This window comes from Mesorhizobium sp. WSM4846 (assembly GCF_055811415.1).
Window position 1 is genome coordinate 16709 of sequence record NZ_JBVVPZ010000024.1, and the last position, 54183, is coordinate 70891.

Annotated in this window: 58 protein-coding genes, 1 other RNA gene and 4 pseudogenes (1 of these 63 running past the window's edge); 24 read left to right on the forward strand and 39 right to left on the reverse strand. The window is 63.0% G+C overall.

All coding sequences use genetic code 11. The annotated features are described in order from the left end of the window. Positions 1-304: 304 nt before the first annotated feature. The 9 genes from ftsH to ybgC all read right to left on the reverse strand — a co-directional run bounded on the left by ftsH (position 305) and on the right by ybgC (position 10375). Positions 305-2233, reverse strand: a complete 1929-nt coding sequence (gene ftsH, locus AC0L15_RS19865) for an ATP-dependent zinc metalloprotease FtsH (protein WP_077375335.1) — start codon at positions 2231-2233, stop codon at positions 305-307. A 123-nt stretch (positions 2234-2356) separates the two neighbouring features. Further along, a complete protein-coding gene (tilS, locus tag AC0L15_RS19870; RefSeq protein ID WP_287247076.1) occupies positions 2357-3736 on the reverse strand; it encodes a tRNA lysidine(34) synthetase TilS in 1380 nt (459 codons plus the stop codon). 70 nt (positions 3737-3806) lie between these two features. Continuing rightward, on the reverse strand, positions 3807-4883 hold the full coding sequence (ybgF, locus tag AC0L15_RS19875; protein WP_287247075.1) for a tol-pal system protein YbgF: 1077 nt from the start codon (positions 4881-4883) through the stop codon (positions 3807-3809). Between the two features lie 202 nt (positions 4884-5085). Next, complete coding sequence (pal, locus tag AC0L15_RS19880) at positions 5086-5592, reverse strand: peptidoglycan-associated lipoprotein Pal (RefSeq protein WP_027152911.1); 507 nt, start codon at positions 5590-5592, stop codon at positions 5086-5088. 313 nt (positions 5593-5905) lie between these two features. Next, positions 5906-7189 carry a Tol-Pal system beta propeller repeat protein TolB gene (gene tolB, locus AC0L15_RS19885; RefSeq protein ID WP_413468453.1) on the reverse strand — a complete coding sequence of 428 codons (1284 nt, stop codon included), beginning with the start codon at positions 7187-7189 and terminating at the stop codon, positions 5906-5908. Positions 7190-7276: 87 nt separating this feature from the next. Continuing rightward, the gene (locus AC0L15_RS19890) at positions 7277-8422 is read right to left on the reverse strand and encodes an energy transducer TonB family protein (RefSeq protein WP_473496830.1); all 1146 of its coding nucleotides are present in this window, start codon (positions 8420-8422) and stop codon (positions 7277-7279) included. 7 nt (positions 8423-8429) lie between these two features. Beyond that, positions 8430-8888: a protein TolR gene (tolR, locus tag AC0L15_RS19895; RefSeq protein ID WP_065011259.1), complete on the reverse strand. Its 459-nt coding sequence runs from the start codon at positions 8886-8888 to the stop codon at positions 8430-8432. A gap of 9 nt (positions 8889-8897) precedes the next feature. Further along, a complete protein-coding gene (gene tolQ / locus AC0L15_RS19900) occupies positions 8898-9608 on the reverse strand; it encodes a protein TolQ (protein WP_023799988.1) in 711 nt (236 codons plus the stop codon). 293 nt (positions 9609-9901) lie between these two features. Then, positions 9902-10375 (reverse strand): tol-pal system-associated acyl-CoA thioesterase, encoded by a 474-nt coding sequence (gene ybgC / locus AC0L15_RS19905; RefSeq protein ID WP_287247073.1) that lies wholly within the window; start codon positions 10373-10375, stop codon positions 9902-9904. A gap of 132 nt (positions 10376-10507) precedes the next feature. On the opposite strand from ybgC, the gene AC0L15_RS19910 reads away from it, so the two are divergent. Then, positions 10508-11758: a glycoside hydrolase family 5 protein gene (locus AC0L15_RS19910; RefSeq protein WP_473496833.1), complete on the forward strand. Its 1251-nt coding sequence runs from the start codon at positions 10508-10510 to the stop codon at positions 11756-11758. Here the strand turns inward: AC0L15_RS19910 and AC0L15_RS19915 are convergent. From AC0L15_RS19915 to AC0L15_RS19965, 11 genes are all read right to left on the reverse strand, one after another. Next, positions 11752-12666 (reverse strand): metallophosphoesterase, encoded by a 915-nt coding sequence (locus AC0L15_RS19915; RefSeq protein WP_287247071.1) that lies wholly within the window; start codon positions 12664-12666, stop codon positions 11752-11754. The genes AC0L15_RS19910 and AC0L15_RS19915 overlap by 7 nt on opposite strands. Positions 12667-12793: 127 nt before the next feature. Continuing rightward, entirely contained in the window at positions 12794-13831 is a 1038-nt protein-coding gene (gene ruvB, locus AC0L15_RS19920) for a Holliday junction branch migration DNA helicase RuvB (protein ID WP_287247070.1), read from the reverse strand. Then, on the reverse strand, positions 13831-14103 hold the full coding sequence (locus AC0L15_RS19925; protein ID WP_287067976.1) for an AbrB/MazE/SpoVT family DNA-binding domain-containing protein: 273 nt from the start codon (positions 14101-14103) through the stop codon (positions 13831-13833). The genes ruvB and AC0L15_RS19925 overlap by 1 nt, the downstream gene beginning before the upstream one ends. Before the next feature lie 40 nt (positions 14104-14143). After that, on the reverse strand, positions 14144-14764 hold the full coding sequence (gene ruvA / locus AC0L15_RS19930; RefSeq protein WP_287067974.1) for a Holliday junction branch migration protein RuvA: 621 nt from the start codon (positions 14762-14764) through the stop codon (positions 14144-14146). 66 nt (positions 14765-14830) lie between these two features. Beyond that, complete coding sequence (locus tag AC0L15_RS19935; protein ID WP_287247069.1) at positions 14831-15244, reverse strand: type II toxin-antitoxin system VapC family toxin; 414 nt, start codon at positions 15242-15244, stop codon at positions 14831-14833. Continuing rightward, positions 15222-15491, reverse strand: a complete 270-nt coding sequence (locus tag AC0L15_RS19940) for an AbrB/MazE/SpoVT family DNA-binding domain-containing protein (protein ID WP_287247068.1) — start codon at positions 15489-15491, stop codon at positions 15222-15224. The genes AC0L15_RS19935 and AC0L15_RS19940 overlap by 23 nt, the downstream gene beginning before the upstream one ends. Before the next feature lie 159 nt (positions 15492-15650). Continuing rightward, positions 15651-16160, reverse strand: a complete 510-nt coding sequence (gene ruvC, locus AC0L15_RS19945) for a crossover junction endodeoxyribonuclease RuvC (RefSeq protein ID WP_287247067.1) — start codon at positions 16158-16160, stop codon at positions 15651-15653. A 65-nt stretch (positions 16161-16225) separates the two neighbouring features. Next, positions 16226-16756: a protease adaptor protein RcdA gene (gene rcdA, locus AC0L15_RS19950; RefSeq protein WP_287067967.1), complete on the reverse strand. Its 531-nt coding sequence runs from the start codon at positions 16754-16756 to the stop codon at positions 16226-16228. 400 nt (positions 16757-17156) lie between these two features. Beyond that, complete coding sequence (locus AC0L15_RS19955; RefSeq protein WP_023799995.1) at positions 17157-17561, reverse strand: hypothetical protein; 405 nt, start codon at positions 17559-17561, stop codon at positions 17157-17159. 189 nt (positions 17562-17750) lie between these two features. Then, positions 17751-18521: a sulfite exporter TauE/SafE family protein gene (locus AC0L15_RS19960; RefSeq protein WP_287247066.1), complete on the reverse strand. Its 771-nt coding sequence runs from the start codon at positions 18519-18521 to the stop codon at positions 17751-17753. Positions 18522-18638: 117 nt separating this feature from the next. Further along, positions 18639-19097 (reverse strand): Lrp/AsnC family transcriptional regulator, encoded by a 459-nt coding sequence (locus AC0L15_RS19965; RefSeq protein ID WP_287067963.1) that lies wholly within the window; start codon positions 19095-19097, stop codon positions 18639-18641. Between the two features lie 133 nt (positions 19098-19230). Here AC0L15_RS19965 and AC0L15_RS19970 point away from each other — a divergent pair, with 133 nt between their 5' ends. The 9 genes from AC0L15_RS19970 (at position 19231) to AC0L15_RS20010 (ending at position 27193) form a co-directional block, all read left to right on the forward strand. After that, positions 19231-20151 carry a DMT family transporter gene (locus tag AC0L15_RS19970; protein WP_287247065.1) on the forward strand — a complete coding sequence of 307 codons (921 nt, stop codon included), beginning with the start codon at positions 19231-19233 and terminating at the stop codon, positions 20149-20151. Positions 20152-20284: 133 nt separating this feature from the next. Beyond that, positions 20285-20932 (forward strand): thiamine phosphate synthase, encoded by a 648-nt coding sequence (locus tag AC0L15_RS19975; protein WP_473496837.1) that lies wholly within the window; start codon positions 20285-20287, stop codon positions 20930-20932. 1 nt (position 20933) lies between these two features. Beyond that, a complete protein-coding gene (locus AC0L15_RS19980; protein WP_287247063.1) occupies positions 20934-21965 on the forward strand; it encodes a tetratricopeptide repeat protein in 1032 nt (343 codons plus the stop codon). Between the two features lie 174 nt (positions 21966-22139). Further along, on the forward strand, positions 22140-22706 hold the full coding sequence (gene efp, locus AC0L15_RS19985) for an elongation factor P (RefSeq protein ID WP_023800001.1): 567 nt from the start codon (positions 22140-22142) through the stop codon (positions 22704-22706). 81 nt (positions 22707-22787) lie between these two features. Further along, positions 22788-23588, forward strand: a complete 801-nt coding sequence (locus AC0L15_RS19990; RefSeq protein ID WP_287247061.1) for an inositol monophosphatase family protein — start codon at positions 22788-22790, stop codon at positions 23586-23588. A 103-nt stretch (positions 23589-23691) separates the two neighbouring features. Further along, entirely contained in the window at positions 23692-24384 is a 693-nt protein-coding gene (gene trhA / locus AC0L15_RS19995; RefSeq protein ID WP_287247060.1) for a PAQR family membrane homeostasis protein TrhA, read from the forward strand. A 115-nt stretch (positions 24385-24499) separates the two neighbouring features. Continuing rightward, on the forward strand, positions 24500-25525 hold the full coding sequence (locus AC0L15_RS20000) for a MotA/TolQ/ExbB proton channel family protein (protein WP_023800004.1): 1026 nt from the start codon (positions 24500-24502) through the stop codon (positions 25523-25525). A gap of 1 nt (position 25526) precedes the next feature. Further along, positions 25527-26558, forward strand: coding sequence for a peptidoglycan -binding protein (locus tag AC0L15_RS20005; RefSeq protein WP_023800005.1), 1032 nt, complete (start codon positions 25527-25529; stop codon positions 26556-26558). 236 nt (positions 26559-26794) lie between these two features. Beyond that, positions 26795-27193, forward strand: a complete 399-nt coding sequence (locus tag AC0L15_RS20010) for a hypothetical protein (protein WP_287247059.1) — start codon at positions 26795-26797, stop codon at positions 27191-27193. A 122-nt stretch (positions 27194-27315) separates the two neighbouring features. Here AC0L15_RS20010 and AC0L15_RS20015 read toward each other — a convergent pair. After that, positions 27316-27668 (reverse strand): annotated as a pseudogene (locus AC0L15_RS20015) (DUF1304 domain-containing protein). Between the two features lie 182 nt (positions 27669-27850). Between AC0L15_RS20015 and AC0L15_RS20020 the strand changes: the two are divergent. Beyond that, positions 27851-29350 (forward strand): carboxypeptidase M32, encoded by a 1500-nt coding sequence (locus AC0L15_RS20020; RefSeq protein WP_287247057.1) that lies wholly within the window; start codon positions 27851-27853, stop codon positions 29348-29350. 93 nt (positions 29351-29443) lie between these two features. On the opposite strand, the gene AC0L15_RS20025 is transcribed toward AC0L15_RS20020, so the two are convergent. Beyond that, positions 29444-31246, reverse strand: a complete 1803-nt coding sequence (locus AC0L15_RS20025) for an ABC transporter transmembrane domain-containing protein (protein ID WP_287247056.1) — start codon at positions 31244-31246, stop codon at positions 29444-29446. A gap of 206 nt (positions 31247-31452) precedes the next feature. Here AC0L15_RS20025 and rpmE point away from each other — a divergent pair, with 206 nt between their 5' ends. Next, positions 31453-31674 (forward strand): 50S ribosomal protein L31, encoded by a 222-nt coding sequence (rpmE, locus tag AC0L15_RS20030; RefSeq protein ID WP_006327661.1) that lies wholly within the window; start codon positions 31453-31455, stop codon positions 31672-31674. Positions 31675-31741: 67 nt separating this feature from the next. On the opposite strand, the gene AC0L15_RS20035 is transcribed toward rpmE, so the two are convergent. Next, positions 31742-32383 (reverse strand): TetR/AcrR family transcriptional regulator, encoded by a 642-nt coding sequence (locus AC0L15_RS20035; RefSeq protein WP_287247055.1) that lies wholly within the window; start codon positions 32381-32383, stop codon positions 31742-31744. A 112-nt stretch (positions 32384-32495) separates the two neighbouring features. Between AC0L15_RS20035 and AC0L15_RS20040 the strand changes: the two genes are divergently transcribed. Both AC0L15_RS20040 and AC0L15_RS20045 read left to right on the forward strand, forming a co-directional pair. Further along, the gene (locus AC0L15_RS20040; RefSeq protein ID WP_287247054.1) at positions 32496-33329 is read left to right on the forward strand and encodes a Rossmann-fold NAD(P)-binding domain-containing protein; all 834 of its coding nucleotides are present in this window, start codon (positions 32496-32498) and stop codon (positions 33327-33329) included. A gap of 1 nt (position 33330) precedes the next feature. Next, the gene (locus AC0L15_RS20045) at positions 33331-33810 is read left to right on the forward strand and encodes an anthrone oxygenase family protein (protein ID WP_287247053.1); all 480 of its coding nucleotides are present in this window, start codon (positions 33331-33333) and stop codon (positions 33808-33810) included. Between the two features lie 29 nt (positions 33811-33839). On the opposite strand, the gene AC0L15_RS20050 is transcribed toward AC0L15_RS20045, so the two are convergent. The 3 genes from AC0L15_RS20050 to AC0L15_RS20060 all read right to left on the reverse strand — a co-directional run bounded on the left by AC0L15_RS20050 (position 33840) and on the right by AC0L15_RS20060 (position 35548). Next, positions 33840-34166 carry an Rdx family protein gene (locus AC0L15_RS20050; protein ID WP_023800013.1) on the reverse strand — a complete coding sequence of 109 codons (327 nt, stop codon included), beginning with the start codon at positions 34164-34166 and terminating at the stop codon, positions 33840-33842. 84 nt (positions 34167-34250) lie between these two features. Next, positions 34251-35000, reverse strand: a complete 750-nt coding sequence (locus AC0L15_RS20055) for a YebC/PmpR family DNA-binding transcriptional regulator (protein WP_023800014.1) — start codon at positions 34998-35000, stop codon at positions 34251-34253. A 224-nt stretch (positions 35001-35224) separates the two neighbouring features. Further along, on the reverse strand, positions 35225-35548 hold the full coding sequence (locus AC0L15_RS20060) for an ArsR/SmtB family transcription factor (protein ID WP_287247052.1): 324 nt from the start codon (positions 35546-35548) through the stop codon (positions 35225-35227). Between the two features lie 51 nt (positions 35549-35599). Between AC0L15_RS20060 and AC0L15_RS20065 the strand changes: the two genes are divergently transcribed. The 3 genes from AC0L15_RS20065 to AC0L15_RS20075 are packed head-to-tail and all read left to right on the forward strand — an operon-like array spanning position 35600 to position 36953. Next, positions 35600-36082, forward strand: coding sequence for an SRPBCC domain-containing protein (locus tag AC0L15_RS20065; RefSeq protein ID WP_287247051.1), 483 nt, complete (start codon positions 35600-35602; stop codon positions 36080-36082). Between the two features lie 16 nt (positions 36083-36098). Then, positions 36099-36461, forward strand: a complete 363-nt coding sequence (locus tag AC0L15_RS20070) for a hypothetical protein (protein WP_287247050.1) — start codon at positions 36099-36101, stop codon at positions 36459-36461. A gap of 27 nt (positions 36462-36488) precedes the next feature. Further along, a complete protein-coding gene (locus AC0L15_RS20075) occupies positions 36489-36953 on the forward strand; it encodes an SRPBCC family protein (RefSeq protein WP_287247049.1) in 465 nt (154 codons plus the stop codon). Positions 36954-37257: 304 nt separating this feature from the next. Here AC0L15_RS20075 and AC0L15_RS20080 read toward each other — a convergent pair whose 3' ends face one another. From AC0L15_RS20080 to ssrS, 4 genes are all read right to left on the reverse strand, one after another. Further along, positions 37258-38025, reverse strand: a complete 768-nt coding sequence (locus AC0L15_RS20080) for a TerC family protein (RefSeq protein WP_287247048.1) — start codon at positions 38023-38025, stop codon at positions 37258-37260. 72 nt (positions 38026-38097) lie between these two features. Further along, positions 38098-38922 carry a TIGR00282 family metallophosphoesterase gene (locus AC0L15_RS20085; protein ID WP_023800020.1) on the reverse strand — a complete coding sequence of 275 codons (825 nt, stop codon included), beginning with the start codon at positions 38920-38922 and terminating at the stop codon, positions 38098-38100. An 81-nt stretch (positions 38923-39003) separates the two neighbouring features. Then, positions 39004-39591 carry a 5-formyltetrahydrofolate cyclo-ligase gene (locus tag AC0L15_RS20090; protein WP_287247047.1) on the reverse strand — a complete coding sequence of 196 codons (588 nt, stop codon included), beginning with the start codon at positions 39589-39591 and terminating at the stop codon, positions 39004-39006. Positions 39592-39685: 94 nt separating this feature from the next. Further along, positions 39686-39841, reverse strand: a non-coding RNA gene (gene ssrS / locus AC0L15_RS20095) — 6S RNA. A 181-nt stretch (positions 39842-40022) separates the two neighbouring features. Here ssrS and AC0L15_RS20100 point away from each other — a divergent pair. From AC0L15_RS20100 to msrB, 6 genes and pseudogenes are all read left to right on the forward strand, one after another. After that, positions 40023-40862 carry an AAA family ATPase gene (locus AC0L15_RS20100; RefSeq protein WP_287247046.1) on the forward strand — a complete coding sequence of 280 codons (840 nt, stop codon included), beginning with the start codon at positions 40023-40025 and terminating at the stop codon, positions 40860-40862. Between the two features lie 176 nt (positions 40863-41038). Then, positions 41039-41485, forward strand: coding sequence for a GNAT family N-acetyltransferase (locus tag AC0L15_RS20105; RefSeq protein WP_287247045.1), 447 nt, complete (start codon positions 41039-41041; stop codon positions 41483-41485). A gap of 132 nt (positions 41486-41617) precedes the next feature. Next, positions 41618-41740 (forward strand): annotated as a pseudogene (locus AC0L15_RS20110) (type II toxin-antitoxin system HicB family antitoxin); the annotation flags it as partial. 10 nt (positions 41741-41750) lie between these two features. Continuing rightward, a pseudogene (locus tag AC0L15_RS20115) lies at positions 41751-42939 on the forward strand (vWA domain-containing protein). Continuing rightward, positions 42940-43761 carry an MBL fold metallo-hydrolase gene (locus AC0L15_RS20120; RefSeq protein ID WP_287247044.1) on the forward strand — a complete coding sequence of 274 codons (822 nt, stop codon included), beginning with the start codon at positions 42940-42942 and terminating at the stop codon, positions 43759-43761. 108 nt (positions 43762-43869) lie between these two features. Further along, positions 43870-44274: a peptide-methionine (R)-S-oxide reductase MsrB gene (gene msrB / locus AC0L15_RS20125; protein WP_287063285.1), complete on the forward strand. Its 405-nt coding sequence runs from the start codon at positions 43870-43872 to the stop codon at positions 44272-44274. A gap of 60 nt (positions 44275-44334) precedes the next feature. On the opposite strand, the gene AC0L15_RS20130 is transcribed toward msrB, so the two are convergent. After that, positions 44335-44679 carry a hypothetical protein gene (locus AC0L15_RS20130; RefSeq protein ID WP_287247043.1) on the reverse strand — a complete coding sequence of 115 codons (345 nt, stop codon included), beginning with the start codon at positions 44677-44679 and terminating at the stop codon, positions 44335-44337. Between the two features lie 217 nt (positions 44680-44896). Here AC0L15_RS20130 and AC0L15_RS20135 point away from each other — a divergent pair, with 217 nt between their 5' ends. After that, positions 44897-45406, forward strand: coding sequence for an arsenate reductase ArsC (locus AC0L15_RS20135; RefSeq protein WP_287247042.1), 510 nt, complete (start codon positions 44897-44899; stop codon positions 45404-45406). Positions 45407-45428: 22 nt separating this feature from the next. Here the strand turns inward: AC0L15_RS20135 and AC0L15_RS20140 are convergent, their stop codons facing one another. The 8 genes and pseudogenes from AC0L15_RS20140 to livM form a co-directional block, all read right to left on the reverse strand. After that, on the reverse strand, positions 45429-45884 hold the full coding sequence (locus tag AC0L15_RS20140; protein ID WP_473496843.1) for a hypothetical protein: 456 nt from the start codon (positions 45882-45884) through the stop codon (positions 45429-45431). A gap of 48 nt (positions 45885-45932) precedes the next feature. Then, positions 45933-46193, reverse strand: a complete 261-nt coding sequence (locus tag AC0L15_RS20145) for a DUF2312 domain-containing protein (RefSeq protein WP_023800031.1) — start codon at positions 46191-46193, stop codon at positions 45933-45935. A gap of 160 nt (positions 46194-46353) precedes the next feature. Further along, positions 46354-49812 (reverse strand): pyruvate carboxylase, encoded by a 3459-nt coding sequence (pyc, locus tag AC0L15_RS20150; protein ID WP_473496845.1) that lies wholly within the window; start codon positions 49810-49812, stop codon positions 46354-46356. A gap of 239 nt (positions 49813-50051) precedes the next feature. Next, on the reverse strand, positions 50052-51170 hold the full coding sequence (locus AC0L15_RS20155; protein WP_473496847.1) for a branched-chain amino acid ABC transporter substrate-binding protein: 1119 nt from the start codon (positions 51168-51170) through the stop codon (positions 50052-50054). A 139-nt stretch (positions 51171-51309) separates the two neighbouring features. Continuing rightward, positions 51310-51657 (reverse strand): DUF6867 family protein, encoded by a 348-nt coding sequence (locus AC0L15_RS20160; protein WP_128181498.1) that lies wholly within the window; start codon positions 51655-51657, stop codon positions 51310-51312. 17 nt (positions 51658-51674) lie between these two features. Beyond that, positions 51675-52406, reverse strand: coding sequence for an ABC transporter ATP-binding protein (locus AC0L15_RS20165; RefSeq protein ID WP_287247038.1), 732 nt, complete (start codon positions 52404-52406; stop codon positions 51675-51677). After that, on the reverse strand, positions 52403-53557 hold the full coding sequence (locus tag AC0L15_RS20170) for an ABC transporter ATP-binding protein (protein WP_287247037.1): 1155 nt from the start codon (positions 53555-53557) through the stop codon (positions 52403-52405). Before AC0L15_RS20170 ends, AC0L15_RS20165 begins: the two co-directional genes overlap by 4 nt. Next, positions 53557-54183 (reverse strand): annotated as a pseudogene (gene livM, locus AC0L15_RS20175) (high-affinity branched-chain amino acid ABC transporter permease LivM); its annotated part runs 867 nt beyond the window's last position; the annotation flags it as partial. The gene AC0L15_RS20170 and the pseudogene livM, both read right to left, overlap by 1 nt.

Below are 54183 nucleotides of genomic sequence, written 5' to 3' on the forward strand. Positions count from 1 at the left end.
TTTTCTTGTGGGGGTGGGGGGGGGGTTTTTTTTTTATATTCCCTGGGGGGTACGTGCGCTATACCCCCCCCCTCCGTCTCGGCTTCGCCGAGCCACCTCTCCCCCGCTTCGCGGTGGGCGAGGAACCCACGTCTTGAGAGGTCGGCAGGACAGCGCGCCCATCGTACATTAGCCGAATCCGTCATAAGAGCGGATGCGATGGGGGTGACGGGCTTCGCGCCGCGATCGGCTGTCGGCACCTCCTGAACAAAAACGCCGCGGTCCAAGCCGCGGCGTTTTTGAAATCAATCTCCTGAGCAGGACCCTAGCTTGACGGCTGAGGCTCCATGCCGCCTTCGGGCTCCGGGCCCTTCTTGCGGCGGCTGCCGGATTTCGGCACGGCCGAGCCCCGGCTCGGCGGCGTGTCGTCGCCGAGATCGCGTGCCGGCTTGTGGCCGGCGATCAGCTGCTTGATCTCCTCGCCGGACAGGGTCTCATATTCCAAAAGCCCCTGCGCCAGCGCAATCCATTCCTTCTTCTTCTTGGTCAGGATGGATTTGGCCGTCGAATAGGCCTCGTCGATCAGCCGGCGCACTTCGGCGTCGATGATCTGCGCCGTCTCTTCCGAGACGTTCTGCGTGCGCGCCACCGAATGGCCGAGGAACACTTCCTCCTGGTTGTCGCCATAGGCGACGTGGCCAAGCTTGTCGGAAAAACCCCAGCGCGTGACCATGGCGCGCGCCAGCTTGGTTGCCTGTTCGATGTCCGAGGAGGCGCCCGAGGTGATGTTCTCCTTGCCGAACTTGAACTCCTCGGCGACGCGGCCACCCATCATGATGGCAAGGCGCGAGATCATGTATTTGTAGCTCATCGAATAGCGGTCGCCTTCCGGCAACTGCATGACCATGCCAAGCGCCCGGCCGCGCGGGATGATGGTCGCCTTGTGCAGCGGATCGGCCGACGGCACGTTCAGCGCCAGGATGGCGTGGCCGGCCTCGTGATAGGCGGTGAGTTCCTTCTCGGCCTGGGTCATCGCCGACGAGCGGCGCTCGGCGCCCATCATGATCTTGTCCTTGGCGTCCTCGAACTCGGCCATGGTGACAAGGCGCTTGTTGCGCCGCGCCGCCATCAGGGCGGATTCGTTGACGAGGTTCATCAGGTCGGCTCCGGAAAAGCCCGGCGTGCCGCGCGCGATCACCTTGAGGTCGACATTGGGGGCCAGCGGCACGTTGCGCACATGCACCTTCAGGATCTTCTCGCGGCCGACGATGTCGGGGTTCGGCACCACCACCTGGCGGTCGAAACGGCCGGGCCTGAGCAGCGCCGGATCGAGCACGTCCGGCCGGTTGGTGGCAGCGATCAGGATGATGCTTTCGTTGGATTCGAAGCCGTCCATTTCGACCAGCAACTGGTTCAGCGTCTGCTCGCGCTCGTCGTTGCCGCCGCCGAGGCCGGCGCCGCGATGGCGGCCGACCGCGTCGATTTCGTCGATGAAGATGATGCAGGGCGCATTCTTCTTGGCCTGGTCGAACATGTCGCGGACGCGGCTAGCGCCAACTCCGACGAACATCTCGACAAAGTCCGAGCCGGAAATGGTGAAGAACGGCACGTTGGCCTCACCGGCGACCGAACGGGCAAGCAGCGTCTTGCCGGTCCCGGGAGGGCCGACGAGCAGCACGCCGCGCGGAATCTTGCCGCCAAGCCGCTGGAACTTCTGCGGATCACGCAGGAATTCGACAATCTCTTCCAAATCCTGCTTGGCTTCGTCGACGCCGGCGACATCCTGGAAGGTGACGCGGCCGTGCGCTTCAGTCAAAAGCTTGGCCTTGGACTTGCCGAAGCCCATGGCGCGGCCGGAGCCGGACTGCATCTGGCGCATGAAGAATATCCAGACGCCAAGGATGAGGATCATCGGCAGCCAGGAGATGAGATAGCTGAACAGCGAATTGGAACCGTCGGATTCGGGGCGCGCGTTGATGGTGACGTTCTTGTCCTGGAGTCTCGAAACCAGCGACGGATCACCCGGCGAATAGGTCTGGAAGCCGGTAGAGGTGTCGGTATAGGTGCCCGAGATGCGGGCGCCCGCGATGGTCACCGTCTTGACCCGGCCGGCCGCGACGTCCTGCAGGAACTGCGAATAGGGGACGTCACTCGCTGCTCCGCGCGTCTGCGGCGTCTGGAACAGATTGAAGAGAGCGATGAGCAGGACCGCTATGATCGCCCAGAGCGCGAGATTGCGATAATTCGGATTCATCAATTGTCCCGTTGGTGTCCGCCAGCGGACACGCGTCGTGAGAGGAAACTTGGGTCTAACATAGGGATGGCGCCCTTCATTGCCAAGCAGAACAGCATGTCGCGGTTAAGCTTTCGCCCATGATCAACCGGCAGTGTGGCCGCCGAAAGGCGGGGCAGGAAGTCGCGGCGCGCCGATCAGCGCAGCGACAGTTCCGGCCGGCGCCAGGTCGAAGGACGGCAGGAAGCGGGCAAAGGGCGCGACGACCGGGCATACCGCCATTCCCGGCGACATCGGGCTATCGCTTGGATGTTCGCTTGCGCGCCACAGCACCGGCTCGGCCGCCAGAGCCGCGCGGACAAGGCTCGGCGGCGTGCCGTTTTCGGCAATTGCCTGTCTTGCGGCACGCGCCGCGCCGAGCGGCGCGATCAAAAATTCACCCGGCTCGTCGCCCAATGTGATCCTCCGTCGGCCGTCCCAGAGGGCATTGTCCAAAGCAGGAGCAGCGGGCGGCAGGTTGCGGGTTTCGCGACGCAGGAAGATGCCGGCACGCCGTGCTTCGACCACCGTCCGCGACAATGTGGCGCAAAACGAGGTAGCGAAAAATGAGGTTGTGCCAGGTGGTCCGGGCCTCAGCCGGTTGAGCAGCGCCTCGCTGCGAGCCTGGTCGGGCAGAAAGGCAACGCCGCCGACAGTCGCCAGCAGGACGCGCAGCGTGTAGACGGCCGCCGCCTCGTCGCCGGCCGTCGCAAAGCCCGGATCGAGACGGACAAGGCCGGCGGCGGGCCTGCTGGCAAAGCCACGGATCAGCGCGGCGGCGCGATGACCAAGCTGCTCGCGCTCCACCGCAGCCCGCGCGGCCAGCGCCAACGCGTCTTCCCGCGCACCATTGCGGTCGGCAAGCGCTGCGCGGATACGTGGCCTCTCGAAAGCCTCGTCTTCATTGGTCGGGTCTTCGGACCAGCCGACATTCGCGCGCCGCAGGACTTCGCGCAGCGCAGCACGCCGTGTGCCGAGAAGCGGCCGTGCGATCCAGATCCGCCAGTCATAGAGCGTGGCCGGTGCCATGCCGGCTAGACCTCGCCCTGGCTCTCGCTCCCCCTCCTGGCGAGCTTGCCGCATCAGCACCGTCTCGGCCTGGTCGTCGGCCGTGTGGCCGGTCAGGATAAGGCCGATACCTTCCGCCTGCGCCGCCTCGGCCAGCAGCCCGTAGCGTGCCTCTCGCGCGGCAGCCGGCAGGCCGGTCGAAGGCTTGCGTCCGGACCAGACCAGGATGCGGTGAGCAATGCCGCGCCCGGCGCAAAGCCTGGCCACGGCCTGCGCTTCCGCTGCCGAGCCCGGCCGCAGAGCGTGATCGATCGTCACAGCCAGCAATTTCGTTGCCGGCGCGGTACGGTCGAGGTGATCTTTGAGGAGAAGGAGGAGGGCGGTCGAGTCGCTGCCGCCGGACACGGCCGCAACAGCGCCGCTGGTAAAGTCGAACTGCGAAAAAACCGAACGGTCAGGCTCGGTTTCGGGCGTCAATGCATGTCGCCCAAAAGTGGCCCCGGATCTGGGGCAACAAGTCCTGGGACGATAACATGCAGGAGAAAAACTAACACGCTGCGAGCGCCCTTTCCTGCTTGACGCGTTCCTTGAGCGCGCCGGAAACGTTCGGATAGCGCTTGCCGATCTCGCCGAAAGTGGCGCAGGCCACGTCGCGCTGGTTCAATCCGACCAGCGACACACCGAGCTTCAGCAGCATGTCGGGAGCCTTCTTGGCCTTCGGATAGTCCTTGCTGGCGGCGAGGAAAGTCTCGGCCGCATCGCGGTACTTCTGCTGGCCGAGCAGCGACTCACCCAGCCAGTAATGCGCGTCCGCCGTCTTGGCGTCCTTGGGGAAGCGGGCGATGTGGTCGCGAAAACCCTGTTCGGCAGTGCCGTAGTCGCCCGACAGGATGAACTGATAGGAATTGCGGTAAAGCTCCTCCGGGTCGTCGGTGGCGGGCAGCGCCGCGACCACCGTATCGTCGGACTTGCCGGCCTGCGTGCCAGCGGCCCGGTCGCTGGTAACTTGGTCGCTGGGGGCGGTGTTTTGCGCCGGTGCATGTGCCTGCGTGTTGCCCTCGATCACATTGCCGTTCTTGTCGACGGTGATGGTGCCGAACGTCTTCGGCGGCGTGCCCGGGATCACCGCGCCGGGTTCGCCTGTCGGTGATTCGACGATGACCTCGCCGCTCTGGCCGCCGGCGGGCGGTGTGCCCGCATCGGCCGGCGCATGCGTCGCCGGAGCCTCGGCGACGCTGCTGTCGGTGTTGGTGGTGGCGTCCGACTTCTTCTGCTCGCGTGGCTGCTGCGCGCCTTGTGAGCCGCCTTCCAGCTGCTGGAAGCGGAACTCGTTGTCTTCCTGCTGCTTGCGGATCTGCTCCTGCATCTGCAGCACCTGGAAGTTGAGCTCCTCGATCTTGCCGTTCATTTGCCGGAGTTGTTCCTCCAGCGCGGTAGTGCCGGTGCCATCCTGCGCAAATTGTACCTGATCCGGTTTCTTTTTTTCACCGAAAATGCCGAGCGTCGGCAGGCGGAAGGAAAAACCGCTTTTTTCTGTGCCTTGCTCATTGCCTACTGCCGGGGCAGCGACGCTTGATACGAGCAGCAACGCAAGCGTGCCGCTCAAGACCGATCTGAAATGCATGTGCCTCTCGCCGTGGATTGTTTGCCTGTTGCATGCCTTCCGATCGGAGTGGACCGTCAGGCGCCTCGGTTATTACCAAGGACGCAGGACTTCGGCCAAATTTTGTTTCAAGTCCCACATCCGGGCACCGGACATGAAAAAGGCGGCCGCAGCCGCCTTTCACACGTAGGTGTTGCATTTCTGCCGATCGGAAAATTGCCGATCAGGAACCGGCGCCGCTGATCGTGGTGACGGCGCGGCGGTTCTGCGACCAGCAGGAGATGTCGTCGCAAACCGCGACCGGACGCTCCTTGCCGTAGGAAATGGTCTTCAGGCGCTGGGCGGAAACACCCCTGGCGACGAGGAAGTCGCGGGTGGCGGCGGCGCGGCGGGCGCCGAGCGCCAGATTGTATTCGCGCGTGCCGCGCTCGTCGGCATGGCCTTCGATGACGATGGCATACTGCCGATACTGGTTCAGCCATTGCGCCTGCCGCGAAAGCGTCGTCTGCGCGTCGGCGCGGATCGAGGACGAATCCGTATCGAAAAAGATGCGGTCGCCGATGTTGACGGTAAAATCCTGGGCCGATCCGGGCGTTGCCGCCCCGGCGCCGCTGAGACCGAGATCGGCGGCGCTGTTCAGGTTCTTCTTCGAGGCGCAGCCGGCGATGGCGAGCAACGCCACCAGCGCGATCATCGCCGGGTTTCTGGTAAGTGCTGCGATACGGCCCATGCCGCCTCTCCTTCGCAATTCGAGTGATTTCGTTGATCGTCCAGTAACCACGTTTGGGTTAACCGGCGTTCAAGAAACACGGTTAAAATTTGGTTTCGGCTGCCGTCCGCAGCCGTTTTGCCCAAGGGGAATCCGAGGAGGCAACAATGCGCGCGGACCGTAGGCAGAAATGCGGCTGAAACGCGACCGAGTCGTGGAAAAAGGGAATCGAAGAATTGAAGAATCGAAGAACTGACGAAGGGTCACGTTAGCTTCTCTCGCAGTTCATTTCGTCAATTCTTCATTTCTCCAATTCTCATTTCTCCAATCCCTCTCACTCGAGCAGCGGCGACCAGGCCGGGTCCGAGGCGAAATTCGACGTCGGGATCGACTGTTCGTTGCGGCCGGTGAGATCGACCGAAACGAGTTTCGGGCCGCCGGCCGAATCGCGGAAGAACATCAGCACCCGGCCGTTGGGCGCCCAGGTCGGCCCCTCCTGCTGGAAGCCGGTTGAAAGGATGCGCTCGCCCGAACCGTCGACGCGCATGACGCCGATCTGGAACTCGCCGGCAGTCTGCTTGGTGAAGGCGATGAGATCGCCGCGCGGCGACCACACCGGCGTCGAATAGACGCCGTCGCCGAAGGAGATGCGGGTCTGGCCCGAACCGTCGGCGCCCATCACATAGATCTGCGCGCGGCCGCCGCGGTCGGAGGTGAACACCACCTTGCTGCCATCCGGCGAATAGGACGGCGAGGTGTCGATGGCCGTCGAGTTGGTGAGCCTGGTCGTCGAGCGGCTCCGCAAATCCATGGCGAAGATATTGGAATTGCCGTCTTCGCGCAGCAGGCTCATGATCACCTTCTGGCCGTCGGGCGAGAAGCGCGGCGCAAAGGTCATGCCGGGAAAGTCTCCGACCAGTTCGCGCTGCCCGGTCTCGATCTGCAGCAGATAGACCTTCGGCTGGCCGCTTTCATAGGACATGTAGGTGATTTCCTGCCGGTTTGGCGAGAAACGCGGGGTCAGCACGATCGACCTGCCGTCCGACAGGTAGCGGATATTGGCGCCGTCCTGGTCCATGATGGCGAGGCGCTTCTTGCGCGCGTTCTTTGCACCCGATTCGTCGATGAAGACGACGCGCGTGTCGAAATAGCCCTTCTCGCCGGTCAGCCGCTCATAGATGGCGTCGGCGATGATGTGGGCGACGCGCCTCGTGTTGGCGTCGTTGGCGAAGAACTGCTCGCCCGACATCTGCTGGCCGGCAAAGGTGTCCCACAACCGGTACTGGGCGCGGACGCGGCCATCGGCCTCCTTGCTGACGCTGCCGGTGACCAGCGCCTGGGCGTTGATCACCTTCCAGTCCTCGAAGCGAGGCGTGGCATCCGGGTTCGAGATCTTTTCGATGAAGGCGCTCTTGTCGATCGGCGCGAACAGGCCGGAGCGTTTCAGGTCTGCGCTGACGATGCCGGAAATCTCCGCGCCCAACGCATCGCCGCCCTGGAAATCGGTGATGGCGATCGGCAGCGGCTCGACATTGCCTTTGTTGACGTTGAGCTCAACGAGCGCCCGCGCCGGCAAGGTGGCGGCGGCAGTCATGCCCAGCGCCATCGCTACGATCATCAGGAGCGGCTTGAGGATGGATTTCATGTCTTCTCGCTTCTCTTAAACGATTCTACGGGTCTTCAATGATTCTGCGGGGCGCCAGGCCTACAGGCCCAGCATTTCCCTCGGATCGAACGTGACCCGGACGTCGGCCCAGATGTCTTGTTTGCCTGCGGGAACCTGCAGGCCGGCCACATCGCATTTCTGAACCGCGCGCACGGCACTTTCGTCGAACGGGCGGTTGCCGCTCGACGTTTCGACAGATGGCCGGCCATCCAGCTTGCCGGAGGCGTCGAGGTTGAACCGGACGACGACAACAAAGTTCTCGGAGCCCTCGAGCCCTACCGGCAGGGTCCAGCAACCACCAAGCTGGGCCTCCAACGCACCCTGTTCCGATCTCGAAAGCTTCTGGCCCTGATCCTTGTCCCCGCCGAGCGATGCTTGCTGGGTCGAGCGCTTGGCGCCGCCGCCTGACGGCTTGCGCTTGTCGAGCAGCGCCGAAATCTCGTCGGCGTTGAACTGCTTGTCTTCCGATTTCGGCTTGGACGAGGCTTCCTTGACCGGCTCGTCCGCGTCCTTGCGCTCGGGCGCCTTGGCGCTTTCGGCCTGGGCCGGCTGCGGCTTCGGCCGCGCCTGCGGGGCGGGCGCCGAGTCCGGCAGCTGCGTCGTCTCGGTTGGCGGTTCCTTGGCAATCGCTTCCGCGACGGCATCCGGCTTGACCTCAGGCTTCGGGTCGATGGCGGCGGTCTTGTCCTGCGGCGGCGTCGGCGCCGGTTCCTTGGCCGGTGTCGGCTTGGGCTCCGCCTGCTTGACCGGCTCGGGCTTGACCTCTTCCTTCGGCTGCGGCACCGGAGCAACCTCCGTCGCCGGTATGGGCTTTGGCTCTTCCTTCGGCTTCGGCACGTCCTCGGGCTTCGGCTTTTCTTTCGGCGTCGGCGCGGGCGGCGGCGCCTCAGCCTTATCGACTGGCTGGGGCTTGGGTTCCGGCGTCGGCGGCTTGTCGGTATCGACGCTGTTGTCGCCGTCGGGAACGATATCCGGGCGCTGGGTCGGCAATGGCGCCGGCTTTTCACTCACCGCAGCCTTCTTGTCGCCTTTCTGTATCTGCGCGATCGCTTCCATCGGCACGATCTCGACTGCCAGAGACTCGGCATCGGACGCCGGCAACGCCGCCGGCGCCGACAGCGTGAACAGGCCGAAGCCGATCGCGACCGCATGCAAGATCACCGATGTGGTGAGGCCGGTCCTCATCTTGCGTCTATTGATCCTGTTCCTGCAGTGAAACGAGGCCGATATTCTTGTATCCGGCGGCCGAGATACGGGCCATCACCTTCATTGCCGTGCCATAGTCGGTGGACTTGTCGCCGCGGATGAAGATGCGCTCGTCATAGCCAGTCTTCGAAATCGCCTGCAGCTTGGCGACCAGTTCCTCAACCGGGATTTCAGTCTCCTGGAGGTAGATCTGGCCGGCGGAGTTGATGGAGACGGTGATCGGCTGCGTGTCGACATTCATCGCCTTGGCTTGCGTGTCCGGCAGGTCGATCGGCACGCCGACGGTCAGCAAGGGCGCGGCGACCATGAAGATAATCAACAGCACCAGCATCACATCGACCATCGGCGTGACGTTGATTTCCGATATCATCGCGTGATGGCGGCCGCGCCGCCTGTGGCCGCGACCACCGCGTCCCCCGCCACCCGCGCCTACAGACATTCCCATGATTGTTCCTCAGGTCTTCTGCGCGACTTTTTCATCGATTTGGCGCGAGAGTATGGCGGAGAACTCGTCCGCGAACCCTTCCATGCGCACGGCGATCTTGCTCGCGTCCGACGACAGCTTGTTGTAGGCGATGACGGCGGGGATAGCCGCCAGCAGGCCTATTGCCGTGGCCAGCAGCGCCTCGGCAATGCCGGGTGCGACCACCGACAGGCTGGTGTTCTTCGATGCCGCGATCGCCTGGAACGAGGTCATGATGCCGATCACGGTGCCGAACAGGCCGATGAACGGCGCTGCCGAGCCGGTGGTGGCGAGAAAGCCAAGCCGTCCTTCCAGTTTTTCCATTTCGCGGGTCAGCGCCAGGTCCATCGCCTTGTCGATGCGGGTCTGCAGGCCAAGCGGCGATTTCGCTCCCTTCTCGAAGCTCTTCTTCCATTCGCGCATGGCGGCGACGAAGATGGCGCCCATGCCTGACGTCTTGCGGTCGGCGAGCGTGCGGTAGAGCTCTTCCAGCGACTGCCCGGACCAGAACACCTGTTCGAAGCGATTGAGCGCGAGCCGCATGCGGCCATAGGCGACGAGCTTGTCGACGATGATCGCCCAGGTCCAGATCGAGGCGCAGAGCAGCCCGATCATGACCAGCTTGACCACCCAGCCGGCCTGCGTAAACAGCGCCCAAATCGACAAATGCGCGCCCGGTTCGGCGAGTGCGATATTTTCCATGGTTACGTCCTTAAGAATTTTCCGGGCACGGCTGGCGGCTGGCCCATAGGCATCCCTTGTAATCCGTTCGCGCAAAGCTTGCGGAATAACCCCAAAATGCACCGTAGGCGGCCTTTTCAGGGCAAATCTTGGTGAAAGGAAGGCGCTGGATTCCTCCAATCTTCACCACTCTCTTCATGAACCGTTATGGTTAACGATGGGTTAGGACGCACAGCGCGGCGCATTGCCGCGCCTTGGGCGAGCCACCTGGCATCGTCAGCGGATCATTGGGATCGGTAACTTGCCGATTTGAACTACCGATTTGTCTTGGGCATGAAGGTTGCGATCCATTCCTTCGGAAAGCGCCTTGGCCGGCCGTTCTCGCCGATGATCGCCGCCTCGACCCGCGCCTCGACCAGCACCTCGCCGCCGCGCTTCAGATGCTGCGCCATAAAGATGCGGGCGCCCGAAATGTCCTCGGTACGCGTCTCGATGGTCAAGACATCGTCCATGCGGGCGGAGCCGCGAAAGTCGATCTCCATGCGCCGCACCACCCAGATTATTCTTTCGCCGTGCTTGCCGTCGGCAAGCTCGGTGTGGTGGACGCCGGCAAGCCTGAGATAATCGGAACGGCCGCGCTCGAAGAATTCGAGATAGCGCGCGTGATAGACGACGCCGGAGAAATCGGTGTCGGCATAGTAGACCCGCGCCATCAGCCGGTGGCCGAATTCGGTCAGCGCGCCGGAAAGCCCGGCGCAGAGCGCCGCCGATTCACCATGATCGTCCATCGCGCTTTCCTTTTTTGGCCTGGCCGGGCACCTAAAGCGCGACGCGCTTCAGGTGGTGTTTCCGGGCGCGTCGTTGTCCCAAAACCGCTACACAGTTTTGGGCGACACGCATTAACTTGGCGCATGAACCCGATGGCACTGTTGACGGCGATGATCAAGACCTTGATGGCGGCGCTGCTTGTGCTGGCCGCGCTGGTGCCGCCGGGCCAGGCGGCGAGCTTTATGATGAAGCGCGGCCTCAATCTCGACCAATGGACGACATGGCCGGGCGAGGACAAATGGGGCGACCGGCGGGCAATCCTGCCCTATCCGGAATGGCGCAAATTCCTCAACGACGACGACCTCAAGGCGCTGAAGAGCGCCGGCTTCGATTTCCTGCGCATGCCGGTCGATCCGTCGCCGTTCCTGTCCGGCGAGACGCTGGCGCTGCGCGACGAGCTCTATGCCAGTATGCTGGCCTCGGTGCGCATGATCAACCGCGCCGGCTTGAAGGTGATCGTCGACATGCACCTGATCCCTAGCGGCAGCGGCCGCAAGATCGGCATGGGCGAGGTGATGGACGATCCACAAATGTTCGACGCCTATGTCGAAATGGTGCGCAAGATGGCGCGCACGCTGGCCGATGAGGATCCGCGCCAAGTCGCTTTCGAACCGATGAACGAGCCGGTCATCGACTGCGACGCCGACGGCACCGGCCTGTGGCCCGAGCGGCAGCAGAAACTGTTCGCGGCGGCGCGTTCGTCAGCCACCAGGCTCACCCTGATCCTGACCGGCGCCTGCTATTCCAATGCGGCATCGCTGGCAAAGATCGATCCGAAGGCGATCCCTGACGACAACATCATCTGGACCTTTCACTCCTACGACCCGTTCCTGCTGACCCATCAGGGCGCGACCTGGGCCGGCGACTTCATCCCCTATGTCACCGGCCTGCCCTATCCGCTCAGCGCCGTCCCGCGCGGCCAACTGGATGCTGCGCTCGATACGATCCGCGCAAGGATCAAGGCCGAGGCGCCATGGGCGCGCCAGAGCGGTCTGCTTGCTTATCTCGACGAGCAGGTCGCCAGCCTGGACACGGATGAGAAACTGCGCGAGACGATGGAGGCGCCGTTCACCAGGGTCGATGCCTGGGCAAGGGCCAACGGGATAAAACCGGAGAACATCACGCTCGGCGAATTCGGCATGATCCGCCAGGAATACGGCAATGCGTACGTGATGCCGGCCGAATTCCGTGCCGCCTATCTCAGGGACATGATCGCGCGCGCCGAAGCCCATGGCTTCGCATGGTCGATCTGGAGCTATGGCGGCGCCTTCGGCATCATCGACGCTTTTGATGGCGACAAGGCCGAGCCGGATGTGATGAATGCGATCAGGTCACTTCACTGAAGCGCCGAACCCAATTCGATCGTAAGAATCTCTGGACGCATCCCGAAACGCACCGGCAGGATGCTAAAACCGAGACCTCCGGAGACGATCAGGTTGCGGTTCTCCTCCACGACATGACCATAGGCAAACCGGTTGCCGAAGCGGGATGGCACGACCGGAGAATAGCCGAGCAACCGCACCTGTCCGCCATGGGTATGGCCCGAAAGGATCAACGATACCCGTGGCGGGACCTTCGGGAAAATGTCCGGCTCATGTGCCAGCAGGATAACGGGAGCCTTGTCGCTTACCTTTGCCAGCGTGCCGTGCAGGTCGTCCAGTCCTGTGAACCTGCTGCGGCCCCAGGCCTTGGCCGGCCGCAGCGCAAGTTGGTCGGCAAGTCCGGCGACCCAGAAGCCATGCCCATCTTTTTCCAGGCGCACCACATCGTTTTCCAGGACCGGTATGCCGGCGCTCTCGAGCGCCCGGCGCGCCACCGTCGGCCCCAACCCGGCCCTCTGCGCGGAAAGGTCCTCCCACCAGTCGTGATTGCCAAGGATTGACCACACCCCGAGTGGCGCCTTCAGGCCTGACAAGGCCGGCGCCCATTCGGAGGAAGCCACCCAGTCCGTAACCAGGCGTGTGCCGGCTGCATAGTCGCCAAGCAGGACAATCAGATCCGGCTGCAGGCTGTTCGCCCGTTCGGCAAGCGACCTGATCCGCTCCGGCGTCATCCATGGCCGACAGGCATGAATATCGGCGAGAGCGACGACGCGAAGGTGCAATCCTGCAGGCCAGTTTGGCGGGGTGAGTGAATAGCGCTTTACATGCGTCAGCAGCATCGGCTCGAGGCCAACCGCATAGGCACTGAGCGACACGGCGGATAAGAAGGAACCGCCGATGAGGCGCAGGAAGCCGCGTCTGGTGATCATCGCTCAACCCCGTCGTTCGTGGAACCGACGGTCCCCACAGCGAAGCTGTTAGAGCCCGCAAATGCGCCGGCAAGACCAGGATTAGGAGATTTTGCGCAGCAACGAAGGCCGCAACGCCGCGCCGACGCTACTCTTCCTGGAACAGGCTGATCTGCTGCTGCGCCAGGTCCTTCGGCGCATCGAGGCCGAGATGCCGCCAGGCATTGGCGGTCAGCACGCGGCCGCGCGGCGTGCGCTGAATAAAACCCTGCTGGATCAGATAGGGCTCGATGATGTCCTCGATGGCGTCGCGCGGCTCGGAAAGCCCTGCCGCGATGGTCTCGATGCCGACCGGCCCGCCGCCAAAATTCCGAGCGATCATCGAGAGATAGCGGCGGTCGAGCGCGTCGAGGCCGAGCGCATCGACCTCCAGCCGCGTCAGCGCCTCGTCGGCGATCTCGCGGTCGACGTGACCGTCGCCGGCGACGGAGGCAAAATCGCGGACGCGGCGCAACAGCCGACCGGCGATGCGCGGCGTGCCGCGCGCGCGCCGAGCGATCTCCAGCGCGCCATCGTCACCGAGCGGCATGGCAAGGATGCGGGCGCCGCGGCGCACGATCTGCTCCAGTTCCTCGACCGAGTAGAAATTGAGGCGGACCGGAATGCCGAAGCGGTCGCGCAGCGGATTGGTCAAAAGGCCGAGCCGGGTAGTGGCGGCGACCAGGGTGAAGCGGGCAAGATCGATCTTGACCGAGCGCGCCGCCGGCCCTTCGCCGATGATCAGGTCGAGCTGGAAATCCTCCATCGCCGGATAGAGGATTTCCTCGACCGCCGGGTTGAGCCGGTGGATCTCGTCGATGAACAGCACGTCGCGGTCTTCGAGATTGGTGAGCAGTGCTGCGAGATCGCCGGCCTTGGCGATGACCGGGCCTGAGGTCGAGCGGAAATTGACGCCGAGCTCGCGTGCCATGATCTGCGCCAGCGTCGTCTTGCCGAGGCCGGGCGGGCCAACGAACAGCACATGGTCGAGCGCCTCGCTGCGGCCCTTGGCGGCCTCGATGAACACTTTGAGATTGGCCCGCACCGCCGCCTGGCCGACAAAATCGCCGAGCGTCTGCGGCCGCAAGGTCTGCTCGGCATCTTCCCCGCGCTTGTCGGGAGCAATGAGGCGTGGCGAAAGGCTCATCAGTCGCCACTTCCGTCGCGATCGCCAGCGACATGGCGACCGACAGCATCCCCGACCGCGGCGTCGATTTCCTCCAGTGTGGCAGGACCGCCGGGCGGATTGCCTAGAAATCCGGCAAGGTCGGCAAATCCGAGATTGCGCGGCGTTCCGATCAGAAGACCATCCATGACCGTCCACGCAACCGTATCGCCGGCCTTGAGCGACAACGCGTCTCGGACTGTCTTTGGAATCGTAAGCTGCCCCCTGTAGGTCAAACCCGCATATCCGCCCATGCTCTTGTTCCTAGTCGGAATTTATTTCTCGGGCAATGTCTCACCGCGCCAGTTCCTTCAGTCCGAAGCGGATCAGCTTCGACGCATCCGCGTCCTCGCCGGCGCTTTTCAGTGCCGCCGCCACCGCATTGGCGGCGGTATCGCGCGAATAGCCGAGATTGACCAGCGCCGAGACGGCGTCGGTGATCGGCGCCGGCGCGACGCCTTCGCCAAGCTCCTGCTTCAGGCCGATGGTGCCGGAGGCAGCGCCCGCAAAGGCCGGCGCCTTGTTCTTCAGTTCGGTGACGATGCGCTCGGCCACCTTCTTGCCGACGCCGGGCGCGCGGCTGACCATGGCAATATCACGCAGCGCGATGGCATTGGCGAGATCGGCCGGCGCCAGCGTCGAGAGAATAGCCAGCGCCACCTTGGCGCCGACGCCCTGCACATTGCTCATCAGCAGCCGGAACCATTCGCGCTCCAGAACCGACTGGAAACCGTACAGCCTCAACATGTCCTCGCGCACATAGGTCTCGATGAACAGCACCACCGCCTCGCCGGGGGCCGGCAAGGCGGCCAGCGTGCGCGTCGAGCAGTGGGCGACATAGCCGACGCCGTGCACGTCGATGATGCAGAAATCCTCATCGATTTCGTCCAGCGTGCCTTTGAGCTTGCCGATCATTTCAGCTTGCCGATCATGCCAAGGCTCTCATGGATACAAGACTCTCATGGATACGGGCCCTCATGGCTAGGTTTCAGGAGACAAGATATCGAGATCCGGAAAGTAGCGGCGGTAGCGCGCGGCATCGCGCGTCAGCAAACGATGCCCAGCGACAACCGCATGGGCTCCAATAAAGAAATCCGGCGGCGTTCGTTCGCGGAGCCCGCCTGCGCGGCGATAGCGGGAATGCGTAACGCCGGCAAGGAATGCCGCTTCCCAGGGCAAGAGTTCGCGTTCCATCTTGAGCGTCTCGACTGCTTTACGAAGTGCGAGTTCGGTGGCTATCAGCGGAGCGAGTTCGGACCAGACGATTGTGTTGACAACGAGCGCGCCATCGCGCCGGCATTGGGTGATCGCCGACGCCGACCACTTCGTATCCCGTCCGGCGGGACCCCAAACATCAATCAGGACATTTGTGTCAATCAATGTCGAGATCTTCACGTGGACCCCTCAGCCACTCGATATATTCGTCAGTCGTCATGCCTCCCAGATCCAACGTGCCGGCCATATGATCGAGCAGTTGGCTGAATTTGCGAGAAGCCTCTTCTTCGGAAATGTTTTCGTTGACCGCAACAACGCGGACACCGTCCTCGGTAGGCAAGAACTCCACCTCCGAGCCTGGGCCGATGCCCAGGCGATCCCGTATCTCTTTTGGGATCGTCACCTGTCCTTTGATGGTTACCCGCATGGTAATACCTCACATGTATTACTTACTGCCGGCACGAGAACAGGTCAAGAACAAACCTATCGCATCGGCCCGAAAATCGGAATCGATTTTCGGAAAGCACGATGCGTGGATTCAAAGTGCTAGAGCGTACTTTGTGCGTCCAAATGGACGCATGTCGCTCTAGGCCAGCGCCGCCAACCTGTAGACAACGCTCTGCCGGTGATGCGCGTGACAGATGGCAATGGCCAGCGCGTCGGCGGCATCGTCGGTGTCGAACGTCGCCTTCGGCATCAGCACCTTGACCATCATGTGGATCTGCTTCTTGTCGCCATGACCGACGCCGATCACCGCCTTCTTGACGGCGTTGGGCGCATATTCGGCAACGACCAGGCCGGCCAGCGCCGGCACCAGCATGGCGATGCCGCGCGCCTGGCCAAGCTTCAGCGTCGCGGCCGCATCCTTGTTGACGAAGGTCTGCTCGACCGCCGCCTCGTGCGGCATGGCGGCATGCAGGATCTCGGCGAGCCCGTTATGCAACTGGCAAAGCCGCGTCGCCAGCGCCGCCTTGTCGTCGGAGCGTACGGTGCCGGAGGCGACGAAGTGCAGCGAGTTGCCGAGGCTCTCGACGATACCCCAGCCGGTGCGCCTCAGCCCCGGATCGATGCCGATGATGCGAATCGTTTCCCCCATCCGCCAAGTCTACCCGTGGCGGACAGCGATGCCAGCGAAAAGTGAACAAACCAGAAACAGGCCTGTCAGCCGCGGGCGAAAGCCGTGTTGAGCAGCGTGATCTGGTCGGAAACCGGATTGGTGCGGCGGCCGGATGGCGCAGCCTCGGCCACGGCGCCGCCGTAGATTTCCTCGTCCATGCGGCGCACCAGTGCCTGCAGGCGCAGCGAGCGGTCGATGAGGTCAAGAAAATCCTTGGGCAGCTCGACCCAGCCTGCGGCATCGTTGTTGGCGGAAGCGGTGTCGAGACGCACCTTGGATTTTTCGGAAGCAACCTGATCGCGAGTCATTTCGCCGGAATTCGCGGCCCGCTGCAGAAGCAGCCAGGAGGCGACCTGCATCAGCCTCGTGGTCAGTCGCATCGACTCGGCCGCATAGAGCGTCGCCGCCAGCCTGGACAGTTTCTTCGCCTCGGCCCGGCCCTTGCCGTCCAGATATTCGGCCGCCTGCTCGACCAGGCCCATGCCTTCCTGGTAGAGCGGCTTGAAGGATTGGGAGAAAACTCGGCGCTCCGCCAGCTTGATGGTTTTCGCGCTTCCCTTCGAAGGATCGTTCATCGATACGCCCTGCACTTGCCTTACAGCCGGCCGAATCGGCGTCATCGCCGCCACGCCTGCACCCTAAATGACCGAGGCTTGAAAATGCGCTTCGCCGCCGGTGAAGGCAAGCACATGTTTAACAAACGGTTAACGGCGACGCAGCGGCGCGGGCGACCGGCAATCCGGGTCGCCGAAAAAAAGAGCCGCGGATAAGGCGGCTCTCAGGAGTTTAACAGGGAGGCGTCAAACAAAGTGGCTCCAACCACTCGGTAAGAATCCAGATCACTGGATGCGCATAGTAAACGCCTGTAAAGCTTAATGAAGCCTTAACGGCGAGGATATTTTTTGATCAAGCGTCGCCCGCCTGTGCCGTAACAGCACAATAACTCCAGGCTTTTTGGGGCCCAGATCTTTGGACTCAGGCCTTTTGCGTCTCAGCATGCCGTTCGGCTTTCCACACCACCGGCAGCGCGATGTAAGCGAACAGCAGCAGCCCCGCGTAAAAGCCCATCGAGGATGTTGCCACCAGCGGCTCGATCGCCGGGTTGCCGGCAAGCATGATGTAAAGGCCGATCAACAGTCCGGTGCCACTGATTGCCGTCAACCAGAAATGGACGGTGGCAAGCGTCTTTTCCGCGACTGCCGGAAACAGATGGTAGAAGAATGCAAACACCGCTGACATCAGCCATCCGGCCACCATGATGTGGGCGTGGGTTGGCATCTGCGCATGATCTTTGCTGATCGCCATCTGTAGGCCGAGCGCCATCCCGGCGAGTGCGTAGAAGACGGCCAGCGTGAAGAAGTTTCGTGCTACCTTTTGCATGTTATGCCCCGAATTGCCTTTTCCCGTCATGGGAATGGGTTGAGATCAGGCGGTCGCCCCGCCACCGGGTCCCCGGCATCGGCGCATTAGCATCGGCAATGTTTCTGGACGATGTCGCATCGCGCCCGCCTGGAACCGCCGTGACGCTGCTGACGGCTCGGCTGCCGGCAACTTCCATCGGCTGGCAATCTAGAGAAGGCCGGCGATCCCGTCCCACAGGAGCTTGACCGCGACGACCGCTACGGTCGCATAGGTGAAGGGGTAGAACAGTTCCGGTCGCATCCGCCGCACCAGCCAGGCGCCGGCGATGGTCGAGAGCGGCGCCAGCGGTACCAGAACCGCCGATGCGGTCAGGTTGGTGGTGTCGAACTGTCCGAGCGCAAAATAGGGGATGAGCTTCAACGCGTTGGTGGCGGCAAAGAAGATTGCGGCGGTGCCCGACAGCACTTTCGGATCGAGCCGGATCGGCAGCGCATAGACCTGAAAGGGCGGGCCGCCGACATGGGCGACGAAGCTGGTGAAGCCGGCGACCGTCCCCCAGAGTGCGGCAGCCGCGCGGTTGGGCTCGACCGAGTGGCTCGCACCATGCCGCACCTGTAGATAGACCCAGCGAAGCACGAAGATAATCGCCACGGCGCCGACGATCAGCCGCACCATTTCCGCTGTCACCAGCGCCGCGGTCAGCCAGCCGAGGCCGATGCCGATCACGGCCCCCGGCATCATGTCCGCAAGCATCTTGCGGTCGTAGACCCCCCACCATGCCCACACCGAGACGACGTCCATCAGGCACAGTATGGGCAGCAGGATGGCGGCTGCCTGCACCGGCGGCATGGCCAGCGCCATCAGCGGCACGCCGACGAAGCCGACCGCACCGCCAAAGCCGCCCTTGGACAGACCGACCAGGATGACGGCTGGAACGGCGGCGGCATAGAACCACGGATCGAGAAGCAGGCCTGACATCGGCGGGGAGCAGTTGGAGGGAAAGCGTGTAGACGCTGGAATAGCCGATAAACCTTCGCGCCGCGACTGCAAATGCAAATGCGCACACGACGCTGTGGTCGTTCGTGCTGAGGCCTGTCACGGTTTTGAGGAGGCGGTTGCGGCGAGCGGCGGTGGGCGCCTGCGGATCGGCTGCGCCTTGATGATGGCTGTGCTCGTTTCGGCCTTGTCGGCGATGCGGTCGAGAAGCTTGTCGAGGTCGCCGATCGAGCGCACGAACAGCCGGGCAACAAAGCAGTCGTCGCCCGTCACCTTGTCGCATTCGCCAAACTCCGGGATCTCCTCGATCAGCTTCTGGACAATATGCAGCTTGCCCGGCAAGGGCCGGATGCGAACGATCGCCTGCAAGGTGTAGCCGAGCGCTTGGGGATCGATTTCGACGGTGAAGGCCCTGATAACGCCACGATCCTCCAGCCGACGCAGGCGTTCCGCGACACTCGGCGACGACAGTCCGACCTGCTGGGCCAGTTGCTTCAATGAGGTTCGAGAATCCTTGATCAGGATTTCGAGAAGGCGTCGGTCCAGATCGTCCAGCATTTGACATTCCCAGGAAAAAGCCGTCTTTACCTTATTTAATTAGGCACAACTGGCATATCACCTAGCGCAAATTATAGAAAGCGCTGATGTGGCATGGGATTATCGCCCATCAGGGTTTCGAGAGGCGATATTCATGGACAGCACGGTGCGTGGCACGGTCGAAATGACGGCCGCAATGGTGATCCTCGGCACGATCGGATGGTTCGTCGTCATGTCGGGCGAGCCCATCATGGACGTCGTCTTCTGGCGCTGCGCCTTCGGCGCGATAACGCTGCTGATCATCTGCGCTGCCCTGGGGCTGCTGCGCGGCAGGCTGTCACTGCGCATCGTGGCGATCTCGGCTCTCGGGGGTGCTGCCATCGTCGTCAACTGGCTGCTGCTGTTCAGCTCGTTTTCCCGCGCCTCGATCTCGATCGCCACGGCTGTTTACAACACGCAGCCCTTCATGCTGGTCGGCTTTGGCGCGCTCTTCTTCTCAGAGCGGCTGACCCTGACAAAGGCGGCCTGGCTTGGCATCGCCTTCGCCGGCATGCTGCTGATCGTGCAAGGCTCGCCTGATGCCGGCTCCGATGCAGGCTCCGATGTCGGCACAGATTATTTTATCGGCATCGCGATGGCGCTCGGTGCGGCTTTCTTCTGGGCCGTCGCCGCCATCGTCACCAAGAAGCTCAAAGGCACGCCGCCGCACCTGATCGCCCTGATCCAGGTCTGCGTCGGCATCGTCATCCTGGCACCCTTCGCCAACCTTTCCCACCTTCCCGCCGACGTGTGGAGCTGGAGCATGCTGGCGACGCTTGGCGTCGTCCATACCGGTCTGATGTACATCCTGATGTACGGCGCCATTCAGAAACTGCCAACCTATCTGCAGGGGTCGCTGTCCTTCATCTACCCTGTGGTCGCGATCCTGGTCGATGTCGTCGCCTTCGGCCACCGGCTGCATCCGGCCCAGATGGTCGGCGGCGCCGCCATTCTGGTCGCCGCCGCCGGCATGAATCTTGGCTGGACGCTGTGGCAATCGAAGACTCCAGCCGAGAGCACCCAGGCAATCAAGTGAGGCAAGAACGTCGCCGTGCGACAATCATGCGCCAATGGTCCTGGCCGCCCGCCTGTTCAAGGCCGGCACTTTGCTCTATGCCGCAATGCAACCATCTTCGCCCGGCATAGGCGAAAACCGGGGTCAAAAACCAATGAACGACGCAACGCCTCCAAATCGCTGCCGCATCGTGCTGATCGCGCCGCCCGGCGTGCCGGCTGAGCGCATCGGCGCGGCGTTCGAGGGCGGCGACGTCGCCTCGCTGATCCTGCCCGAAAACGACATGGACGAAGCCTCCTTCCAGGCCTTCGCCGAACAGACCGTGCCGGCGGCGCAAGCGGCAGGCATCGCTGTCATCATTGCCGGCGACACCCGCATCGCCGGTCGCGTCCAGGCCGATGGCATTCATGTCGAGGCCGGCAAGACCGAACTCGCCGAGACGATCGAACGTTTTCAGGCAAAAATGATGGTCGGCACCGGCGGCGCCAAAACCCGCGACGATGCGCTGGAACTCGGCGAGCTCAGGCCCGACTACATCTTCTTCGGCCGCTTCGGCTACGACAACAAGCCGGAGCCGCACCCACGCAACCTGTCGCTGGGGCAATGGTGGGCGGATGTGATCCAGATCCCTTGCATCGTCATGGCCGGGTCCGACATCGCTTCGGTGGAAGCGGTGGCTGCCACCGGCGCCGAGTTCGTGGCGCTGTCCAGCGCCGTCTTTGCCGACGGCGTCGACTCAAAGACGGCAATCGCCAGCGCCAATGCGCTGCTCGACGAAACCGCGCCGCGTTTCGAGGACTGACGTGCCCGCGCCGACAATCCTTTTCGGTGCTTTGCTTGCGCAGCTCACGGTGCGGGTCGCCGTGGCGGAAACCGTCCCGTTGCCGCAACCGAAGCCCGACATCGCTGCAAACACGGACAAGCCGATCGCCACGCCGCTGCCGCAGCCTGCCACCACGGCGCCGCTGCCGTCGGCCGACGCCATCAATCCCGACCGCTTCGGTGCAAAGCCGTCGGATTCTGCCTATGGCGCCTTCCAGCGCGGCCTTTACAAGACGGCCTACAACCTCGCTCTGGCTCGCGCCCAGAACGGCGATCCGGCGGCGCAGACATTGATCGCAGAGATATTGTCGCGCGGCCTTGGCGTGCCGGTCGACGCGGCGGGGGCGGCAAAGTGGTACGCGCTTGCCGCCGAGCAGGGCATACCGGAATCGCAGTTCCAATATGCGCTGATGCTGCTCGACGGCCGCTACGTCAAGAAGGACGAGAAAGGGGCCTACGCGCTGATGCAGGCCGCCGCCGAGGCCGGCAACCGTCTGGCGCAGTTCAATTTCGCTCAGCTGCTGGTCCAGCAGGACCCCGGCGATGCCGGCATCGCAAAGGCGGTGTCCTATTATCAGCGCGCCGCCGCGACCGGCCTTGCCGACGCGCAATATGCGTTGGCGCAGGTCTATGCCAATGGCGTCGGCGGCAAGCTGCGCGACGATGCCCAGGCGCGCGGCCTGCTGGCGCAGGCAGCAAGGCAGAACTACGATACGGCGCAGATCGATCTCGCTGCCTGGATGATCGAGGGACGCGGTGGCGCCCGCGACCTGAAGTCCGGCTTCGGCTGGATGAAACAGGCCGCCGAGGGCGGCAATGTCGCCGCCCAGAACCGCCTCGCCAAGCTTTACATGGGCGGCATCGGCACCGATCCGGATCCGATCCTTGCCGGGGCCTGGTACGTCGTCGCACGGCGCGCCGGGCTGATCGATCCGGAGATGGACGATTTTCTGCAGGGCCTGACCGACGACCAGACCAAGCAGGCGCTGCAGAAGGCCAACCGCCTGCCGTAAAGCGTCGCGGACAGTGAATATCGGCAGCGGATGCAGACGAGGGATGGCTCCGCCGTTACTCCCCCTCCTGTCCACTCCCCCTCTTGCCCAATCGCTTGCCTCTCCTGGCGATTTGTGGTCTTGGAGGCGCCAATTCGCTTTCGTCGCGAAAATCTCATTCCGGATCACATCATCATGGCCAAGATCAATGGCAACGAAATCCGTCCCGGCAACGTCATCGAGCACGATGGCGGCTTGTGGGTGGCGGTCAGAACCAACGCTGTCAAACCAGGCAAGGGCGGCGCCTATAATCAGGTCGAGTTGAAGAACCTGATCAACGGTACCAAGCTCAATGAGCGTTTCCGCTCCGCCGAAACCGTCGAACAGATCCGACTGGAGATGAAGGATTTCTCCTTCCTCTACGAACAGGGCGAAGCGCTGGTGTTCATGGACACCGAAAGCTACGAGCAGCTTGAATTGCAAAAGGATTTCGTCGGCGATCGCGCCGCCTTCCTGCAGGACGGCATGATGGTGACGGTCCAGCTCTATGATGAAAGGCCGATCGGCATTTCACTGCCCGACCAGGTGACGCTGACGATCACCGAAGCCGATCCGGTGGTGAAGGGTCAGACGGCCGCCTCATCCTATAAGCCGGCGATGCTGGAAAACGGCATCCGTGTGCTAGTGCCGCCGTTCATCGGTTCGGGCGAGCGCATCATCGTCGACACCAACGAAATCACTTACGTGCGCCGCGCCGACTAAGGCATGATCCCAAAAAGTTGCAGACTTTTTGGATAAGATCATGCCTCAAAGCAAATAGGCGAGGCAGCAGGAAGAGACACTATGGCGCGTTCCGCAATCCTCAATGTAATGGTCCAGGCCGCCATGAAGGCCGGCCGCTCGCTGTCGCGGGATTTCGGCGAAGTGCAGAACCTGCAGGTCTCGATGAAGGGGCCGGGCGACTATGTCAGCCAGGCCGACCGCAAGGCAGAAGAAATCCTCTTCACCGAGCTGTCGAAGGCTCGGCCGGGCTATGCCTTCCTGATGGAGGAGCGCGGCCTGATCGAAGGCGACGACAGCCAGCACCGCTGGATCGTCGACCCGCTCGACGGCACCACCAATTTCCTGCACGGCATTCCGCTCTTCGCCATCTCGATCGCACTGGAGCGCCAGGGCCAGATCGTCGCCGGTGTCGTCTACAATCCGGCGATGGACGAACTCTACACCGCCGAGCGCGGCGGCGGCGCCTTCATGAACGACCGTCGGCTGCGGGTCGCCGGCCGCACCAAGCTGATCGACACGGTGATCGGTTGCGGCGTGCCGCATCTCGGGCGCGGCCAGCATGGCAATTTCCTGGTCGAGCTGCGCAACGTGATGGCCGAAGTCTCGGGCGTGCGCCGCCTCGGCTCCGCCTCGCTCGATCTCGCCTACGTCGCTGCCGGCCGCATGGACGGGTTCTGGGAAACCGGCCTGTCGGCCTGGGACGTCGCCGCCGGCATCCTGCTGATCCGCGAAGCGGGCGGCTTCATCTCCGACTTCGCCGGCGGGCAGAACATGCTGGATGGCGGCTCGATCGTCGTCGGCAACGAGATCATCCAGCGTGCGCTGTTGAAGGCCGTCAGGAAGCCGGTGGCGCCGCGCTAGGCTCTAGCGGACTTGGCGCGCTGAACCGCCGCAGTCGCAAAACCGCAACCAAAGCTTGAAATATTGTCCGGCATCCGCCCAGATAAGGGATGCAGGATCATTCATGACGCACGTCGGCCCCGAATCCCGGATCGAAATCCCCTTCATGGGACGCTGGCACTATTCGCGCGCCGAAATGATCGCCGACGGCATCGTCCATGCGGTGGGGATCGTGCTCGCCATTGCCGCCGGCTCGACGCTGCTGGCGCTGGCCGCCTTCCATGCCGGTCCGGGCGAATATATCGCCGCCGTTTTCTACGTGGTTTCGCTGCTCACCGTGCTGTCGGTGTCGCTGGCCTATAATCTGTGGCCGGTGTCGTCGCCAGCCAAGTGGATATTGCGGCGCTTCGACCATGCCGCGATCTACCTGCTGATCGCCGCGACCTACACGCCATTCCTCGCCCAACTCGACGGCTCGCCGCTGGCCATCTCGATGATCGTCCTGGTCTGGGTCGCGGCAGCGGTCGGCATCGCTATCAAAGTGCTTCTTCCTGGTCGCTTCGACCGGCTGGCGATCGTCTTCTATCTCGCCATCGGCTGGAGCGGCATCGTTCTTGTCGAGCCGCTCGTCCAGACATTGCCGACGACATCGATCGCGCTGATCGTCGCCGGCGGCATCGTCTATTCCTGCGGCGTCATCTTCTTCGCCTGGAAGGGCCTGCGCTTCCACAATGCGCTGTGGCACGGCTTTGTCGTCACCGGCGCCGGCCTGCATCTTGCCGCCATGGTCGACTGCCTGGTCATCAACCGACCCTAACGCAATGGTCCGCTTGGCAATATTGCCAAGCGCCATTCAATTTGGTCACAATTGCGTTTAGAGTCGCCGTCAAACGTGAATTGGCGGCGGCGGCGGCATCGGAAACGGGGCACGGATGGCTTTACTCAAATCCTTCGGCATGGGCAGGCGCTCCGACGTGCTGATGTACGATCCGCACAAATTGTCGAGCCCGCAGGTCTTTCTCCTGACCATGGTCATCTTCCTGATGATCGTCGCTTTCATCGCCGCCATCCTGACCCGTCAGATCTCGACAGCCTTTGCCACCAATCCCGGTCTCAACGGCCTGATCGTCGGCGTGCTTGCGGTCGGCATCCTGCTGGCCTTCGCGCAGGTCGGCCGGCTGTTTCGCGAAGTGCGCTGGGTCAACTCTTTTCGGGCCGGCTCCGAAACCACCGAACCGGTGCTGCTGGCGCCGATGAAGGCGATGATCGGCCGCTCGCCGACGATCGCCTTCTCGACCAGCTCAATGCGCACCATGCTCGATTCGATCGCCACCCGCCTTGACGAAAGCCGCGACACCTCGCGCTATCTTGTCGGGCTGCTGGTGTTCCTTGGTCTGCTTGGCACCTTCTGGGGCCTGCTCAACACGATCGGCTCAATCCGCGAAACCATCGATTCGCTCGATCCCGGTACCGGCGATGCCGCCGCCGTGCTCGAATCTCTGAAGGCCGGGCTTTCCGCGCCGCTGGCCGGCATGGGCACCGCCTTCTCGTCCTCGCTGTTCGGCCTGTCCGGTTCCCTGGTGCTCGGCTTCCTCGACCTGCAGGCTGGCCGCGCCCAGACACGCTTCTACACCGAGCTCGAAAACTGGCTGTCCTCGGTCACCGACCTGTCCTCCGACATCGTCGTCGCCGAACCGCCCAGGGTCGAGTCCTCCGACGAGATCCGCGTCCTGTCGGAAAGACTGCGCAGCATGCAAGAGAACGGCGGCGGCGCCAATCCGCGTGTCGCCACCGCCATGGCCAACCTTGCCGACGGCATTTCGGGCCTGGTCAAGAACATGCGCTCGGAGCAGCAGATCATGCGCGACTGGGTCGAGGCCCAGTCGGACGAGCAGAAGGCGATGCGCAACACTCTGGAGAAGATCGCCGACGCCTTGAAGAAGACTGGAGTCCATTAGCATGGCTCTCGCCAGGAGCCGGCGTGCCGATCGCCGTATCGATTACTGGCCGGGCTTCGTCGACGCGCTGTCGACGTTGCTGCTCGCGATCATGTTCCTGCTCACGGTCTTCGTGCTGGCGCAGTTCCTGCTCGGTCGCGAAATCTCCGGCAAGGACACGGTGCTCAACCGCCTCAATTCACAGATCAACGAACTGACCCAGCTTCTGGCGCTGGAGCGCTCGACAACGCAGGACAAGGAAGATTCGCTGGCCAATTTGCAGGCATCGCTGTCGGCGTCGGAGGCGGAAAAGAGCCGGCTCGAGCAATTGCTGGCGCAAGGCGCCGGTGCCGGCGACGCCGCCAACCAGCGGGCCACGGCGCTTTCAGGCGAACTCGACAACCAGCGCCAGATCAGCCAGCAGGCGCTGAGCCAGGTTGAAATCCTCAACCAGCAGATCTCGGCGTTGCGCAGGCAGATCGGAGCGCTCGAAGAAGCGCTCAACGTGTCGGAAGCGCGCGATCGCGAGTCCAACACCAAGATCGCCGATCTCGGCCGCCGCCTGAACGTCGCGCTGGCGCAACGTGTGCAGGAACTGAACCGCTACCGGTCCGACTTCTTCGGGCGCCTGCGCGAAATCCTCGCCGACCGCGAGAACATCCGAATCGTCGGCGACCGCTTCGTCTTCCAGTCGGAAGTGCTTTTCCCGACAGGCTCCGAAGTGATCAACGATGCCGGCAAGGACGAGATGAAGAAGCTCGCCGACGCCATCATCGACCTGCAGAAGGAGATCCCGCCGGAGATCAACTGGGTGCTGCGCGTCGACGGCCACACCGACGACAAGCCGCTGTCGGGCACCGGCCGCTACCGCGACAATTGGGAATTATCGACGGCGCGCTCGACCTCGGTGGTGAAGTTCCTGATCGAGAACGGCGTGCCGGCCAACCGCCTGGTTGCCGCCGGCTTCGGCGAATTCCAGCCGCTCGACCCCGCCGATACCGAAGACGCGCGCAACAAGAACCGCCGCATCGAGCTGAAACTGACCGAGCGCTGATCGCCCCGGCTCCAGGCGGCGGCCGCACTTAGGGCGGCGATGCAGGCTAGCAAGGCCTGAAAAGATTACCTTTTTTTGATTACACTTTGCCGCGGATCGCTCCTAGCTATGTCGCGGGGCCGAGAACCGCCGGCGGTGGAAGCGTCCATCGCGACCCAACGGAACCGACGGCCCACGGCCCACGGCCGGAAGGTGGCCCTCCCAATCGCCGCCTCCCCTGTAAAAGGAGACGCAACATGCGTTCTTTCACTCCCAAGACCCTCAGGACTGCTACGCTCGCCGCACTTCTCGTCACCGTTCCGCTTGCTGGCGCCGACGCCGGCCCGCATGTGGCAGCTTTGATCAACCAGATAGAGAGCGTGGATACCGGTATCCGAGCCGCCATGCAGGCGAACAGTGTCGAGCCGAACGAGGCGCGTGACTTGCGCACGCAGGTCGCTCAACTTGATCGGGCAGCGCAGAGGGCCGCGCGAGATGGAACGATGCCGGCCACGCAATATCATAAAATGCTGGCGCAGATCGATCATATGAGCCAAAGGCTGCGGGCTGCCACCGGCAGCGCCTTCCTCATCGGCAGCGGCGGCGATGGCGGGTACTATCCGAACGGCTACGGCCCAAACTATCCAAAAGGCTGAAATCATCCATTACAGCGCCGCACTTTGATCTTGCGCATGATCTGTTGATTTTGCGCAAGATCCGTTCCGCACCGAAAGCCCCAGGCAGGGAGCTTTTCCAAAAATCGAGTCCGATTTCGGGGTTATGCGCCCAGCCAAACTGCGGTCAGAGCAACTGCAGCGGGCACGGTTTGGACGTAGAGGATTTTCCTGCTGACTGTGGCCGCGCCGTAGAGGCGGCGATGGCGACGCAGAGCAGGAAAAACACCTTGATCTGGAAACCGGCCGCGCCGAGGTAAAGCCCCCAGATCAGCCCGGCGGCGAGAAAGCCGTTGTAGAGCCCCTGGTTGGCCGCAAGCACTTTCGATGCGCTGGCGAATTCCGGCGTCAGCTTGAACGCCTTGTGGCCGCGCGGCGTGTCCCACAGCACCATCTCCATATAGACGATGTAAAGGTGGATCAGCGCCACCAACCCGACCAGCACATTGGCGATCATGCTTCGTCTCCCCGATGCGACGCGCCGCCGCCTCGCGACATTGATCACGCACGCCACCGCTCCTGCAAGACCCAATGCGGCGTGCATCCTGGCCAGCAACCAATGTGCCCTATCGCCTTCAGGGTTGCCAATATCAGCGCATTGGTATCTTTTCCCGCCGTTCAAATTCAGCGGAAGCCACAATGTCCTTTCAAAAACTCGACGACCTCGGCCACAAGCTCGAAGCACTGGAGCATGCGCTCGCCATTCTCGGCGCTGACGAGGCGACCCACATGGCCGTCGGCGGCGGCGAAAAGCGCGCCGAGGCGATGTCGGCGCTGGCCGGCATGCATCACGCCAGAGCGACCGCGCCGGAGATCGCCGACTGGATCGCGGCGGCCGAACAGGAAACGCTGAACGAAGAACAGCAGGCTGCGGTCAAGGAATTCCGGCGGCAATACACCAACCTGACCTGCCTGCCGGTCGAATTCGTCGAGCGCCAAACCACCGCCCGGATGCGCTCCGAGCAGTTGTGGCGCGACTTGCGTGCAAAGAACGACTGGGCCGGGTTCTTGCCGGCGCTCGAAGGCGTCGTCGCGCTGGTGCGCGAGGAAGCAGCCCTTCGGGCCGAGGTGCTCGGCCTTCATCCGTACGACGCGCTGATGGAGCAATATGATCCCGGCAACCGCGCCGCCGACATCACGCCGGTCTTCGCCGAGTTGAAGACCTTTCTCAGGGATTTCGTGCCAGAGGCACTGGCCGTGCAGGAAAAGCGGCTGGCGAAACATCCGCTGAAGCCGCTTTCGGGCAGCTATGCGATCGAAAAGCAGCGCGAGCTTGGCCTCGCCATGATGGCGGCGGTCGGCTTCGATCTCACCCACGGCTCGCTGTCGGTATCGCATCATCCGTTCTGCGGCGGCGTGCCGAGCGACGTGCGCATCACCACCCGCTACAAGACCTCCGATTTCCTGTCGGCGCTGATGGGCGTGCTGCACGAGACCGGCCACGCGCTTTACGAACAGAACCTGCCGCAGGCGTGGGCGCACTGGCCGCTCGGCAAGGCGCGCGGCATGGCTGTGCATGAAAGCCAGAGCCTGTTCGTCGAGAAGCAGATCGGCCGCAACCCCGAATTCTGGCGCTGGGCGCGGCCGGTGGTCGAAAAGCACCTCGGCGAGGCCTGGTCGATCGAAGACATCCTGCCGCATGTACACCGGGTCGAGCGCGGCCTGATCCGCGTCGACGCCGACGAGGTGACCTATCCGCTGCACGTCATCCTGCGCTACGAGCTGGAGCAGGAGCTTGTCTCGGGACGGCTCGAGGCCGCCGACCTGCCCGAGGCCTGGGACGCCAAGATGCGCGACTGTCTCGGCCTGTCGACCATCGACAACCCGGCCGACGGGCCGATGCAGGACGTGCACTGGCCGGGTGCTGCGTTCGGCTATTTCCCGTCTTATACGCTGGGCGCGATGATGGCGGCGCAGCAATGGGCCGCCCTGACCAGAGATCATCCCTCCGCCGACGAAGACCTCGCCAAGGGAAATTTCGCGGCGATCAACGACTGGCGCCGGCAAAGGATCTGGTCGCAAGGCTCACGCTGGTCGACGCCCGAACTGCTCGAGCGCGCCACCGGCGAGAAGCTCAACGCCACGCATTTCACCGAGCATTTGCGCAAGCGCTATGGGGAGGTGCTGAAGGGCGCCTGACATATCTTCAAGCGCATCGAACACCGCGGCAATTTCGTCACTGCCGACCAGCGCCATTTGCAAAAGACGAAGCCGTTTGGCAGCGTCGTCCTACTACTCCGCGGCGCCCCTGAAAGCGTTCGCCCCGGTTTCGAATTGCAGCTTGGCCAGCCGCGCATAGATGCCGCCCTTGGCGACGAGGCTCTGGTGGGTGCCTTCCTCGACGATGCAGCCGCCATCCATGACCAGGATCCGGTCCGCCTTCAGCACCGTCGCCAGCCGGTGGGCGATGACGATCGTGGTGCGGTCCTGCATCAGCCGCTCCAGCGCCGTCTGCACCAGCGTCTCGCTTTCGGCGTCCAGTGCCGAGGTTGCCTCGTCGAGCAGCAGGATCGGCGCATCGCGCAGTATCGCGCGGGCAATCGCCACGCGCTGGCGCTGGCCGCCGGACAAGGTCACGCCGCGCTCGCCGACCTGGCTGTCATAGCCTTTCTCGAGTTTCAGGATGAACTCGTCGGCAAGCGCATCCCTGGCCGCCGCCTCGATCTCGGCCTGGCTGGCGTCCGGACGGCCGAAGCCGATATTGTCGCGCGCGCTGGCCGCGAAGATGGTGACGTCCTGCGGCACGATGGCGATTCGCTCTCGGATGGCGACGGGGTCGGCCTCGCGCACATTGACGCCGTCGATCATGATCTTGCCGGTCTCGGGGTCGTAGAAGCGCAAAAGCAGCGAAAAGACGGTGCTCTTGCCGGCGCCGGACGGGCCGACGATCGCCACCGTCTCGCCGGGCTTGACCTGGAAACTCAGGCCGTGGACGGCAGCGCGGTCGGGCCCGGCCGGGTAGGAGAAGGACACGTCGTCGAAACTGATTGCGCCTCTGGCCGTCGCCGGCAGCAGTTTCGGATGCGCGGGGGCCTGGATCGCGGGCTTCTCGGCCAGGATCTCGGTCAGCCGTTCGGCAGCACCGGCGGCTTGAGAAAGCTCGCCCCACACTTCCGACAGCGCGCCGAGCGCGCCGGCGGCGAACACCGAATAGAGCAGGAATTGGCCGAGCGTGCCCGGCGACAGCGTGCCGTCGAGCACATCGCGCGAGCCGAACCACAGCACCGCCACCACCGAGGAAAAGATCATGAAGATGGCGAAGAAGGTGAGGAAGGAGCGGGCAAAGATCGAGGACCGCGCCGCCGCGAAAGCGGCTTCCACGGCAGCTGAAAAATGCCCGGTGACCAGCTTCTCATTGGTGAAGGCCTGCAGTGTACGCACCGCGCCGATCTGCTCGCTGGCGTAGGCCGTGGCGTCGGCCAGTGTGTCCTGCGCCAGCCGCGATTTGCGCCGCACCGAGCGGCCGAAGGCGACCAGCGGCAGCACGATCACCGGAATGGCGGCGATGACGAGGCCCGACAGTTTCGGGCTTGTGAAGATCATCATCGCCACTGCGCCGAGGCCCAGGATGACATTGCGCAGCGCCACCGATGCGGTGGCTCCGACTGCTGACTTGACCTGCGTCGTGTCGGCGGCTAGCCGCGAGACGATCTCGCCCGACTGTGCAGTGTCGAAGAAGGATGGCGACAGCGTCGTAACATGGCGGAACACGTCGCTGCGGATGTCGGCGACGACGCGCTCGCCCAGCGTGATGACGAAATAATAGCGGCTGGCCGACGCCGCGGCGAGCAAGGCAGCCATCACCACGAGCATGGCGAAATACTCGGCGATGAAAATGGAATCGGAAGCGGAAAAGCCATGGTCGATCATGCGCCGCACGGCCAGCGGCAGCGCCAGCGTCGTCGCCGCAGCAACGGTCAGCGAGACGACCGCGCCAATGACCATTTTCCGGTAGCGGGTGATGTAGGGGAACAGGCGCCGCAGCGGCTTGAGCGAGCGCCTACGCTCGTCTGCATCGCCGCTTGTATGCGCCATGACCGTTTCCTCTGGCCGCCTTCTGGGCATGCGCCTCAATATGCGCTTACCGCGGCCTTGTGATTCAATTCCGGCTGATGTATAGGCTCGCCGACCGTTTTTAAAAGCCGTGGCTCCTCAATAGCTGCGGCTTCGAGTTTTAAAAAGGGGCGCATCGACGCAGGCTTTATGCCCGTCAGCGGCGCCGGCGAACCAGGAATAGCACAATGAAGACCGATATCCATCCCGACTACCACACCATCAAGGTCGTCATGACCGACGGCACCGAATACATGACCCGTTCGACCTGGGGCAAGGAAGGCGATACGATGAACCTCGACATCGACCCGACCACCCATCCGGCCTGGACCGGCGGCCAGCAGACCCTGCTCGACCGCGGCGGCCGCCTGTCGAAGTTCAAGAAGCGTTTCGAAGGTTTTGGGCTGTAGGCCGCAAGCTATTTTTCGGATCGAAGAAACCCGCCCTCGTGGCGGGTTTTTTGTTGGAAGTGCGGCTCTATTGGTCGACCAGTTCGCGCAGCGCCATCCGCTTGTAGGCGGCGACCAGGTCGTCGCCTTCCTTTCGACCGACCGAGATCGCCAGCCGCATGGTGGCCTCGCCCATCTGCCAGATGAGAAGCGCCGTCGTTTCCAGCGCCGCCGGATCGGCGGTGGGCCGCAGCCGCTTCAGCACCGCGGTGAGGAATTCGGCGTTGGCCCGGCTGTCGGCGAGCTCGAGTTCGCGCAGCGCCTTGTCGGCCTGTGTGCCCGACCAGATGTCGCGCATCACCGGCTCGGCCAGGAACAGCCCGTAATAGATATCCACCAGCTCGGAAAATGCCCGCCGCAGCCCTTCGGCGTCGCTGACCTGTGCAAGCGCTGCCGCGATGCAGGCCTGGCTTTCGGCGGTGTGGCGCTCGGCCAGCGTCCAGATGATCGCCCGCTTGTCCGGGAAGAACTGGTAGAGCGAGCCGATCGACACGCCGGCCCGTTCCGCAACTTCGCCCATGCGCATGACGTCGCTGCCTTGCTCGGCGATCAGCGCAGAGGCGGCGGCCAGCATCCGCTCGACCCGCTCGCGGCTGCGCTGCTGGCTGGGCGCCCGGCGCGGCGATGCGATCTGGCCATCCTGTGAACCCGCTACGGTCGAGCCTTCCATCACTGTCTCCTGGCGAATGATCAACAAACTGGCTTGACTCACAAAATACGAGGGTTTATCACGTTTTGCAAATGTGAGGATCACTCATGTTTGTGAGCAAAGGAAAATCGCCATGATCGACACAGCAGCAAAACCGATTTTGATCCTCGGCGGCACCGGCAAAACCGGCCGTCGTCTCGCGGACCGGCTGACGGCGCAGGGCCTGCCAGTACGGATCGGCTCGCGCTCGGGCACCCCGCCCTTCGACTGGGAAGACGATACGACCTGGGAACCCGCGCTCAATGGTGTCGGTGCCGTCTACATCAGCTACTATCCCGATCTTGCGGTGCCCGGTGCGGCCGAAGCGGTCGGCGCCTTCTCGCGTCTTGCCGTGGAACGTGGCGTCAACCGACTGGTGCTGCTGTCGGGGCGCGGCGAAACCGAAGCGCAACGAGCCGAAGAGATGCTGAAAGCCTCAGGCGCCGACTGGACGATCCTGCGCTGCGCCTGGTTCTCCCAGAATTTCAGCGAGAGTTTTTTGCTCGATCCGCTGCTCGCCGGTGAGGTGGCCTTGCCGGTCGGCACTGTCGGAGAACCGTTCGTCGATGCCGACGACATTGCCGACGCCGCCGTGACGGTGCTTACCCGGCAAGGCCATGTCGGCCAGCTTTACGAGCTGACCGGGCCGCGTCTGCTGAGCTTCGCCGACGCGGTCGCCGAGATCGGCAAGGCGACCGGCCGCGACATCCGCTTTGTCAGGATTTCGCATGCCGAGTTCACCGCCGCAGTAGCCGGATACGAGTTGCCGGCCGAGTTCGCCTGGCTGCTCAACGAGCTGTTCACCGAGGTGCTCGACGGTCGCAACGAGGCGCTGACCGACGGCGTCGAGCGCGTGCTCGGCCGCGCCCCAAAGGACTTTTCCGCCTATGCAACCGAAACCGCTGGTACGAGCATATGGAGTGACTGACATGATCATGAAACTGCTTCCCAGCCTCACCTTCATCGCCGCGCTCGGCTCGGGCGTCGTCGCTGGTGTCTTCTTCGCCTTTTCCAGCTTCGTCATGCCGGGCCTCGCCCGCATGCCTGCCGCGGGCGGCATCGCCGCCATGAATTCGATCAACATCACTGCGGTGACGCCGATGTTCATGGCCGCGCTTTTCGGCACCGGGCTGATCTGCCTCGTCCTCGTCGTCGGCGCTGTCATCGGCTGGGGCCAACCAGGCTCGTTGTGGCTTCTCGCCGGCGCCCTGATCTACCTCGTCGGCAACCTGATCGTGACGATGATCTTCAACGTGCCGCTCAACAACGCGCTGGCCGCCGTCGATCCGGCAAGCGCCAACGGCGCCGCCGTTTGGGCCACCTATCTCAGGGACTGGGTGATGTGGAACCACGTCCGTACCACCACCGCCATCGTCGCGCTGGCCTGCTTCATCGTGGCGTGGCGGTGAACGAGGGCAGAAGTCTAAAAGACCTTGCGTCAGGCAGGGTCTTTTGACGGGGTATCTTTTGACTTGTCGCTCTTGCGGTCGGCATGGCCGAGATCGCGGTCCGGGTCGATCACGTCGCGAACCAGTTGCTTGAGCCTTGCGGCATCGGGAAAGCCGCCGTCGCGCTTGCGGTCCCAGACCAGTGTCTCGTTGCAGGAAATGGTGAAGATGCCGCCGGTGCCGGGCACCAGCGTGACCTCGCCCAGATCCGTTGCGAAGGTCGACAGCAGCTCCTGCGCCATCCAGCCGGCCCGCAGCAGCCAGTGGCACTGCGCGCAATAGGTGATGCGGACCTGGGGCAACGGCTTTTCGGTCATGTCAGATTGAGTTCCGCTCATATCTCAGATTAAGCTCCGCTCAAATATCGGACTGAACTCCGCTCATGTCTGGTTGAGCTGTGCTCATGCCGCGCTGAGCTTCGCCATGGTCTCGTCGTCGACCTCGAAATTGGCGTAGACGCTCTGCACGTCGTCATCGTCCTCGAGCGTGGCGACCAACTTCATCAGCGACTGTGCCCGCTCCTCATCGACCGCAATGTTGGTCTGCGGCTTCCAGATCGGCTTCACCGATTCAGCCTCGCCGAGCGCGCCTTCCAGCGCCTTCGATACTTCGCCGAGGTTCTCGAAAGCGCAATAGATCGTGTGGCCTTCCTCGTCCGACTGGACGTCGTCGGCCCCGGCCTCGATCGCCGCGTCCATGACCTTCTCGGCGCTGCCGACCGACGCCGGATAGAAGATCTCGCCGACACGGTCCCACATGAACGACACCGAGCCGGTTTCGCCCATCGCCCCGCCGGCCTTGGTGAAGGCGGCGCGCACATTCGACGCCGAGCGGTTGCGGTTGTCGGTCAGCGCCTCGACGATCAGCGCGACGCCGCCTGGCCCGTAGCCTTCGTAGCGCACGGCTTCGTAAGTCTCGGCGTCGCCCATCGATGCCTTGTTGATGGCGCGCTGGATGTTGTCTTTCGGCATCGACACCGCCTTGGCGTTCTGCACGGCAAGACGCAGGCGCGGGTTCATCGACGGATCCGGCGTGCCGCTCTTGGCGGCGACGGTTATTTCGCGCGCCAGCTTGGAAAACATTTTCGACCGCACCGCATCCTGGCGGCCCTTGCGGTGCATGATGTTCTTGAACTGTGAATGGCCAGCCATGGCACCCCTGTCGTTTTCTTGGCAGAGCATCCTGCAGCGAGGTAGTCACCTCGCCTTTGCCAAAATGCTCGAACTTAAATTTCAGAACGTCCCTGCTGCGTCCGGATGGACGTGCGGCGCTCTATCTCGGAATGGCCGGCTTATAGATAAATCGGCTCAATTCGTCCAGCCGCGCCGTAAGGGCGGTGCGGCAACGTTACCGCCAACTGCTTTCCTGCGAACGCTCACCCCTCCAGATCGGATTTCAGCCGGTCGAGAATGCTGATCGCATGCGTGGCGTACTGGCTGATCCAGCGGTCGTGGATCTGCTTGATCGGCAGCGCGTTGAGATGGTTCCAGCGTTCGCGCCCCTCGCGCCGCGCCACCACCAGATCGGCTTCCTTCAGCACTTTCAGATGCAGCATGACGGTGCAGCGGTCCATGTCGGGAAAGGCATCGCACAGCATGCCGGTGGTCCGCGGCGCGTCCTTTAGCTCGTCGAGCAGCGCGCGCCGGCGGGGATGCGCCAGCGCCTTGAAAACATTGTCGTGCTGCGCCTTGCTTGACATGTTATATTTTTATAACATAATATCGACCCGATCAAGGAAGGAGCTGTGGATATGTCTCTTGGATTCAGAGTTTCGGGCCGCATCGGCAAACCGGTTGCCGAAGTCTTCGATGCGGTCACCAATCCGAACAAGCTCAGCGGCTATTTCACCACCATCGGCGGCGCCAGTGCCCCGCTGGTGGCCGGCGCCAGGGTCATCTGGTGGGGCAAGGTCCCGGTCGAGGTCGACGAGGTGGAGAAAGACAACCGCATCGCGCTGCGCTGGGACGCCACCGACGCCGACGGCAAGCCGGCCTACAAGACGCGCATCGAGATGAATTTCGAGCCGCTGGACGACGGCGGCACCTTCGTCACCATCGCCGAGGCCGGCTGGCACGAGGACGCGGTCGGCCTGAAGAAGTCCTACCTCAATTGCGAGGGCTGGTCGCAGATGCTGGCCTGCATGAAGGCCTATGTCGAATACGGCATCAATTTGCGCGACGGCTACTATCGCAGCGAGATGAAGGGCGAGCCCGCCAATGAAGACAATATCTGAGAAGACGGAGGAAAGTATGGCTGCGAAAATCACCGGCGGCATCAACATCGCCATGAAAGTGCCGCCCCACCAACACCAGGAGACGATCGCCTTCTACCGCGATGTTGTCGGCCTAAAACCGTTCACGGCCAAGGCGCCCGCCATCGGTTTCGAGCTCGGCCCCAATCGCCTGTGGATCGACGAAGCGCCGATGCTGAGCCAGGCCGAGATCTGGCTGGAACTGTTCACCGACGATTTTCCGGCCGCCGCCGATCATCTCGCCAAAGCCGGTGTTGTGCGCTGCGACGCCATCGAGGCGCTCGGCGAAGGTTTTCGTGGCGGCTGGATCATCAATCCGGCCAACATCATTCACCTGGTGCGCGAACCCGACGCCTGGTGACGGAGACCGGTTCGGAAGGAGGACGAAATGGACATCCGTGAGACACCGACCGCCGAAGCCGGCATGCTGATCCGGCGGCCGGTCGCAGAAGTGTTCGAAGCCATCGTCGATCCGGCGATCACGACGAAATTCTGGTTCACCCACGGCAGCGGCAGGTTGGACAGCCGCAAGGAAGTTCGCTGGGAGTGGCGGATGTATGGCGTTTCGACGCCGGTCACGGTCAGCGAGTTCGTCACGAACGAAAAGATCGTCATGCAATGGAGCGATTCGCCGACCACGGTGGTCTGGACTTTTACCGAGATGCAGGGCGGCACCTTTGTCGAGGTTCGCAATTTCGGTTTTGCCGGCAGCACCGATGAACAGGTCAAGCAGGCGATCGGCTCGACCGATGGTTTCGCGCTGGTGCTCGCCGGCGCCAAGGCCTGGTTGGAGCAAGGCTTGACGCTTGGCCTGATCGGCGACCGTCATCCGAAGGGCACGCCGACCGCTTAATTCACTGGATGCAAAAAGCCGTTCTGCAGCGATCCTTCCCACCCCTCTGTCCTGCCGGACATCTCCCCCGCAAGGGCCCGCAAGGGGGGAGATCGGATGTCGCTGAGGCTTTCGCCAATCTCCAACGGTGCAGGACGAGCGGAGCGCTAAAACTGCCAATCTCCCTCCTTGAGGGGGAGATGTCCGGCAGGACAGAGGGGGTGCTGTCCAGGGTGCTGTCCCTCCGACGTCTCAAAGGTTCTGCATGGCCGCGACAAGTGAGGCAGAGCTCAGGCCTTCGCGCCGTCGCTTCGCCCCGCCAACCTCAGTGCCCCGCGCCGGCCTTTGCCTTCCTCCGACGTCGCGCCAGCATGTTGAGGCCCTCGACAAGGGCGGAAAAACCCATGGCGGCGTAGATGTAGCCCTTCGGCACATGGAAGCCCATGCCGTCGGCGATCAGCGTCATGCCGATCATCAGCAGGAAGCTCAGCGCCAGCATGACGATGCTGGGGTTCTTGGCGATGAAGTTGGCGAGCGGTCCGGCCGCCAGCATCATCACGGTGACTGCCACGATCACGGCGATATACATGATGGCGATCTCGTCGGTCATGCCGACCGCGGTGATGATCGAATCGATCGAAAAGACGAGGTCGAGCAGCAGGATCTGGAAGATGGCGCCGCCCAGCGAAAGCTGCAGCGTCTCACCCATCATCGTGTCCTGGTGATCCTCGAGATCGACCGTGTGGTGGATCTCCTTGGTCGCCTTCCAGACGAGGAACAGGCCGCCGGCGATCAGGATCAGATCGCGCCACGAAAAGCCATGGCCGAAAGCGGTGAACACCGGTGTCGTCAACTGGACGATGATCGAGATGGTGGCAAGCAGCACCAGCCGCATGATCAGCGCGGCAGAAATGCCGAGCCGCCGGGCGCGGGCCCTCTGCGCCTCCGGCAATTTGTTGGTCAGGATCGAGATGAAGATCAGATTGTCGATGCCGAGCACGACCTCCAACACAATCAGCGTCAGCAACGCGACCCATGCAGTCGGATCGGAGACAAAGGCGAAATGTGGCGCCAGGAATTCGATGAGCTGCATGGAGGTCGTCCCCTCTTACGATCTGAAGCAGGCGTGGCCGGCAATTAGGTACTACAATCGCTTACATCAATGTCATGACCAGAACGAGGGCGCGGTTTCTTCGAGCCGCGGCCCGCGGCGAAACGGCGCAATCCGCTCGGTCAGGCCGCTGCGATCCGAAATGTCGACGCCGACGCCGCACAATGTCGCCGGGCCGCTCGCCGCCTCGAAGCGCCCTTTCGGCACCTTCGACAGAAACCGGTTGAGCGGCTCCTCCTTGTCCATGCCGAGCGAAGAATCATAGTCGCCGCACATGCCGGCGTCTGAGATATAGCCGGTGCCGCCGTTGAGGATATGGTGGTCGCCGGTCGGCTGATGCGTGTGGGTGCCGACAACCAGGCTGGCGCGGCCGTCGACGAAGTGCGCAAAGCACATTTTTTCAGAGGTCGCCTCGGCATGGAAATCGATGACCACCGCATCGGCCTGCTCGCCAAGCGGGCAGGCGGCAAGCTCGCGCTCGCCGGCCTGAAACGGATCGTCGAGTTCAGGATGCATGAACACCCGGCCCATGATGTTGGCGACCAGAACGCGCGCGCCGTTCCTGGCGATGTAGACGCCCGAGCCCCGCCCCGGCGTGCCCTTGGGGAAATTGGACGGACGCAGAAAGCGTTCCTCGCGCGGCGCGAAAGCCAGCGCATCGCGCTGGTCCCAGACATGATTGCCGGTTGTGACGACGTCGGCGCCCGCCGAGATCGTCTCGCGAAAGATCTCTTCGGTAATGCCGAAGCCGCCGGCGGCGTTCTCGCCATTGACGATGACGAAGTCGAGTTTGAAATCCGAGATCAGGCCGGGCAGTTGTTCCCACACCGCCGTGCGTCCCGTCTTGCCGACCATATCGCCGAGGAAGAGAAGTCTCATCTAAACATGATCCCGAACCGAAGGTCAGCGAAGCAAAAAGCTGCATGACTTCCGGAAAAGACCATGCGTCCAGGAACTTATCTACAATTTCGGCGCGAACCGGCGCAACCCGCTCTCGGTGAGTATTTCCGGAATGGTCACGTCATGCGGCTCGTCCGGCACTAGCGCCACCTGCTGGCAGTCGAAAGCAATGCCGATCAGCCGCAGCGGCTGCCCCTTGTCGACCAGCCGCGCGATGGCACGGTCGTAATAGCCGGCGCCATAGCCAATGCGGTGGCCGCGCGCGTCGAAAGCCGCGAGCGGCACCAGCATCACCTGGGGATCGAGCACCTCGGCCTCCTCATGCGGCCCGACGGTGCCGAACCCCATGTCGATCATCGGCGCGCCGCGCACCAGTTCGCGAAAGACGATGGTGGTCTTGTCGAGAATCGCCGGCAGGCAAAGCCGTGCACCTTTTTCGCGCAAGGCGAACATCAGCGGCCGGACGTCGACTTCCGAGCGCATCGGCCAGAAGCCGGAGACGATCTGGCCCGGTTCTATCGCAATGCTGTCCCGCGCCGTCTCTGCCATTTCGAGCGCTGCCTCCACCCGCCAGAACGGATCGAGCGCATCGCGGCGCCCGAGTGCTTCGCGTCGCAAATGGTTTTTAAGGTCTTTCGAGGATGTCATGCGCCGACGATAGAAAAGGTCAGATTTGGATGGAGTTTTAGGAGCGACGTTTTCCACCGCATGATCCACCGAGGCGTGGATCCTTTGCGTCGAGTGACGATCCACACAACCGGTGGAGAGAGCGATCCCGGGAACCTACAAAGTAGGTGGGCGCCGTATGAGAAAACCCACGGGTCTTCCCAGGGACAGCTCCCTAGGGATCATTAAGGCCCCGGGGAAAATGTTCTCCTGCCGGGAAGCGCAGACCGTCACGCCCAATATAGGCCGATGACAGGCCAAGCGCCAGAGAGACGGCCATGTTCGGCGGCTTTATTCGTCGCAAGGTCCTGCCTGGGAGCTGCGCGGCACATGGGTTCACCGCGCCCTCGCCGCTGCGCCTTGCATGGGCTGGGCTGTCTCCTTACGGTTGCCATGAAAACCGAGGAGCAAAAATGCGTTTCGAAGGCACGGCGGCCTATGTCGCCGACAAGGATCTGATGGTGGCGGTCACTGCGGCGATCGCGCTGGAGCGGCCATTGCTGGTCAAGGGCGAGCCCGGCACCGGCAAGACCGAACTGGCCAGGCAAGTGGCGGCCGCGCTCGGCCTCGAGCTGATCGAATGGCATGTCAAGTCGACGACAAGGGCGCAGCAGGGCCTCTACGAGTATGACGCCGTGTCGCGGCTGCGCGACAGCCAACTCGGCGACGAGCGCTTCAACGACATCAGCAATTATATCAAGCGTGGCAAGCTGTGGGATGCCTTCGCGACGGCCAAGAAGGTCGTGCTTCTGATCGATGAGATCGACAAGGCTGACATCGAGTTCCCCAACGATTTGCTGCAGGAACTCGATCGAATGGAGTTCTTCGTCTACGAGACCGGCGAAACGATCCGCGCTGCCGTGCGCCCGATCGTCATCATCACCTCCAACAACGAGAAGGAACTGCCGGACGCCTTCCTGCGCCGCTGCTTCTTCCACTATATCCGCTTTCCCGACGTCGAGACGCTGCATCGGATCGTCGACGTGCACTATCCCAGCATCAAGCAGAACCTGGTGCGCGCCGCACTCACCCAGTTTTACGAGATCCGCGACGTGCCGGGCCTGAAGAAGAAGCCGTCGACCTCCGAGGCACTGGACTGGATCCGCCTGCTCGTGACCGACGATATCGCGCCCGAGGATTTGCGCGGCGACCCGAAAAACGCACTGCCCAAGCTGCACGGCGCGCTGTTGAAGAACGAACAGGACGTGCATCTGTTCGAGCGGCTGGCTTTCATGGCGAGAAGGCAGGGGTGAGGAGCGGTCAGCCAAAGGCCGACGAAAAGCCAACGATTGGCTTTGCGAGCGACGAACGCCCGAAGCCATAGCGCAGGGCCGGGCATGCGGATCGGACAGCGCTTTCCCTTTGCTGGACCGTTGCCGCCGGCCGGGCACCGGGGCAGCCTGGGCCCGAAGCTTCGGAAGGAAATGAAATGACCGAGATCACCGTCCGCCCACTGGCACAATCCGACCACGCCGACTGGCGGCGTCTGTGGACTGCTTACCTCACCTTCTACGAAACCAAGCTGCCGGAAGACGTCTACGCCGTCACCTGGAAGCGCCTGTTCACGGCGGGTGAGTTCGAACCAAAAGGGTTCATCGCCACGATCGGCGGTAAGGCGGTCGGCCTGACGCACTATCTCTACCATCGCTCCTGCTGGTCAGAAAAAAACAACTGCTATCTGCAGGACCTGTTCGCCGACCCGGATGTGCGCGGCAAAGGCGTCGGCGCCGCCCTGATCGAAGCGGTCAAGCAGGAAGCCGGCAAGATCGGCGTCAAGAACGTCTACTGGATGACGCACGAGACCAACACCACCGCGCGCAAACTCTACGACCACGTGGCACGGCGGACCGGCTTCATCGAGTATGATCTGATGTGATGAACGGTCGATCGCCCGGCTTGCCGGATGGATTTAAGGAGGAATGATGACGCACTATGTCGGAATTCTTGACGGCGCAGATGATGTCTGGGGAGTGGGGGTCCCCGATCAACCGGATGTCACGGCGGTGGCGCAAGTCTGTCGCTCGACGCAGGTCTCTTGGCGGCAATCGATGCCGAAGCGAGCCGACGCGGCCTCACGCGTTCCGCCTTCATCGCCAGCGCCGCTCGCGAGAAGATCGAAGGGCACAGATAGAAGTCGGACGATGTTCATCCCCTTCTTCCTCGAACTGAAGGCTGCGCGGGTTCCGGTCTCGCTCCGGGAATTTCTGTCGCTGCTGGAAGGGCTGGCGGCGGGGCTGGTCGACTATGACGTCGAGGGTTTTTACTATCTCGCCCGCTCGGCACTGGTGAAGGACGAGCGCCACATCGACCGTTTTGACCAGGTCTTTTCGCACATCTTTAGGGGTGTCGAAGCGCTGGCTGGCGACAACCCGGTCGACGTCGAGAACATTCCGGAGGAATGGCTGCGGCGGCTTGCCGAAAAGCACCTGACCGATGAGGAGAAAAGCTGGTCGAGGCGCTGGGCGGTTTCGAAAAGCTGATGGAAACGCTCAAAAAGCGGCTGAAGGAACAGAAGGGCCGCCATCAGGGCGGGTCGAAATGGATCGGCACCGGCGGCACCTCACCCTTCGGCGCCTATGGCTACAATCCCGAAGGCGTTCGCATCGGCCAGCACGAGAGCCACAACCGCCGTGCGGTGAAAGTCTGGGACAAGCGCGAGTTCAGGAATTTCGACGATGCCGTCGAGCTCGGCACCGCAATATCAAGATCGCGCTGAAGCGCTTGCGCCGCTGGGTGCGCGAAGGCGCCGAGGAGGAGTTCGACCTGCCCGGCACCATCCACGCCACCGCCGAGCATGGCTATCTCGACGTGCAGACACGGCCCGAGCGGCGCAATGCCGTGAAGCTGCTGATGTTCTTCGATGTCGGCGGCTCGATGGACGATCACATCAGAAGCGTCGAGGAGTTGTTTTCGGCCGCCCGCGCCGAATTCCGCCAGCTCGAATATTTTTACTTCCACAACTGCCTCTACGAGGGCGTGTGGAAGGACAATCGCCGCCGCCATGCGGAGGTGATTTCGACTTTCGACCTGCTCCACAAATACGGTCCGGACTACAAGGTGATCGTCGTCGGCGATGCCTCGATGAGCCCCTATGAGATTGCGCATCCCGGCGGCTCGGTCGAGCACTGGAATCCGGAGGCCGGCGTCGTCTGGCTCGGCCGTCTGTTGCAGCAATGGCCGAACGCGGTATGGCTCAACCCCGAAAGCGAAAAGCACTGGGGTTTTACCCATTCGACCGCCATGATCCGCGACATCTTTGGCGGCCGCATGTTTCCGCTGACGCTCGCCGGGCTCGAGGCCGCGACGAAGCAGCTTTCAAGGAAGCACTGAATGGATTCACGCAAAACAGGACGGCCGACCTGTTTCCTCTGCCTGCAATGTGGCGTCCAGTTCGCGGCGGCAGCGACGCCGCCGCAACATTGCCCGATCTGCGAGGACGAGCGGCAATATGTGCGCTGGGAGGGCCAGGCCTGGATCACGCCGCAAGAGCTCGCCGCCGGGCATCGGATCGTGATGAAGGACGACGCCGGCGTGCTCGCCTTCGGCATCGAGCCGCGCTTCGCCATCGGTCAGCGGGCGTTGCTGGCACAGACGCCGCACGGCAATGTGCTGTGGGACTGCATCTCTATGGTCAGCGACGAGGCGGTGGCCGAAATCAACCGACGAGGCGGCCTGGCCGCGATCGCCATTTCGCACTGCCATTATTATTCGGCGATGGTCGAGTGGAGCGAGGCGTTTGGCGGCGTGCCGATCTATCTGCATGCCGATGACCGCAAGTGGATCATGCGGCCGCATCCGGCTGTTGTCAGTTGGCCGGGCGAGACGCGCGCCCTCAACCCCTCGCTGACACTCGTCCGTTGCGGCGGTCACTTTGCCGGTGGCCAGGTGCTGCACTGGAAGCGCGACGGCGGCGACGCCATCCTGGCCGGCGACATCTTGCAGGTGACGCCGACCCGCCGCGATGTCAGCTTCATGTACAGCTACCCGAACTACATCCCGCTCAATGCGCCGAAGGTACTCCGCATCGCGTCGGCACTGGAGCCTTTCGCGTTCGACCATATCTATGGCGCATGGTGGAACCAGAACGTCATCGGCGATGCAAAGACCGCATTTGCAAGATCTGTTGCGCGGTATCTGGCAGCGATCGCCTAAGGAATTCTTCGCGGCAGGATTGGAAATACGGGCAAACGCCGTAACAAATGCCTATTTTAGGCGAACTTGGGAAAGCAGCCCAATAGCAGCATGAGCTAAGAGGCAAAGATGGATAGTCACACCTACCCTGTTACCCGAACAGATGCCGAATGGCGCGCCCGGCTGACGCCGGAGCAATATGCGGTGATGCGCAGTCACGGCACCGAGCGGCCGGGCAGTTGCGCCCTGCTCCACGAGAAGCGCGCCGGCACTTTTTCCTGCGTCGGCTGCGACCAGCCCTTGTTCGAATCCAAGCTGAAGTTCGAGAGCGGCACCGGCTGGCCAAGCTTCAACGATCCGGTGCCCGGTTCGGTCGAGACGACCGTCGACCGCAGCTACGGCATGGTCCGCACCGAATGCCACTGCGCCCGCTGCGGCAGCCATCTCGGCCACGTCTTCGAGGACGGCCCGCCGCCGACTGGGCTGCGCTATTGCATCAACGGGGTCGCGCTGAAATTCGAGCCGGCTGCCTGACTGGAATGCAACTTTGTCAAAGGACGGCTTCCGCCGGCCTTTGCCGGCAGCACTGTTTCGTCAGATCACCACCACCAGTATCAGCCACAGCACAGCCCCCAGCATCATCAGCGAAGCCTTGACGCCGCCGGTTTTCTCGGCGGTCCGCCACACCGCAAAAGTCAGGAAGAAATTGTACGGCACCGGCGCGAAATGCACCGCCAGAACGAGAGCGAGCGGCAGCTTCAGCCCGAGCAGGATCAGCGCCAGCACCGACACGGCGATGTTGATCGCCGTGCCGACAAGGACAAGATCGCGCCAGAACAGCCGGTCTAGCGGGGCCGTGCCTTGCCAGCGCGAGCGGAAGAAACCCGCCGCACGGCCTGCCTTGCCGTCTTCGCCTTCGAAAGTCTCCGGCGCACTCATCGATACGGCTTTCTCTCATTCGACAGCCGCAGAGATTTCCAAAGCAGCAAGCCTGTCAACGCAAATCGATCATCGGCACGCAAGCGTATGATTTGACAAATTGTCATCAAACGGTCGTGCAACCTTTCTACGTCGCCCTTGTCGGCGTCTCGGCAAAGACACCTTGCCGGACTCTGCCGCCCCCATCATCCAGTCGCCTGCCAGGGGAGGTCTTGAGATGAGCGATAATGTCTACAACGTGCTGTTTCTTTGCAACGCCAATTCGGCGCGATCGATCATGTCGGAAGCCATCCTCAGCCGGATCGGTGGCGGCAGGTTCAAGGCGTTTTCCGCCGGTTCGCAACCGAAGGGCGAGGTCAATCCCTACGCACTGCAACTGCTCGAAAGCCTCGGCTACGATACGAGCTTCGCCCGTTCGAAAGGCTGGGACGAGTTTGCCGAGCCTGACGCGCCCGAAATGAATTTCATCTTCACGCTTTGCGACAGCACCGCGAATGAATCCTGTCCGATCTGGCCGGGTCATCCGATGACCGCGCTCTGGTCGATACCGGACCCAGCCAAGGCAGACGGCACCGAAGCCGAACTGCATCTGGCCTTTGCCGATGCCTATCGCATGCTCAACAACCGCATCTCGCTGTTCACCAATCTGCGGGTGGATGCGCTCGACCATCTGGCGCTGCAACAGCATCTCGATCGGATTGGCCGCGACACGACGAAGCCGAACTAACTCAAGCCACTGCGACGCGAATTCACGGTCCGGCTTCGCCACCATCGGCCAGCACCTCGGCAACGGCGCGCTCGAAACGCGACGCTTCCGTCACCAGCCAGTCGGCCATGGCCGGCCAATTGTCCTCGGCAAAACAGTTCACGCGCCACAGCGAATTGATGCCGAGGCCCTCGCAGCTCTGTTCCGGCCTGAGCTTCAACCTGTCTTCGATTGCCGGCTGGAACGGCTTCAACCGCAACCAGGCTTGCGTGGCACCGAACTTCTGGTTGCGGCCGAAGAAGACGCCGACATGGTTCTGCGCCGGCGCGACATACATGGAAAGGACCAATGCGAAGTCGGGCAGCCCGCGCTGCCAGAACCAGGGTCCGCGCCCTGCCATCAGAGGCCTTTCTTCCGGATGCCGTTCCGCGAACAGCGTCCAGAAGCCGCGTTGGCGGAACTCCGAGGCGCGGCGGCCGCCAAAGTCGAATTCGCTCATGGTTCGACCCGTTGCGGGCGCAACCGGCGCCCAGGGCTGTTACCAGCCTTACACCATGCCGAGTGCGGCTTTGTAGAGATCGAGGATGGTTTCCTCCTCTTGCCGCTCAGCCTGATCCTTCTTGCGCAGCCGGATGATCGACCGCATCGCCTTGGTGTCGAAGCCGGTGCCCTTGGCCTCGGCGAACACTTCCTTGATGTCGTCGGCGATCGTCTTCTTCTCTTCCTCGAGCCGCTCGATGCGCTCGATGAAGGCTCGCAGCTGGCCGGCGGCAACAGTCTGGCTGGTCTCGGTGATGTCGTCGGCCATTTTTTCTCCGCGTCGTTTTCCATGCCGCGACTCACGAACCGTCGCGGCGAATTTGCAGCGGTTCGATGCCCGACCGGAGCCGACCGGTCAAGCTGTTATCGATGCGGCATGAAGGGCTGCCGCCAGACACAGACTACTCTGCCTGGGCAACATTTCTGTCTCATCCGAAGGCGATCAGCAAATCCTTGGCGTCGATCTGATCGCCGGCTTTGACCAGCACTTCGGCGATTGTGCCGTCGCGCTCGGCATGCAATGCCGTCTCCATCTTCATCGCCTCGATGGACAAAAGCACGTCGCCGGCCTTGACCGCCTGGCCGGCGGCAACGGCGAGCGCCGAGACGATGCCCGGCATCGGTGCGCCGACATGCGCCTCGTTGCCCGGCTCAGCCTTGCGCCGCGCCTTGGCGGCGGAAGCGCCATGCGCCCGATCCGGCACTTTGATCCGGCGCGGCTGGCCGTTGAGCTCGAAGAACACGGTGACCATGCCCTTCTCGTCGACATCGCCGATGGCCAGGCAGCGCACCACCAGCGTCTTGCCCTTCTCGATGTCGACAAAGATCTCGTCCTCCGGCTTCATGCCGTAGAAATAGGTCGGCGTCGGCAGCACGCTGACCGGCCCATACGTTTCCTGCGCTGCGGTAAAGTCGGAGAAGACCTTCGGGTACATCAGCCACGAGGCGAATTCGAATTCGCTGAGCTTGCGCTCGAGCTTGTCTTCGATCTCCTTGCGGCTGGCCTTGAGATTGGCTGCTTTCAGCAGCGAACCGGGCCGCACGGTGATCGGTTTGTCGCCTTTCAGCACCTTCTTCTGCAGTGCCTCCGGCCAGCCGCCCGGCGACTGGCCGAGGTCGCCGCGCAGCATCGACACGACCGAGTCGGGGAAGGCGATATCCCTGGCCGGATTTTCGACATCGGCAACCGCCAGGTCCTGGCTCACCATCATCAGCGCCATGTCGCCGACGACCTTGGACGACGGCGTCACCTTGACGATGTCACCGAACATCAGATTGACGTCGTGATAGGTCTGCGCCACTTCGTGCCAGCGCGTCTCCAGCCCGAGCGAGCGCGCCTGCTCCTTGAGGTTGGTGAACTGCCCACCCGGCATTTCGTGCAAATAGACTTCCGAGGCCGGCCCCTTCAGGTCGCTTTCGAAGGCAGCATACTGGTTGCGCACCGCCTCCCAGTAGAACGAGATGTTCCTGATCCATTGCGGGTCGAGGCCCGGATCCCGCTCGGTGCCCTTCAGCGCCTCGACGATCGAGCCCAGGCAAGGCTGCGAGGTGTTGCCGGACAGGGCATCCATAGCCGCGTCGATTGCGTCGACACCGCTGTCCACCGCCGCCAGCACCGTCGCCGCCGACAGGCCTGACGTGTCGTGCGTGTGAAAGTGGATCGGCAGGTCGGTCGCCTCGCGCAGCGCCTTGAATAGTGCGCGGGCGGCATTCGGCTTCAAGAGCCCGGCCATGTCCTTGACCGCGATGATATGGGCGCCGGCCGCCTGCAACTCCCTGGCCAGCGCGACGTAATATTTGAGGTCGTACTTGGCTCGGGCCGGGTCGAGTATGTCGCCGGTGTAACAGATCGCTGCTTCGATCAGCTTGCCTTCGGCGCCGACCGCGTCCATGGCGACGCGCATGTTGTCGACCCAGTTCAAACAGTCAAAGACGCGGAACAGGTCGACGCCGCCGCTTGCTGCCTGTTTGACGAAATGCTGGACGACATTGTCCGGATAGTTGGTGTAGCCGACGCCGTTGGCGCCGCGCAAAAGCATCTGCAGCAACAGATTGGGCGCTGCCTCGCGCACCAGCGACAGCCGCTCCCACGGGTCTTCGGTGAGAAAGCGCATGGCGACGTCGAAGGTCGCCCCGCCCCAGCATTCGAGCGACAAAAGCTGCGGCAGCGCGCGTGCATAGGTGCCGGCAATGCCGGCGATGTCATAGGTGCGCACGCGCGTCGCCAGCAGGGATTGGTGTCCGTCGCGCATCGTCGTGTCGGTGACCAGCACTTCTTTGCGTGCGCGCATCCAGGCCGCGAATTTCTCCGGCCCAAGCGCGTCGAGCTTCTGCTTGCTGCCATCGGGCACATTGCCGTTGAGGTAGGGCACCATGGGTGCCGCCGCATCGGCCTTAGGCTGCGGCCGACCGCGGGTTTCGGGATGGCCGTTGACGCTGACATCGGCCAGGTAGTTGAGCAGCTTGGTCGCGCGATCCTGCCGCTTCACGCTCGCGAACAGTTCCGGTGTCGTATCGATGAACTTGGTCGTATAGGAATTTTCGGCGAAACTCGGGTGATTGATGATCGCCTCGAGGAAGGTGAGGTTGGTCGCCACACCGCGAATACGAAACTCGCGCAGCGCCCGGTTCATGCGGGCGATGGTCTCGGCCGGCGTCGGAGCCCAGGCCGTCACCTTCTCCAGCAGCGGATCGTAAAAGCGAGTGATGACCGCGCCCGAATAGGCGGTGCCGCCATCGAGGCGGATGCCGAAACCGGTGGCGCCGCGATAGGCGGTGATGCGACCATAGTCGGGGATGAAATTATGCTCGGGATCTTCCGTGGTGATGCGGCACTGCAGCGCGTGGCCGTTGAGCCTGATATCCGTCTGCGCCGGCACGCCCGATTCCGCCGCGCCGATGGCAAAGCCATCGAGGATATGAATCTGCGCCTTGACGATGTCGATGCCGGTCACCTGCTCGGTGACGGTGTGCTCGACCTGGATGCGCGGATTGACTTCGATGAAGTAGAATGTGCCGGTGTCGGCATCCTGCAGGAACTCGACCGTGCCGGCGCCGATATAGCTCGTCTCGCGCGCGATCTTGAGCGCGTAGCCGCAAAGCTCTTCGCGCTGCGACATTTCGAGATAGGGTGCCGGCGCGCGCTCGACCACCTTCTGGTTGCGGCGCTGGATCGAGCAATCGCGCTCGAACAGGTGCACGGCGTTGCCGTGTGTGTCGCCCAGCACCTGCACCTCGACATGGCGGGCGCGCTCGATCAGCTTTTCGAGATAGACCTCGTCCTTGCCGAAGGCAGCTTTCGCTTCGCGCTTGCCCTCCGTCACCTCGCGGGCGAGATCGGCTTCCGAGCGGATGGCGCGCATGCCGCGGCCGCCGCCGCCCCACGACGCCTTCAGCATCACCGGATAGCCGATCGTCCTGGCGAGCGCCTTCACCGTCTCGATGTCGTCCGGCAACGGATCGGTGGCGGGAATTACCGGCACGCCGACCTCGATCGCCAGGTTGCGTGCGGCGACCTTGTTGCCGAGCCTGCGCATCGTATCCGGCTTAGGTCCAATGAAGATAATGCCCGCCTTGACGCAGGCTTCGGCGAATTCAGGGCTTTCCGACAACAGCCCATAGCCCGGATGGATGGCATCGGCGCCGGAAAGCCTGGCGACGCGGATCACTTCCTCGATCGACAGATAGCTTTCGATCGGCCCCATATCCCTGGTCAGATGCGGCCCGCGCCCGACCTGATAGCTTTCATCCGCCTTGAAGCGGTGCAGCGAGTACTTGTCCTCCTCGGCCCAGATCGCCACGGTTTTGAGGCCGAGTTCGTTGGCCGCGCGGAAGACGCGGATGGCGATTTCGGACCGGTTGGCGACAAGGATCTTCGTGATTGCCAAGGACAAGGCTCCGGACGCTGTCGACGGAAGGGGAACTGCGCCATGATTAACGCGAAAATGCTGCAGCGCAAACAAAATCGGGTGACGGCGATTAAACCGATTTAAATCCGCTCATTGGGTAGAGCGCCGCGCGTTCCCTCGAATGCGCAAAGGGTGCCCCGAGGAAAGGTAAAACGGCATACATAAAAAATGCCCGGCGCGAGGCGCCGGGCATTCCGAAATTGTCGTCGTCGGCAGGCTTACATCTTCTGGACGTAGGTGTATTTGCCGTCGTCGCCCTTCTTCCATTCGTACATGACGTAGCCAGGCAGCGTCGGATCGCCTTTCTCGTCGTAGGAAAGATCGCCCAGCACGGTCTTGAACGGGCCATTGGCCTTGAGAGCCTTGGCAACTTCCATCGGATCGTTCGACTTGGCGGCTGTGGCGGCTCCCACGATCGCCTGCATGGCGGCGTAGGAATAAAGCGTGTAGGCCTCCGGCTCGAAGCCCTGCGCACGGAACTTCTCGACCAGTTCCTTGTTCGCCGGGATCAGACGAGGATCCGGGCCGAACGTGTTCAGCGTGCCCGCAACCGCGTCACCGGCGATTGAGGCCAGTTCGTTCGACACGATGCCGTCGCCGGAAACCAGCGTGGCCTTGAGGCCCTGGTCAGCCACCTGGCGGATGATCAGTCCGGCTTCGGTGTGCAGACCACCCCAATAGATGATGGAAACGCCGGCTTGTTTCATCTTGGCGATCAACGCCGAGAAGTCCTTGTCGCCGATATTGACGCCTTCATACATGACTTCCGTCACGCCAGCAGCGTTCATCGCCTTCTTGGTCTCGTCGGCAAGGCCCTGACCATAGGTCGTCTTGTCGTGGACGACCGCGATCTTGGCATCCTTGAAGTTCTCCGCGAGATAGGCGCCGGCGATGCTGCCCTGCTGGTCGTCGCGTCCGCAGGTACGGAACGTGTTCCACAGGCCGCGCTCGGTGAACTGCGGGTTGGTCGCGGCCGGCGTGATCTCGAGGATACCGTTCTCCGCGTAGACTTCCGATGCCGGGATCGAAACGCCGGAGTTGAAGTGGCCGACCACGAACTTGACGCCGTCGCCGACGAACTTGTTGGCGACCGAAATGCCCTGCTTCGGATCGGAGACGTCGTCGCCGACCGTGAGCTTGACCTGCTCGCCGTTGATGCCGCCGGCCGCATTGATGTCTGCGACAGCCTGTTCGGCGCCCTTCTGCAGCTGCGCGCCGAAGGCGGCATTCGGGCCGGTGATCGGACCGGCAACTCCGATCAGGACGTCAGCCCACGCGCTTCCGCTGAACGCGACGAGCGCGGTCAGGGCGACGGCGGACAAAATTGATTTTCTCATGTAAAACGCTCCCATTTACAGAGTGGGCGTGGATGATGCTTTCATGCGATGCCCACTTTTACTCGCAGAAAGCGTACTTTGCCGATTTTCAGGCACTTGTCACGCCGATTCATCCCCGAAACGGCGTTAATGATGAACGTCAACCTTTTGGTTTCCAACTCAAAAGCGATGCTCTTTCGTAGAGCCAGCTATACTGTGTCACCATCTGGTTGGTGCGCGTGTATTGATAGCCAATGAAGCCCAATATCATCAGGACGATGGTGTCGACGATGTAGTAGTGCAGCGAGAACATCGTGCCGCCGAACAGCGCGTGATGGATGAACCTTACGGCGATGCCGAGGCAGAGCATATAGGCGAACAGCTGGAGGAAACTGCGCCATGTCTGGGCGCAGGCCTTGCCCGTCATCCATGCCGCCCAGCCGCCAAGCAGGCAGGTGACGAAGAAGAACTGCCAGACCGAGGGTTCCTCGTAGAGAATGCCCTGCATGATGAAGACTCCTGAACTCAGTGATGGCCGCCTTCGAGATAGGCGGCGCGCACGTCCGGATCGGCGAGCAGCTCCTTGCCGGTGCCGCTCATCGTCACGTTGCCGTTGACCATGACATAGCCGCGCGTGGCGAGCTTCAGCGCGCCGAAGGCGTTCTGCTCGACCAGGAACACGGTCAGCCCCTGCGTGCGGTTCAATTCGCGGATGGCGTCGAAGATCTGCTTGACGATCAGCGGCGCCAGGCCCAGCGACGGCTCGTCGAGCAAGAGCAGTTTCGGCCGCGCCATCAGCGCACGTCCGATCGAAAGCATCTGCTGCTCGCCGCCCGACAGCGTGCCGCCGCGCTGGGCAATGCGTTCCTTCAGGCGTGGAAACAGCGTGAACACCTTCTCGACGTCCTCGTCGTAGTGCTTGAGGTTGTCGAGGCTGGCGCCCATCTGCAGGTTTTCCATCACCGTCATGCGCGGGAAGATGCGCCGGCCCTCCGGCGACTGGGCGATGCGCATGCGCGCGATCTCATGGGTCGGCAACTGGGTGATGTCAGTGCCGGCGAAGGTAATGGTGCCCGCCCGCGCCCGTGGTGCACCAAAAATGGTCATCATCAGCGTCGACTTGCCGGCGCCATTGGCGCCGATCAGCGCCACGATCTCGCCCTGCTTGACGGTGACATCGACGCCGTTCAGCGCCCTGATGTTGCCGTAGTAGGTCTGGACGCCCTTGATGTCGAGCAGCGTTGTGCCGGCCGTCATTCATTCCCTCCGCCCCGGTTGGAGTCGCCCGGTGTCTTGGGCTTTGCCGGAGCCTTGGCGGCCGGCTTTGTCGCGGAAGGTTTCTCCGTCGGCTTGGCTTCGGCCGGCGATGCGGGCCTTGCCGCCGCGCCCGACCTTGCATCGACCTGCCCGGCTTTCGACGCGCCCTTCGACACCGTGACGCGTTCGCCCTCGCTGTGTCCGACGGTGTCGATCACCGGTCCGGCGAAATACGAGGACGACGAGTCCGGAGCGTGGGTCGAATCCGGGCCGGTGTCGAGTTGCTCGATGACGTCTTCGTCGCCGACCTCGATCAGCACCGTCTCGACGTCCTCGTCTTCAACGCCGAGATAGGCGGCGATGACACGCGGGTCGGTGCGCACCGCATGCGGACTGCCGTCCGAGATCTTGCGCCCGTATTCGAGCACCACGACATGGTCGGAAATCTGCATGACCACCGCCATGTCGTGCTCGATCAGCAGGATGGAGGTGCCGGTGTTGTCCTTGATGTCCATAAGGAGCGCGTTGAGCGCCATTGATTCTTTCGGATTGAGCCCGGCCGCCGGTTCGTCGAGGCAGAGCAGTTCCGGACCCGTGCACATGGCCCGCGCGATCTCCAGGCGCCGCTGCGCGCCGTAGGGCAAGTCGCCGGCCGGATCGTCGGCTCGATCGACGAGGTCGGCCTTTTCCAGCCAGTGCCTGGCGAGGTCGATCGACTCGGCCGACGCCGTCCGGTAGCCGCTGAAGCCAAACAGGCCGAGGATAGTGTAGCCGGACGCCTTCATCAGCTTGTTGTGCTGCGCCACCAGCAGGTTCTCCAGCAGCGTCATGCCCGAGAACAGACGAATGTTTTGGAAGGTCCGCGCCACCTTGGCTCGCGCCGGAATCTCATGGTTCGGCAGCCGTTCGAGCAGATAGCTCGAGCCGTCGCGCCGGTTGAGCGTGAGCATGCCCTCAGACGGCTTGTAGAAGCCGGTGATGCAATTGAACACGGTGGTCTTGCCGGCGCCGTTCGGCCCGATCAGCGCGGTGATCTCGCCGCGCCTGGCCTGGAAGGACAGGTCGCCGATGGCGACCAGACCGCCGAATTTCATCGACAGATGATCGACCTGCAGGATGGCATCGTTCACGGATGGGCTCGCATCGCTCATCAGCCGTGGCCCTCCTTGGTGAAGGAGCCGGACACAGCCCTGCTCTCCTTGAGAAAGGCTGTCGGTTCACGACTGCCGACGAAGCCGCGCGGCTTCCACAGCATGACGATGACCATGGCCATGCCGAACAGCAGCATGCGGTAGAGTTCCGGCGTGAAGTCGGGACCGAAGACCTGCTTCAGGAAATCGAGCTCGCGCAGCACCTCGGTGCCACCGATCATCACCATGGCGGCGACGGCGATGCCGACCAGCGAACCCATGCCGCCAAGCACGACGATGGCGAGGATGATGGCCGATTCCAGGAAGATGAAGGATTCGGGGCTGACGAAACCTTGCCGCGCGGCGAAGAACGAGCCGGCGAAGCCGCCGAACATGGCGCCGGTGGCAAAGGCGGTGAGCTTGGTGGTGGTGGTGTTGATGCCGAGTGAGCGGCAGGCGATCTCGTCCTCGCGCAGCGCTTCCCAGGCGCGGCCGACGGGCATGCGCCTAAGCCTTATGGTGACGAAGGCGGTGAGCAGGCAGAGCCCGAGGATCAGGTAGTAGAGGAAGATCTTGTAATAAGCGCTCGACGTGGCGATGTCCAAGACCTTGGCGATATAGTTCGGATCCGAGACGTTGAACGACAT

What these genes read in the sequence shown, in the direction of transcription:
- ruvC (WP_287247067.1), bottom strand. Translation starts at nt 16,160, where the DNA reads ATGGGGGAAACGATTCGCATCATCGGCATCGATCCGGGGCTGAGGCGC.
- trhA (WP_287247060.1), top strand. Translation starts at nt 23,692, where the DNA reads ATGACGCACGTCGGCCCCGAATCCCGGATCGAAATCCCCTTCATGGGA.
- AC0L15_RS20005 (WP_023800005.1), top strand. Translation starts at nt 25,527, where the DNA reads ATGGCTCTCGCCAGGAGCCGGCGTGCCGATCGCCGTATCGATTACTGG.
- AC0L15_RS19925 (WP_287067976.1), bottom strand. Translation starts at nt 14,103, where the DNA reads ATGGGCGGATATGCGGGTTTGACCTACAGGGGGCAGCTTACGATTCCA.
- AC0L15_RS19890 (WP_473496830.1), bottom strand. Translation starts at nt 8,422, where the DNA reads ATGAGGACCGGCCTCACCACATCGGTGATCTTGCATGCGGTCGCGATC.
- AC0L15_RS19970 (WP_287247065.1), top strand. Translation starts at nt 19,231, where the DNA reads ATGGACAGCACGGTGCGTGGCACGGTCGAAATGACGGCCGCAATGGTG.
- AC0L15_RS20080 (WP_287247048.1), bottom strand. Translation starts at nt 38,025, where the DNA reads ATGCAGCTCATCGAATTCCTGGCGCCACATTTCGCCTTTGTCTCCGAT.
- AC0L15_RS20075 (WP_287247049.1), top strand. Translation starts at nt 36,489, where the DNA reads ATGGACATCCGTGAGACACCGACCGCCGAAGCCGGCATGCTGATCCGG.
- AC0L15_RS20010 (WP_287247059.1), top strand. Translation starts at nt 26,795, where the DNA reads ATGCGTTCTTTCACTCCCAAGACCCTCAGGACTGCTACGCTCGCCGCA.
- AC0L15_RS19910 (WP_473496833.1), top strand. Translation starts at nt 10,508, where the DNA reads ATGGCACTGTTGACGGCGATGATCAAGACCTTGATGGCGGCGCTGCTT.
- AC0L15_RS20065 (WP_287247051.1), top strand. Translation starts at nt 35,600, where the DNA reads ATGTCTCTTGGATTCAGAGTTTCGGGCCGCATCGGCAAACCGGTTGCC.
- AC0L15_RS20155 (WP_473496847.1), bottom strand. Translation starts at nt 51,170, where the DNA reads ATGAGAAAATCAATTTTGTCCGCCGTCGCCCTGACCGCGCTCGTCGCG.
- AC0L15_RS19975 (WP_473496837.1), top strand. Translation starts at nt 20,285, where the DNA reads ATGAACGACGCAACGCCTCCAAATCGCTGCCGCATCGTGCTGATCGCG.
- AC0L15_RS20165 (WP_287247038.1), bottom strand. Translation starts at nt 52,406, where the DNA reads ATGACGGCCGGCACAACGCTGCTCGACATCAAGGGCGTCCAGACCTAC.
- AC0L15_RS20035 (WP_287247055.1), bottom strand. Translation starts at nt 32,383, where the DNA reads ATGGAAGGCTCGACCGTAGCGGGTTCACAGGATGGCCAGATCGCATCG.
- pal (WP_027152911.1), bottom strand. Translation starts at nt 5,592, where the DNA reads ATGGGCCGTATCGCAGCACTTACCAGAAACCCGGCGATGATCGCGCTG.
- AC0L15_RS20135 (WP_287247042.1), top strand. Translation starts at nt 44,897, where the DNA reads ATGAGCGATAATGTCTACAACGTGCTGTTTCTTTGCAACGCCAATTCG.
- AC0L15_RS19990 (WP_287247061.1), top strand. Translation starts at nt 22,788, where the DNA reads ATGGCGCGTTCCGCAATCCTCAATGTAATGGTCCAGGCCGCCATGAAG.
- AC0L15_RS20160 (WP_128181498.1), bottom strand. Translation starts at nt 51,657, where the DNA reads ATGCAGGGCATTCTCTACGAGGAACCCTCGGTCTGGCAGTTCTTCTTC.
- AC0L15_RS19955 (WP_023799995.1), bottom strand. Translation starts at nt 17,561, where the DNA reads ATGCAAAAGGTAGCACGAAACTTCTTCACGCTGGCCGTCTTCTACGCA.
- AC0L15_RS20070 (WP_287247050.1), top strand. Translation starts at nt 36,099, where the DNA reads ATGGCTGCGAAAATCACCGGCGGCATCAACATCGCCATGAAAGTGCCG.
- AC0L15_RS20100 (WP_287247046.1), top strand. Translation starts at nt 40,023, where the DNA reads ATGCGTTTCGAAGGCACGGCGGCCTATGTCGCCGACAAGGATCTGATG.
- AC0L15_RS20090 (WP_287247047.1), bottom strand. Translation starts at nt 39,591, where the DNA reads ATGACATCCTCGAAAGACCTTAAAAACCATTTGCGACGCGAAGCACTC.
- AC0L15_RS19960 (WP_287247066.1), bottom strand. Translation starts at nt 18,521, where the DNA reads ATGTCAGGCCTGCTTCTCGATCCGTGGTTCTATGCCGCCGCCGTTCCA.
- efp (WP_023800001.1), top strand. Translation starts at nt 22,140, where the DNA reads ATGGCCAAGATCAATGGCAACGAAATCCGTCCCGGCAACGTCATCGAG.
- AC0L15_RS20000 (WP_023800004.1), top strand. Translation starts at nt 24,500, where the DNA reads ATGGCTTTACTCAAATCCTTCGGCATGGGCAGGCGCTCCGACGTGCTG.
- AC0L15_RS19965 (WP_287067963.1), bottom strand. Translation starts at nt 19,097, where the DNA reads ATGCTGGACGATCTGGACCGACGCCTTCTCGAAATCCTGATCAAGGAT.
- AC0L15_RS20145 (WP_023800031.1), bottom strand. Translation starts at nt 46,193, where the DNA reads ATGGCCGACGACATCACCGAGACCAGCCAGACTGTTGCCGCCGGCCAG.
- AC0L15_RS20140 (WP_473496843.1), bottom strand. Translation starts at nt 45,884, where the DNA reads ATGAGCGAATTCGACTTTGGCGGCCGCCGCGCCTCGGAGTTCCGCCAA.
- AC0L15_RS20020 (WP_287247057.1), top strand. Translation starts at nt 27,851, where the DNA reads ATGTCCTTTCAAAAACTCGACGACCTCGGCCACAAGCTCGAAGCACTG.
- AC0L15_RS20055 (WP_023800014.1), bottom strand. Translation starts at nt 35,000, where the DNA reads ATGGCTGGCCATTCACAGTTCAAGAACATCATGCACCGCAAGGGCCGC.
- msrB (WP_287063285.1), top strand. Translation starts at nt 43,870, where the DNA reads ATGGATAGTCACACCTACCCTGTTACCCGAACAGATGCCGAATGGCGC.
- ruvB (WP_287247070.1), bottom strand. Translation starts at nt 13,831, where the DNA reads ATGAGCCTTTCGCCACGCCTCATTGCTCCCGACAAGCGCGGGGAAGAT.
- AC0L15_RS20120 (WP_287247044.1), top strand. Translation starts at nt 42,940, where the DNA reads ATGGATTCACGCAAAACAGGACGGCCGACCTGTTTCCTCTGCCTGCAA.
- ftsH (WP_077375335.1), bottom strand. Translation starts at nt 2,233, where the DNA reads ATGAATCCGAATTATCGCAATCTCGCGCTCTGGGCGATCATAGCGGTC.
- rpmE (WP_006327661.1), top strand. Translation starts at nt 31,453, where the DNA reads ATGAAGACCGATATCCATCCCGACTACCACACCATCAAGGTCGTCATG.
- AC0L15_RS19915 (WP_287247071.1), bottom strand. Translation starts at nt 12,666, where the DNA reads ATGATCACCAGACGCGGCTTCCTGCGCCTCATCGGCGGTTCCTTCTTA.
- ruvA (WP_287067974.1), bottom strand. Translation starts at nt 14,764, where the DNA reads ATGATCGGCAAGCTCAAAGGCACGCTGGACGAAATCGATGAGGATTTC.
- AC0L15_RS19940 (WP_287247068.1), bottom strand. Translation starts at nt 15,491, where the DNA reads ATGCGGGTAACCATCAAAGGACAGGTGACGATCCCAAAAGAGATACGG.
- AC0L15_RS20105 (WP_287247045.1), top strand. Translation starts at nt 41,039, where the DNA reads ATGACCGAGATCACCGTCCGCCCACTGGCACAATCCGACCACGCCGAC.
- AC0L15_RS20170 (WP_287247037.1), bottom strand. Translation starts at nt 53,557, where the DNA reads ATGAGCGATGCGAGCCCATCCGTGAACGATGCCATCCTGCAGGTCGAT.
- AC0L15_RS20060 (WP_287247052.1), bottom strand. Translation starts at nt 35,548, where the DNA reads ATGTCAAGCAAGGCGCAGCACGACAATGTTTTCAAGGCGCTGGCGCAT.
- AC0L15_RS20130 (WP_287247043.1), bottom strand. Translation starts at nt 44,679, where the DNA reads ATGAGTGCGCCGGAGACTTTCGAAGGCGAAGACGGCAAGGCAGGCCGT.
- tolQ (WP_023799988.1), bottom strand. Translation starts at nt 9,608, where the DNA reads ATGGAAAATATCGCACTCGCCGAACCGGGCGCGCATTTGTCGATTTGG.
- AC0L15_RS20040 (WP_287247054.1), top strand. Translation starts at nt 32,496, where the DNA reads ATGATCGACACAGCAGCAAAACCGATTTTGATCCTCGGCGGCACCGGC.
- ybgF (WP_287247075.1), bottom strand. Translation starts at nt 4,883, where the DNA reads ATGCATTTCAGATCGGTCTTGAGCGGCACGCTTGCGTTGCTGCTCGTA.
- AC0L15_RS20085 (WP_023800020.1), bottom strand. Translation starts at nt 38,922, where the DNA reads ATGAGACTTCTCTTCCTCGGCGATATGGTCGGCAAGACGGGACGCACG.
- ybgC (WP_287247073.1), bottom strand. Translation starts at nt 10,375, where the DNA reads ATGGACGATCATGGTGAATCGGCGGCGCTCTGCGCCGGGCTTTCCGGC.
- tolB (WP_413468453.1), bottom strand. Translation starts at nt 7,189, where the DNA reads ATGATCGTAGCGATGGCGCTGGGCATGACTGCCGCCGCCACCTTGCCG.
- AC0L15_RS20045 (WP_287247053.1), top strand. Translation starts at nt 33,331, where the DNA reads ATGATCATGAAACTGCTTCCCAGCCTCACCTTCATCGCCGCGCTCGGC.
- rcdA (WP_287067967.1), bottom strand. Translation starts at nt 16,756, where the DNA reads ATGAACGATCCTTCGAAGGGAAGCGCGAAAACCATCAAGCTGGCGGAG.
- tolR (WP_065011259.1), bottom strand. Translation starts at nt 8,888, where the DNA reads ATGGGAATGTCTGTAGGCGCGGGTGGCGGGGGACGCGGTGGTCGCGGC.
- AC0L15_RS20050 (WP_023800013.1), bottom strand. Translation starts at nt 34,166, where the DNA reads ATGACCGAAAAGCCGTTGCCCCAGGTCCGCATCACCTATTGCGCGCAG.
- AC0L15_RS20025 (WP_287247056.1), bottom strand. Translation starts at nt 31,246, where the DNA reads ATGGCGCATACAAGCGGCGATGCAGACGAGCGTAGGCGCTCGCTCAAG.